This is a genomic window from Aeromonas sp. R2-3 (genome assembly GCF_040908375.1).
Classification (GTDB): domain Bacteria; phylum Pseudomonadota; class Gammaproteobacteria; order Enterobacterales; family Aeromonadaceae; genus Aeromonas; species Aeromonas veronii.
In genome coordinates this window covers 1-56,215 of record NZ_JBFODP010000020.1, presented here as the reverse complement: position 1 = coordinate 56,215, position 56,215 = coordinate 1, and the positions used below count along the sequence as shown (strand labels likewise).

The window sequence follows — 56,215 nt, the reverse complement described above, 5'->3', positions numbered from 1 at the left end:
AGGAGCACGCTTACTTACGGCTTAGCGTGCTTTATTTTCCGTTTTCTGAGGCGATCCCTAGGAGCTCGGATCTCAGGACGAAGGTCTCCGCGAATGTCCGGTCGATCCGCGCGACGTCCCAGGCGGGCGTTCCCTTGGCGGACATCCACGCCGCAGCGTCGTGCATCAGCCGCACAACCTCGTCGATATCACCCGAGCAGGCGACCCGAACGTTCGGAGGCTCCTCGCTGTCCATTCGCTCCCCTGGCGCGGTATGAACCGCCGCCTCATAGTGCAGTTTGATCCTGACGAGCCCAGCATGTCTGCGCCCACCTTCGCGGAACCTGACCAGGGTCCGCTAGCGGGCGGCCGGAAGGTGAATGCTAGGCATGATCTAACCCTCGGTCTCTGGCGTCGCGACTGCGAAATTTCGCGAGGGTTTCCGAGAAGGTGATTGCGCTTCGCAGATCTCCAGGCGCGTGGGTGCGGACGTAGTCAGCGCCATTGCCGATCGCGTGAAGTTCCGCCGCAAGGCTCGCTGGACCCAGATCCTTTACAGGAAGGCCAACGGTGGCGCCCAAGAAGGATTTCCGCGACACCGAGACCAATAGCGGAAGCCCCAACGCCGACTTCAGCTTTTGAAGGTTCGACAGCACGTGCAGCGATGTTTCCGGTGCGGGGCTCAAGAAAAATCCCATCCCCGGATCGAGGATGAGCCGGTCGGCAGCGACCCCGCTCCGTCGCAAGGCGGAAACCCGCGCCTCGAAGAACCGCACAATCTCGTCGAGCGCGTCTTCGGGTCGAAGGTGACCGGTGCGGGTGGCGATGCCATCCCGCTGCGCTGAGTGCATAACCACCAGCCTGCAGTCCGCCTCAGCAATATCGGGATAGAGCGCAGGGTCAGGAAATCCTTGGATATCGTTCAGGTAGCCCACGCCGCGCTTGAGCGCATAGCGCTGGGTTTCCGGTTGGAAGCTGTCGATTGAAACACGGTGCATCTGATCGGACAGGGCGTCTAAGAGCGGCGCAATACGTCTGATCTCATCGGCCGGCGATACAGGCCTCGCGTCCGGATGGCTGGCGGCCGGTCCGACATCCACGACGTCTGATCCGACTCGCAGCATTTCGATCGCCGCGGTGACAGCGCCGGCGGGGTCTAGCCGCCGGCTCTCATCGAAGAAGGAGTCCTCGGTGAGATTCAGAATGCCGAACACCGTCACCATGGCGTCGGCCTCCGCAGCGACTTCCACGATGGGGATCGGGCGAGCAAAAAGGCAGCAATTATGAGCCCCATACCTACAAAGCCCCACGCATCAAGCTTTTGCCCATGAAGCAACCAGGCAATGGCTGTAATTATGACGACGCCGAGTCCCGACCAGACTGCATAAGCAACACCGACAGGGATGGATTTCAGAACCAGAGAAAGAAAATAAAATGCGATGCCATAACCGATTATGACAACGGCGGAAGGGGCAAGCTTAGTAAAGCCCTCGCTAGATTTTAATGCGGATGTTGCGATTACTTCGCCAACTATTGCGATAACAAGAAAAAGCCAGCCTTTCATGATATATCTCCCAATTTGTGTAGGGCTTATTATGCACGCTTAAAAATAATAAAAGCAGACTTGACCTGATAGTTTGGCTGTGAGCAATTATGTGCTTAGTGCATCTAACGCCGCTAAGCAGCGGCACATTTTGCGTTTTGAGCGCAGCGAAGCAAAATGTGTCCGATGGCTTGGATGGTTAACCCCTTTGCCAGATTTGATAGCGATAATTTATATTTGAATGAAATTCCTGCTCGAACACCACATTGAACTCTTTGGGGATTTCCGGAAAGAAAACATTGCCCTCTGGCTCGGAATCTATTGTCGAGATATGTAGCGTGTCGGCATGGGCGATCAGACTCTTGTAGATCTCTCCACCACCAGAAACAACAACATGGTTCGTAAGAGTCTTTAGCTCCCTCATTGCTGCTTCTATAGATGGAAACACAACCACATCATCGTTAGTAGCTACCGATCCTGAGCGGCTGACAACTGCATACTTTCTATTTGGGAGAGCCCCCATTGCCTCAAATGTTTTACGGCCGACTAAGAGCCATTGATTGTAAGTTATTGCTTTAAAAAGCAGCTGCTCACCTTTAGCGTTCCACGGGATATCCGAGCCGCAGCCAATAACCCCATTTCTTGCTTTTGCAGCCATTAGTGATATTTTCACGATACTCCTTTGGGTTAACGCCGCCATAAACGGCGACAGGGTGGCGCGCCTATTGCGCATAAAATGGCGAAGCCATGCGCAACAGGCGCGGAATCTCTGGCGTCCGGTTTGATGGCTTTGTTATGCAAAGGACTAGTCTTCAATGACGTGTAAACCACGGCGCTTTAAGTCCTCCAACGAATCCAACATTCCCCTTATTAATTCAACAGGATGCCCCTCCCAGTCTTCAACAACGCCAACAATTCTCAAGGGTTCGCAGGTTCTATAGGACTGTGTTGGATTACCGGGAAATCTTTTGTTCGTAAGATTCGGATCGTCTTCGAACGGTCCTGTTGGCTCAACTATGTATATGTAGCCGCGACCCTCGAGGCCAGACAGTGACATAGCAAGTTCAGCTCCCCAAACTGCTGGCTCCATCAAGGCTGAAAAGTAGATGTGCTTAAGAATACGACCGTCCTCGAAATGAGAGATGAACCCTGTGGTTAGCAAGTCACCAATCGCCAAATTGGCTTTGGTTCCATGATAGAACGGTCCTTGCACCTGCTTGTAATTATCATGAGAGATGGGAATCCAATCTTTTACCATTTTAAGACCCTTAATTGTTGGGATTTGGCTGCATAACTTTGTTTTAGGGCGACTGCCCTGCTGCGTAACATCGTTGCTGCTCCATAACATCAAACATCGACCCACGGCGTAACGCGCTTGCTGCTTGGATGCCCGAGGCATAGACTGTACAAAAAAACAGTCATAACAAGCCATGAAAACCGCCACTGCGCCGTTACCACCGCTGCGTTCGGTCAAGGTTCTGGACCAGTTGCGTGAGCGCATACGCTACTTGCATTACAGCTTACGAACCGAACAGGCTTATGTCCACTGGGTTCGTGCCTTCATCCGTTTCCACGGTGTGCGTCACCCGGCAACCTTGGGCAGCAGCGAAGTCGAGGCATTTCTGTCCTGGCTGGCGAACGAGCGCAAGGTTTCGGTCTCCACGCATCGTCAGGCATTGGCGGCCTTGCTGTTCTTCTACGGCAAGGTGCTGTGCACGGATCTGCCCTGGCTTCAGGAGATCGGAAGACCTCGGCCGTCGCGGCGCTTGCCGGTGGTGCTGACCCCGGATGAAGTGGTTCGCATCCTCGGTTTTCTGGAAGGCGAGCATCGTTTGTTCGCCCAGCTTCTGTATGGAACGGGCATGCGGATCAGTGAGGGTTTGCAACTGCGGGTCAAGGATCTGGATTTCGATCACGGCACGATCATCGTGCGGGAGGGCAAGGGCTCCAAGGATCGGGCCTTGATGTTACCCGAGAGCTTGGCACCCAGCCTGCGCGAGCAGCTGTCGCGTGCACGGGCATGGTGGCTGAAGGACCAGGCCGAGGGCCGCAGCGGCGTTGCGCTTCCCGACGCCCTTGAGCGGAAGTATCCGCGCGCCGGGCATTCCTGGCCGTGGTTCTGGGTTTTTGCGCAGCACACGCATTCGACCGATCCACGGAGCGGTGTCGTGCGTCGCCATCACATGTATGACCAGACCTTTCAGCGCGCCTTCAAACGTGCCGTAGAACAAGCAGGCATCACGAAGCCCGCCACACCGCACACCCTCCGCCACTCGTTCGCGACGGCCTTGCTCCGCAGCGGTTACGACATTCGAACCGTGCAGGATCTGCTCGGCCATTCCGACGTCTCTACGACGATGATTTACACGCATGTGCTGAAAGTTGGCGGTGCCGGAGTGCGCTCACCGCTTGATGCGCTGCCGCCCCTCACTAGTGAGAGGTAGGGCAGCGCAAGTCAATCCTGGCGGATTCACTACCCCTGCGCGAAGGCCATCGGTGCCGCATCGAACGGCCGGTTGCGGAAAGTCCTCCCTGCGTCCGCTGATGGCCGGCAGCAGCCCGTCGTTGCCTGATGGATCCAACCCCTCCGCTGCTATAGTGCAGTCGGCTTCTGACGTTCAGTGCAGCCGTCTTCTGAAAACGACACAATATAAGTGGTTTCAATATGATTTTCGAGAGGGTATTAAGTGGTTTTAATGGGGTATACCTTTTTAGAACCACCACATGACGATCGAAACACAACCTTTCGATAGCCTTTTGATCTGACAGCACAAACTTTAAGTGTGATCCGTCATCACAAAGTCGCTTTTGAGTTGTATTTGAGTATTTAAGCGACGTTGCTCACCATTCCTGATCTGCTGAATGGGATGCCAAAGGAGGAAATCTACAGAAGCTGGGCTTTGAGGTGAGTCATCTTTTCGACTCACCGAACAAGCCAGCAGCCAAGCGTAGCGCGGCAGTTCTTTACCCCATGGCTTGGTAATCTCCCCGTCTGCTGTTCTCTTACCCGCTATAGGGGATAAATGTTAGATACCGCCTACAGCGTGTAAGTTACATTTACCTCCTATAACAGGTAAATATTGATATACCTGCCATAGCGTGTAAATTGGAAGAAGGCACGCTACCAGGTTGTCGAATCATGAAAGTAACCAGCGCCAAGCAGCTGAGCGCCTGTATCAAGGATGCCAGGCTTTCTCAAAAGCTCTCTCAAGGCAAAGTGGCCGAGAAAGTAGGGATTAGGCAAGACACAGTCTCCAGCTTCGAGCTCAACCCTGAGTCCACCAAGCTGGAGACCCTGTTCAAGATCCTCGCGGCACTCGAGTTGTCAGTGGATATCAAACCCCGCAATGAGTCATCCGAGAGTCCGGCATCGGGCTGGAAGGAGGAGTGGTAATGGCCAATCTGGCTGTCTATATGAACGGCTATCGGGTAGGCACATTCACCAAAACTACCAGCGGCACCCATCATTTTCAGTACCATGAGTCATGGCTAGCACAACCGGGCAGCCGTCCGATCTCACTCTCCATGCCATTGCGCCATCAGACCTACCGGGGCGATGAAGCCTATAACTTCTTCGACAACCTGCTGCCAGATAATACGGAGGTGAGAAACAGGGTTGTAGCACGCTATCAAGCGGCATCAACCCAGCCCTTCGATCTGCTCAGTTGCATTGGCCAGGATAGCGTAGGGGCATTACAGCTGGTTACCGAAGGGCACGATGTTCCAGATGTCAGGCGAATCGACTACAAGGCACTTTCCGATGACGAGCTCGAGCAGATCCTGACCAGCTACAAATCAGGAATCCCTTTGGGGATGGTCAGGGAGCAAGAGGAGTTCCGGATCTCTATCGCCGGGGCGCAAGAAAAGACTGCACTGCTCTATCTCGATGGCCGTTGGTACTTGCCACTCAATGCAACGCCGACAACCCACATAATCAAACTCCCTATCGGCAAGATTGAAAGCCACTCCTACTCGATAGACCTCTCCCAGAGCGTAGAAAACGAATATCTCTGCACTCTGATTGCCAAGGAGTTTGGTCTACCCGTACCTCACTGCTTCATGATGCAGGTTGGCCAGGTCAAAGCACTGGCTGTGGAACGCTTCGACAGACGTTACGCTGCCGATCGCAGTTGGATCATGCGCCTTCCCCAAGAAGATTTCTGTCAGGTATTGAATGTTCCGTCAGCACGGAAATACGAGAACCATGGAGGACCGGGGATCACTGACATCATGAAAACCTTGCTGGGCTCTGCGACACCAGAACAGGATCGCTACCTATTCATGAAATCTCAGGTCCTGTTCTGGCTGCTGGCGGCCACCGATGGCCATGCAAAAAACTTCTCGGTCTTTATTGAGCCGGAAGGGCGTTTTCGCCTGACCCCTTTTTACGACATCCTATCTGTCTATCCAGTATTTGGCGGCCGAGGCCTCAACCGAAGGGACGCCAAGCTCGCTATGGGCCTAGCAAGCAGCAAGGGAAAGAAGTACGCCATTGAGCAGATATTCCCGCGTCATTTCTTCCAAACGGCGAAAGCTGTGGGATTTGAGCGTTCTGCTATGGAAGAGATCCTGACAGAACTGGCCAACTCCGTTGATGATGTTATTGAGCGCGTTACACAGCAATTGCCAGCAGGCTTCCCCGATACCATCAGCAGCACCATTCTAGAGGGCCTAAAAGCCCGCTCAGCCAGGCTGATAAAGGGCTGGGATTAAAATGGCGGTATGTGGGATGACTGCACGGTTAGCCAAACTACCTATGGGAAACTTGCACGGTTCGAAGAGTAAAGCGGCTTTCCAGGTTCCGGACGGTGCTATAGTCGGTTCAAAATATGTTCAAAACTCACTTAAAAGGCGGCTTTGACTGCGTGTGGTGGCATCGCGTTGATTCATATGGGAAGGCTGCACGATCGAGAATGGACTATGTGGGAACGCTGCACGATGGCAGAAACCCGTGAGCGGCCTCTCAATATGCTGTTTTAGTTACTTTTACCCCAAGTGGCCCCCGAAAAGTCACTAACATATTGAAGATAATAAATTATTTACATTCTGCATCGGCAAGTAACGCCGCACGACAGACAATAAAAAGCCCGGGTTCATCCCGGGCTTTTTATTGTCTATTTTTTGTCCGCAACCCTAGAGGCGGCGCAGACACCACATGAAGTAAGCGCCCCCTAACAAGGTGGAGACCAGCCCGACCGGCACCTCCTGCGGGAAGAGGATCTGCTGGCCGACCCAGTCCGCCGATACCATCAGCAGGGCGCCGGAAGCGGCGGCCCCAAGCAGGTGCCAGCGTGCCCGCACCAACCCCATCAGCTTGGCCATATGTGGCGCCAGAAGACCGACGAACGAGAGCGGCCCCACCACCAGAGTGGCGCTGGCGGTGAGCACGGCCACCAGCAGCAGGATGGCAAGCTGGGCACGGTTGAGGCTAATGCCCAGCGCGGTCGCTACAGCACTTCCCATCGGCAGCAGATCGAGCCAGCGGCTCACCAGCAGGCAGGCGGCCAGCATCAACAGCGCCAGCCCCACCAGCCCATAGGCCACCGGCAGGGTGACGTAGTAGGTGGAGCCGGACATCCAGGAGAGCAGTTGCTGCACTCGCATGTCGCCGTTGGCCAGCGCAATAGCCTGCAGCGGCTCAAACAACGCTGTGATGGCGATACCTGAGAGCAGGATCCGCTCCGGCTGGAAGCCGTGCTTGCGATTGACCAGCACCAGCAGCAAGAGACAAGCGAAGGCACCGAGCAGGCCACCGACCAGCATCAGCGGCAGGGGCAATGCGGGCAGCAACAACGCCGTCGCTATCACCCCCATAAAGGTGCCGCCGCTCACCCCCAGCAGCTCCGGGCTCGCCATCGGGTTGTTGCTGACCCGTTGCAACAGGGTGCCCGCCAGCGCCAGCAGCACGCCAGCCGCCCCCGCCGCCAGAGTACGCGGCAGCCGCCACTCCAGTTGGGCTTGCCAGCGGAGCCAGCTCGGACAGCTCCAGCCCGCCATACCCTGCCCAACCAGCAGGGAGGCGACCACGGCCAGCAGCAGCCCGACCAGCAACAGGCCGACAAGGCGAGCCGGAGCCGGATGGCGAGCCACCAGCAGGGCGGCGTTAGCCTTCGGCGTACCCGACTTGATACCCAGGCGCGGGATCAGCCAGAGCAGCAGCGGCGCCCCCAGCAGGGCGGTCATGGCGCCGGTGGGGATCAAGACTGGCCAGAAGCGGCTAAGGCTCTGCAGCAGCAAATCGGTGGCCGCCAGCAGCAGGGCGCCGAGGATCGGTGCCCACAATAGCCGCTGGCCAAGCTGGCGGATCCCGAGCAGCCGCACCATGGCCGGTGCAGCCAACCCGATAAAGCCGATCAGCCCAACCACGCTCACCACGCAAGCGGTGACAAATACCGCCAAGCCAAGCCCCGCCAGTCGCAAGTGTTGGAGGGAGACCCCCAGACTACGGGCGCTGGCATCATCCAACTCCAGCACTGCCAGTGGGCGTACCAGCACAACAGCCAGCGCAGCGGCTACCAGCAGGCGGGGTAACAGGTAACTCACCCCGCTCCAGCTGTTCTGCACTAGCGAGCCACTGCCCCACACCAGCAAGCCTTTCAGCTCCTCCTGAAAGAACAGCAAGAGCCCCATGCTGATGGCCGCCAGATAGAGGTTGATCACCAGCCCGGCAAAGACGATGACCACCGGATTGAGCTGGCGACGCCAGGCCAGGGCAAACACCAGTGCCATCGCGAGGCTGCCACCGGCCATGGCGATCCACTCCCGCCCCAGCAGCAACCAGGAGGGGGCAAACAGGGTCACCATCATCAACGCCAGCTGGGCGCCGGAGGCTACCCCCAAGGTGGTCGGTGATGCGAGCGGGTTGCGCAGCACCTGCTGCATCAGGGTGCCCGCCAGCCCGAGCGCCGCCCCGGCCAACAGGGTGACAACCAGGCGGGGTAGCCAGCTGAAATGCACCACCGCTTGGCTGACGTCATCCAGATTGGGGGCGAACAGGCTCTGCCACCAGAGCGCACCGGGCAGCTGGCAAGCCAGCTCCCAATACGCGAGCAAGAAGGTCAACCCCAGCAGGATCGAGACCGGCCGCAGCAGCGGCGATGTGAGCAGTCGCTTCATCGGCTAGCCTCCATACGCTCGGCATCTTGCAACAATGCATCACTGAGCAGACCGGCGAAACGGCGGGCGGCAAGTACGCCGCCAAAACTCCAGACCGCAGGCAGATGCAGCACGGGGGCTTGGCGTACCAGCGGCAGATGCTGCCACAGCCCAGGCTCCTGCAGCCGTTCGCTCACCCCTACCGGGATGGGATCGACCACCACCAGCCGCGCGGTTGGCAAGGTCATAAACTGCTCGATGCTGACCACCGAGAAACCCCAGTCATTGGTCTGCTCCTGCCAGCCATTACGCAGCCCAAGCCGCGTCGTCACCGCATCAAACAGGCTGTGGCGACCAAACACCCGCACATGGCGCTCATCGATAAACTGCACCACCAGCAGGGGCGGCAGATCCGCAGGCAATCCGGCCTGCATACTGGCAAGATCCCGATCCAGCCCGGCCAGCAGCCGCTCGCCCTCGGCGGTTTTGTCCACCATACGGGCGAGGGTCAGGGTCACCTCGTGCAGCCGCTGCCACAGATCGGTTTGCCCATCATAGAGGGCGATGGTGCTCACCGGTGCAATGCGGGAAAGAGTTGGCGCCAGCGGGGCTGCCAGCGGCGAGATGAGGATGCGATCGGGTTTGAGCTCCGCCAGCAGCTCACGGTTGGGCTGGGTGCGCAGGCCGATATCCACCACTCCGGCAGGTAGCAGTGGCTCGCCGACCCATGCCTGATAGGGGCCTGCATCCCCAACGGCCAGCGGCGTCACCCCGAGTGCCAGCAGGGTCTCGGCGATGGTCCAGTCGACGGTGGCGATACGGGGTAGCGGCGCAGAAGCGATCGAGGATGTGTCGGCCTGCGCCACAAGTGGTAACAACAGGCTGATAAGGCAGGGAGCCATCTTCTTCAATAAACGGTTCAAGAGAGTCCCCCGGTCAGACGATGGCGATGGGATGAGCATGAGCCGGGTGGCGAATCACCTCCATCGGAATGCCATAGATGGCGTGCAGGGTCTCGCTGGTCATGAGCCCCTCAGGTTCGCCGTGGGTAAGCAGGCGGCCGGAATGGAGCGCCACCAGCCGATCGCAGAAACGGGAGGCCATATTGATGTCGTGAATGACGATGATGACCCCGAGGTTGAGCTGGCGACTGAGCTGTCTGACCAGGGTCAGCACCTCCACCTGATGGGCCACATCCAGCGCGGCCAGCGGCTCGTCCAGCAGGATGAAGCGGCTCTCTTGGGCCAGCAGCATCGCCAGCCAGACCCGCCCCCGCTCACCGCCGGAGAGGGTATCCACCAGCCGATCGGCAAAGCGTTCGGTATGGGTAAGGGCGATGGCACGCTCGACCTGACGGTGATCCTCAGCCCCCATCCGGCCCAGCAGGCCGCGCCAGGGGTAGCGGCCCATCTCCACCAGCTCCCGCCCGAGCAGATTCTCGGCGCTCGGCAAATGCTGGGGCAGATAGGCCACCTGACGGGCAAACTCCCGATTGCCCCAGTCGGGCAGCGGCTTGCCATCGAACAGGATCTCGCCGTCGCTGAGAGGTTGCTGGCGAGCCAGCAGCTTGAGCAGGGTCGATTTGCCCGAACCATTGTGGCCGATGAGGCCATAGACCTGTCCCTGCTCGAAACGCAGGTCGGTGGGGTGCAGCAGCGTGCGGTCATTGACCGTGAAGCTGGCTGATTTCATCTCGAACATAAGCAATTCCTGTGCTGGCTTACCGCCAGTCTCATCGGTGCCGGCATCAAGCCGGCACCTCGCAATCCAGGTGGGCGATAGCATCGCGGCTCACTTCGGCGCGCCGCGCCCCAGTCAGCTCAGTGAGCTGGCCCTGACGCATCTCCAGCAGACGATCGGCTAGCGGGAAGTAGTGATCGTCGTGGCTGATGGCAATCACCGTCTTGCCCATCTCCTTGAGGCGCGGCAACAGCACCTGATAGAAGATGCGGCGGAACTGGGGATCCTGATCCGCAGCCCACTCATCAAACAGCATCACCTCGCGCTGCTCGGCCAGCGCCAGCAGCAGGGCGACCCGCTTGCGCTGCCCTTGAGAGAGATCGATATCGGCGATAAAGCCATCCTCGATGGTGAGCTTGCTGCCCATCTGCAACCGCTCCAGCCACTCGGCCACCAGCTCATCCTTGGGTTCCGGCCCCAGCAGGTGCTGGAACAGGTGATAGTCGGTAAAGATGGCGGAGAAGAGAGCCAGATAGCCGTTGCGATCGGTGATCGGCTCACCATCCAGCAGGATCCGGCCCGATACCGGCTGGTAAAGGCCGGTCAGCAGCATGGCCAGGGTCGACTTGCCGGAGCCATTGCCGCCGATGATGAAGATCTGCTCCCCCTTTTCGATGACCAGATCGATGGGGCCAACGGCAAAACCGCCCTCCCCCTGATAGTGAAAGCTCACCAGCTCCAACTCGATACGCTGCCAAGGGCGGATGGCGGGCGGCAGCGGGAAGTCCGCATCCGGCTCGGCCAGATTGAGGGCGGCGATCTTGTCGAACGCCACCTGAGCGGCAAGCAGGGTCGGCAGGGCGCCAATCCCCTGCAACAGCGGGGTGCGCAGGAACAGCAGGGTCAGGGCGAAGGTGGCGGCCACATTGGTGTTGGCCCAGCCAAGGCCGTTGGCCAGAAAGAAGACCAGACCGATGGCCCCCAGCATCATGATATTCGACCAGTTCACCGCGCTCAGGTGATAGGTGTCGGCGCGGATGATCTGCTGGCGGTAGTCACGGGCATTCTGCTCATAGAGCTGGTGGTAAACGAAGTGAGCCCGCTCGCGGTTGAGCGCCAGCTCCTTGCTGCCCGCGATGATGGCCTGATAGTTCTGATAGAGCCGATCTTCGGCCTGACGCATGTGGGAGAGATGGCGATAAACACGGTTCACCAGCAACCAGCCCACCACCATGGTGACGGTGACCCAGAGCGCAGTCACCCCGAGCAATGCAGGAGAGAGCCAGCCAAGGTAAAGGGCAGAACCCAGCGTGAGCACCAGCCCCTGCACCAGCTCAGGCAGGCGCACGAAGGCGATGGTGATCTGGCCGATATCGCTGGAGAGGGAGGCCAGCAGTGGCCCCTGACCAATCTGGCGGATGCGGGCGACATCGGTATCCAACAGTTGCTTGAGCAGACGGCCACGCAACCGGTAGACAAAATGGTGACCGAGAGTGGTCAGGGCCAACTGAGATCCAAGTGTGACCACCAGCAGCAACACAACCAGGCCGACCAGCTGACCGAGGATCGGCAGCGGATCACCTATAGATTCGATAAGAGACTGATTGATAAAGGCAATGACGCCAATCCCGCTGACGGCACTGAGCAGACTGAGCAGGGTAATGACGATAAAGGGCCAACGATATTGGCGATAAACCAGAGACAAGAGTTCCATAACGGACCGGTATTCCAGAGAGATCAGAACAACTGCGGGTGAAAAGAAGGGCGGGAATCCGGTTCCCGCCCGACTTCGATTACCAGCGGTAGTTGATGCTGCCCACTACGCTGCGCGGCTCGCCGTAGTAGCAGTAGTAGTCACAACTGGCCACGTAGGTTTCACCCAGCAGGTTGTTGACGTTGAGCTGGGCACGCCAGTTCTTGGCAAAGTCATACCCGATCATCGCATCCCAGACGGTATGGGCCGGCACCTCGGCAGAGCCGTAGATGGGGGTGTAGTCCGCATTCACGGCGCCAATACCCACGCTGGAACCGATATAACGTACACCGGTACCCAGCTCCAGACCCGAAGCCACCCCTTGCTGCACCTTGTAGTTACCCCAGAAGGAGGCCTGGTGGCGCGGGATCAGGCTGGCACGGCGATCGCCACTGCCGGTGTCGTTGGTTTTGGCATCTGTGTAGGTATAAGCAGCGGTCAGACGCAGCGCATCTGTCACCTGCACGCTCCCTTCCAGCTCAACCCCCTGAGAGGTCACTTCACCCGCCTGGGTCTGCTGGCCGGAACCGGTAGAGACCAGCGAGTTGGTCTGGGCCAGATCGAACAGCGCCAGATTGATGTAACCGTCGAGGAAGGCAGGCGCATACTTCACGCCGGTCTCGTAGAGCTTGCCCTTGAGCGGCTTGTAGGAACTCTTGGTGTTGGGATCGATCCCCGGCAGCACCTCGAACGACTCGGCATAGGCAAAGTAGGGAGAGAGGCCGTTGTCAGCCAGATACATCAGACTGCCCGAGAGGGATAGCTCGTGATCGTACTGGCGCTCGTCCTTGCTGGTATTGGTGTTGTGGGTTTCCACATAGTCGAAACGGCCACCGACAGTCAGCAACCAGCGATCGTCCCAGCGGATCTGGTGCTGGGCATAGAGGCCGCTCTGGCCCTTGGTGCTCTTCTGGTGAGTAGCAGTCGACTCATCAAAACCGGGGAAGCCGCTGTAATCCGGGTTCATGGTATTGATGGAGCCCATACCGTAGTTGTCGGCCTCGACCCCTTCATTGACGTGACGCTGCAGATCCACCCCCAGCAGCAAGGTCTGCTCGGTGCTGTCGGTGTTCCAGTAGCCCACCATCTGGTTGTCCATTGTGGCACTCTTGGTATTGCCATCGCGGTAAACCAGGCCACGACTGGCGGTTGTGCCTTCATAGGTCGGGAAGATATAGGTCTGGCGCAGCAGCAGATCGTTATAGTTGAAACGGACGTTCTGCTTGAACTCCCAGGTCTGGTTGAGCTGGTGGGCCAGCTCGTAACCGGTGGAGATCTGGGTATTGCGGTTGCGATCGTAATCCGGCTGGCTCAGGTTGGTGGAGGGATCAATCTGGCCACCTGACGTATTCAGGGTGCCATAGACCGGGAAGAAGCCGTTGGTCGGGACCCCTTCGTCGTGCAGGAAACTGGCCAGCAGGGTCAGGCTGGTACGATCCGAAAGATCGAAGGTGACGCTCGGCGCCAGATAAACCCGATCGTTGTAAGTACCGGTAAGCACACCATCACGCTCTTTATAGAGAGCAACCATGCGGTAGCGGCTGTTGTCGGAGAGCGCGTCAGAAACATCCACCCCGACCTGACGATGATCCCGGCTGCCAAGCTGCAGATCCACCTGCCCTTGCGGCGTGGCGGTCGGCCGCTTGCTGATGGCATTGATCACCCCGCCCGGGGGCGCCTCACCGTAAAGGATCGAGGCTGGCCCCTTCAGCACTTCCACACTCTCCAGACCAAACGGTTCCGGCGTCCAGACGTAATAACCGGTGCCAAACAAGCGGTTGCCATCCAGATAAGAGGCGGCATCGAAGCCACGCACCTTGAACCAGTCGGTGTTGTTGTCTGAGCCATAGAGGCCGGTCAATACGCCGGAACGGTAGCGAATCGCTTCATCAAGCTGCAACACGGCGTGCTGATCCAGCTCCTCGCGATTAACCACGGAGACGGCGCGAGGGGTCTCGGCCATAGGCACTTCCACCTTCATGGCCGTACCGGTCACCACCATGGTTTCGCTGGCTTTGGGCAGCTCAGCGGTGGTTTGTTCGGCCATCAGCGGCAGAGAGACGAGCAAACCGGAGAGCGAAAGCACGCCGAAGGCGCCCTTCTTGCCGGGTCCTGTAGTGTATTTTTGCGCAATCATATTAAAGTCTCGTTTATCAATGAGTTATGTTGTTTTAATTGTTATTTGTGGTCGTTTGTCACGACATCACCCTGTTCCATGGGCGAATAAAGCAGCGCAATCCTACTACAGGAGCCGTGATCGAATCGATTCAATAATTGCTAATCATTTGCATCTACATTGTTATCTAGCTGCATCGTTGGCAGGATTCCGCGGGAAATGGGAGCCATCAGGAGAGCTATGAGCGGAGAAGAAAATGGAGAGGAATATAAAGAAGCAGAAAAAAGATCGGCAGGATGGATCCGGTGGCATTATCTGACTGGATCCATTATCCCCAAGCTTTATCCATATTTATCCACACCCTTTGGCGGTAGAATCCGGCTTTCCGTTTCTTTGTCTGAAATCAGGATCCATTCCATGGCCAAACTCAATCTCGTCGTCGGCTCCATGCTGGGCGCCGCCGAATATGTCGCAGACCACGTCGCCAACCTGCTGGAACAGGCTGGCCACCAGACCCGGATCCACAACCCGGCCAAGCTGGCAGAGGTGCTGGATGATGCGGGATCCATCCTGCTGGTGGTCACTTCCACCCATGGTGCCGGGGATGTGCCCGACAACCTGCAACCCTTCGCCAAGGATCTTGCCGAGCAGCATCCGGATCTTAATTCATTGAAATATGGCGTGATCGCCCTTGGTGACAGCAGTTATGACACCTTTTGCCAGGGTGGTAAGACGCTGGATCGGCTGCTGGCCGAGTGCGGTGCCTGCCGGATCGGCGAGCGGCTCGACATTGATGTGACCCAACACGAGATCCCCGAAGATGCCGCAGAAGTGTGGATCCGCGACTGGATGACGATGATCGCCTGATCAGCGTACGGGAGATCCTGAAAAAAAGCTTGATCTCCCCACTTATCCCCAGATCGACTATCCACCATGTTATTAACAGATTGATCCGGGGGAGTTGTTCTACAAGGTTACCCACAACGCCCAGGGGTAATGTGTATAACTACGGTGTAAAGCTCTGCAAAACCTATAGTTATCCATGTATTAGATCCAGACCGACAGACCTCTGTGTATAAAAGTCCTGGTTATCCCCTCGTTCACCGGGCCAGGATCCAAGCTTTTCCACAAGCTAGGATCGTCCTTAAATTAATGATCTTTATGATCAAAAAGTGCTTATCAACAGAAAGGGCGGATCCTAATAAGAGATCCAGTAAAAGATCGATCTAAAGATCCTTAAGATCTAATTAGTGGATCCTCTCTTCATACTGAACGTTAAGTAGACGTTCCCCTCAGGACGCGAAACAGATAGAATGTTCCGCCCTTTAGCCCAGGCAAATAAAGATCTTCAGGCGTGCAGATCAAGGTGATCCCAATGCAATACCATGAACAATTTGATGTGATCGTCGTCGGTGGCGGTCATGCCGGAACCGAAGCAGCAACAGCGGCAGCCCGTATGGGCATGAACACCCTGTTGCTGACCCACAATATCGATACGCTGGGACACATGTCCTGTAATCCGGCGATCGGCGGGATCGGCAAGGGACACCTGGTCAGGGAAGTTGACGCACTCGGCGGGATCATGGCGCGTGCCATCGATCTTGGCGGGATCCAGTTCCGCACCCTCAACTCCTCCAAGGGCCCGGCAGTACGAGCCACCCGTGCCCAGGCGGATCGCCTGCTCTACAAGGCCGTTGTTCGCCAGATGCTGGAGAACTACCCGAACCTGAAGATCTTCCAGCAGGCCTGTGACGATCTCATCATGGACGGGGATCGTGTTGCCGGTGTGGTCACCCAGAGCGGGATCCGCATCAGCGGCAAGACTGTGGTGCTGACGGTCGGTACCTTCCTGAATGGTTTGATCCACATCGGGATGGAAAACTACAAGGGCGGCCGTGCCGGGGATCCTCCCTCGATTGCCCTGGCCCAACGCCTGCGTGAACTGCCGCTGCGCATCGATCGTCTCAAGACCGGCACGCCGCCGCGCATCGATGCCCGCAGCGTCGATTTCTCCGTAATGCAGGAACAGCACGGCGACGATCCGCGCCCCGTCTTCTCGTTTATCGGCGATGCCAGCCAGCATCCCCGTCAGGTGCCCTGCTACGTCACCCACACCAACGAGCGTACCCACGAAGTGATCCGCAATAACCTGGATCGCAGCCCCATGTACGCCGGGGTGATCGAGGGAATCGGCCCGCGCTACTGCCCGTCGATCGAAGACAAGATCACCCGTTTTGCCGACAAGACGGCGCACCAGATCTTCGTCGAACCGGAAGGCCTGACCACCCACGAGCTTTACCCGAACGGGATCTCCACCAGCCTGCCGTTTGACGTGCAGGTGCAGATCGTCCGTTCCGTGCGCGGCTTCGAGAACGCCCACATCACCCGCCCCGGCTATGCCATCGAATATGATTTCTTCGATCCGCGGGATCTCAAGGCCAACATGGAGAGCAAGTGCATTCCAAATCTGTTCTTCGCCGGCCAGATCAACGGTACGACCGGCTACGAAGAGGCTGCGGCACAAGGCCTGATGGCCGGCCTGAACGCGGCCCTGCGTGCCCAGGACAAGGAGCCCTGGAATCCTCGTCGGGATCAGGCCTACATGGGCGTGATGATGGACGATCTCTCCACCCTGGGGACCCGCGAGCCTTACCGCATGTTCACCAGCCGCGCCGAATACCGCCTGCTGCTGCGTGAAGACAACGCCGATATCCGCCTGACCGCCATCGGTCGCGAGCTGGGTCTGGTGGATGACGAGCGCTGGAGCAAATTCAACGCCAAGATGGAACAGGTCGAGCTGGAGCGTCAGCGCATGCGCTCGACCTGGATCCACCCGCAACATCCGTCACTGGAAGCGGTCAACGCCCTGGTCAACACCCCGCTGACCCGCGAACAGAGTCTGGAAGAGCTGCTGCGTCGCCCAGAGGTGACCTATGATGCGCTGATGGCCATCGAAGGGGTCGGCCCTTCCGTGACTGATCCTGCCGCGGCCGAACAGGTTGAGATCCAGATCAAGTACGCCGGTTACATCGAGCGTCAGCACGATGAAGTGGAAAAGCAGCTGCGCAACGAGAACACCCTGCTGCCGCTGGATCTGGACTATCGCGAGGTGAACGGCCTCTCCAACGAGGTGAAAGCCAAGTTGAACGATGCCAAGCCGCAGACCATTGGTCAGGCTTCCCGCATCTCCGGTATCACCCCGGCGGCCATCTCCATCCTGCTGGTTCACCTGAAAAAACACGGCCTGCTGCGTAAAACCGCCTGAGGATTCTTACCGTTGGAAAATATGCTGGAAAGATTGAACGGCCTGCTTGAGCAGGCCGAAATTGTTATCACCGATACCCAAAAGAGCCAACTGGTGCAGTTGGTCGAGTTGCTGCACAAGTGGAACAAGGCTTACAATCTCACCTCGGTGCGAGATCCGGACGCCATGCTGGTCAAGCATATCCTCGATAGCCTGGTGGTAAGCCCCCACTTGCACGGTGAGCGCTTCATCGACGTGGGGACAGGTCCCGGCCTGCCGGGATTGCCGCTGGCGATCATCAATCCGGACAAGCAGTTCGTCCTGCTCGACAGTCTGGGCAAGCGGATCAACTTCATCCGTCAGGTGATCCAGGAGCTGGGTCTGACCAATGTGACGCCGGTCAAATCCCGGGTTGAAGAGTATCAACCCGAGGTGGGATTTGATGGTGTACTGAGTCGGGCATTTGCCTCGCTGGAGGACATGCTGAGCTGGTGTCACCACCTGCCGTCAGAACAGGGCTGCTTCCTGGCACTCAAGGGACAATATCCCGAGCAGGAGCTGGCCCAGTTGCCTGCCAATATCCGTCTGGTAGCCTGTCATGAGTTGCGGGTGCCGGAGCTGGAAGGCGAACGTCATCTGCTGGAATTCAAACATATCCAGCCCGAATAGGGTCGCAGTTTCATTTAGGGGATCGTGTGGGAAAAGTCATCGCCATAGCCAACCAGAAGGGTGGAGTGGGTAAAACCACCACCTGTGTGAATCTGGCCGCCTCCATGGCTGCCACCCGGCGCAAGGTGCTGGTGATCGATCTGGATCCGCAGGGCAATGCCACCATGGGCAGCGGTGTCGACAAGTATGACGTCGAGCGCACCGCCTATGAGTTGCTGATCGAGGATGCCCCCATCAGCGAAGTGATTATCCCCGAAACCACCGGGGGCTATCACCTGATTGCCGCCAACGCCGACGTGACCGCGGCCGAAATCCGTCTGATGGAATTTTTCGCCCGCGAAATCCGCCTGCGCAATGCGCTGGCTTCGGTGCGGGACAAATACGACTACGTCTTCATCGACTGCCCGCCCTCTCTCAACATGCTGACCGTGAACGCCATGGCCGCCGCCGACTCTGTGCTGGTGCCCATGCAGTGCGAATATTACGCGCTGGAGGGGCTCACCGCCCTGGTCGACACCATCAGCAAACTGGCCGCTGTGGTCAATCCGGAGCTCAAGATCGAAGGGGTGCTGCGCACCATGTTCGATCACCGCAACCGGTTGGCCAATGATGTGTCCGATCAGCTAAAACAGCACTTTGGCGACAAAGTCTACCGCACCATCATTCCCCGCAACGTTAGACTGGCGGAGGCCCCGAGTTTCGGTGCCCCGGCCATGCACTATGACAAATCATCGGTGGGCGCCAAGGCCTACCTGGCACTGGCTGGCGAGATCCTGCGCCGCCAGGAGCAGGAACGTCAGGCGACCATCGCAGACCGAGAGAGCATATGACTCCGAAAAAACGTGGACTGGGCAAGGGGCTGGATGCCCTGCTCAGTACCAGCACGGCTGCCCGCCAGAAACAGGTGATGAGCGATCAACGTACTGAAGAGGCCATGGCCCCCACCAATCAGGGCGAGCTGCGCAAGCTGCCGGTGGAGTGGTTGCAGTCCGGCAAGTACCAGCCCCGCAAGGATATGTCTCAGGATGCACTGGAAGAGCTTGCCAACTCCATCCGCGCCCAAGGGGTGATCCAGCCCATCGTGGTACGCCCTCTCGGCGAACAATCCTTCGAAATCATCGCCGGTGAACGGCGTTGGCGTGCGTCCCAGCTGGCGCGTCTCGAGGTGGTGCCCTGCATCGTCAAGGATGTACCCGACGAGTCTGCCGTCGCCATCGCGCTGATTGAGAATATTCAGCGGGAAGACCTTAATGCCATCGAAGAGGCGGTCGCTTTACAAAGACTGCTGACCGAATTCGAACTCACCCACCAGCAGGTGGCCGAGGCGGTGGGAAAGTCCCGCACCACGGTGACCAACCTGCTGCGTCTCAACCAGCTCAACGACGACGTGAAGCGTTTCGTCGAGCATGGCGACCTCGACATGGGCCATGCCCGTGCCCTGCTGGCTCTGAGCGGCCAGGCCCAGTCCGAACTGGCCAAGCTGGTTGCCCAGAAAGGGCTGACCGTACGCGATACCGAGAAGCTGGTGCAAAAAGCGCTCGAACCGGCAAAAGCCAGGGTCGAACCGGCCCGCGATCCCCAGTTCGGTTACCTGGAGCGCCAACTGGCAGAAAAAATTGGCAATCAGGTGCAACTTCAGCCTGGCAAGCGGGATAGCGGGAAGTTAGTAATAAGTTACGAGAATTTGTCCGATTTGGACCGTATATTGGGCTATTTTGGCGTGTCGGAATCGTGATTTTTACGCTTTTTGTAGTAATAAAACATCCATTCCTTTTGATATGACCATAACCCTGATTTGCCGCGGAAAGCCGCAAAAATTAAGGATTTTTGTCATATTGCAATAGCTGCCCTCAAGGGTATAATTTGACCGGCTTTAAGAGCTGTTAACATGGGGTCTTCGGATCCCGATTTTTTACAGTTCTGTAATGTTCAGGGGTAGGTTGGTGAAGCAGAAAATAGCCTTGGAAGGTTTGACACTGGCCTTGGTTATGCTCGTTTGTCAGCTCATCCTGATCCTGGCGATGAGTGCCGTCTGGTTTTACCTGACTGGTGCCAGCGCCGGTTATTCCGCCCTCTACGGAGGGGGGATGTACTGGGTTCCTCAAGCCTTGTTTACTGTCTGGGTGCTGCGCCGCAAGGTGACAACCGAGAGTGTGGGCCTGGTTTTGCGGGACTTTTATGGTGGGGCAGGGATTAAGCTCATTTCTACAACAGGTCTATTCGCCCTGATGTTTGGTGCGGGAGTCGAGGTCGTTACCGTCTCGTTTTTCGCCACTTATATCCTCGCCCTCGTTGTACAGTGGATGGTTTCATTCACGCTTAACAACCACTATTAGGAAAACTCATGTCTGCAACCGGAGAAGTCCTGACTCCTCAGGGATATATCTCCCACCACCTGACCCACCTTCAAGTCGGGTCCGGGTTCTGGACGGTCAATATCGACTCAATGGTATTTTCCGTCGTGCTAGGCGCCCTGTTTATCCTGCTGTTCCGCAAAGTAGCCGTTAACGCTACCAGCGGGGTGCCGGGTAAGCTGCAGTGCTTTGTGGAGATGCTGGTCGAGTTTGTGAATGGTAACGTCAAAGACATCTTTCACGGTCGCAACAAGGTCATCGCACCTTTGGGGCTGACGGTGTTTGTGTGGATCTTCCTGATGAACTTCATGGATCTGATCCCCGTTGACTTTATCCCTCACGCTGCACAATTGATGGGTATTCCCTATCTGCGTGTGGTTCCCTCTGCTGACGTTAACATCACCATGTCCATGGCTTTGGGCGTGTTCTTCTTGATCCTGTATTACAGCATCAAGGTCAAGGGTATCGGCGGGTTTGTGAAGGAGCTGACGCTTCAGCCTTTCAACCACCCGGCGGCCATCCCGGTTAACCTCATCCTGGAAACTGTTACGCTGATTTCCAAACCTGTTTCTCTGGGTCTTCGACTGTTCGGCAACATGTATGCTGGCGAACTGATCTTTATCCTGATTGCTGGTTTGTTACCCTGGTGGTCACAGTGGATCCTGTCCGTGCCTTGGGCAATTTTCCACATCCTGATCATCACTTTGCAGGCATTCATTTTCATGGTTCTGACCATCGTCTATCTGTCGATGGCGCAGGAAGACCATGGTTGATGCAACTCAAATAATCCTTTTTATACAATCAATTACATCTAAATAACTGGAGATCCTCATGGAAAACTTGAACATGGACCTGCTGTACATCGCTGCTGCAATGATGATGGGTCTGGCTGCTATCGGCGCTTCCATCGGTATCGGTATCCTGGGTGGCAAGTTCCTGGAAGGTGCTGCTCGTCAACCGGATCTGATCCCTGTTCTGCGTACCCAGTTCTTCATCGTAATGGGTCTGGTGGATGCGATCCCGATGATCGCCGTTGGTCTGGGTCTGTACGTGATGTTTGCGGTTGCTGGCTAAGTCGTTACGACTCTCCAGGCATAACCCATTAACTAACTTAAGAGGACATCGGCTGTGAATATCAATGCCACCCTCCTCGGCCAAGCAATTGCTTTTTTCTTCTTCGTAGTGTTTTGCATGAAGTACGTATGGCCGCCGCTGATTGCTGCCATCGAAGCCCGTCAGAAAGCTATTGCTGACGGTCTCTCTTCTGCCGAACGTGCCAAGAAAGATCTGGATTTGGCCAAGGCCAACGCCACCGATCAGCTGAAAGAAGCCAAGCTGCAGGCTGCTGAAATCATTGAACAGGCTAACAAACGTAAAGCCCAGATCATTGATGAAGCTGCCGCTGGTGCCCAGTCTGAGCGGGAAAAAATCCTGGCTCAGGGCCGTGCCGAGATCGAAGCTGAACGTCATCGTGCCAAAGAAGAACTGCGTAAGCAGGTTGCTGCTCTTGCCATTGCTGGTGCAGAGAAGATCCTGGCGCGTCAAATCGACCAGGCTGCCAACAGCGACATCGTCGACAAACTGGTAGCAGAACTGTAACGGGAACGGGGCTATGTCTGAACTGACTACAATCGCTCGCCCCTACGCCAAGGCTGCTTTCGAGTTTGCCGTTGAGCACAAGGCGGTTGACCAGTGGCTGGGTATGCTCGGTTTCGCTGCGCAAGTAGTGGAAAACGAGACCATGCACAACCTGGTAAACGGCTCTGTGGCCGCCGAAGAGCTGGCAACGCTGTTTGTCGGTGTCTGCGGTGAGCAACTCGACGTGCATGGCCAGAACCTGATCCGGGTGATGGCCGAGAATGGTCGCTTGGGTGTGCTGCCGGCGGTCGTTGCTGAATTTGTAGCGTTCAAAGCTGAACTGGATAAAGAGGTTCAGGCTGACGTGATTTCGGCGATCGAACTGACCGACCAGCAGAAAGCCAATATTCAGGCTTCTCTGGAACAACGTCTCGCGCGCAAAGTGAAGCTGAATTGCAGCATCGATGCGTCCTTGATGGCCGGGGTGCTCATCAAGGCCGGTGATCTGGTAATCGACGGCACAGTCCGCGGTAAGCTGGATCGCATGGCTGACGCGCTGCAATCTTGATTGGGGTATTAGAGCATGCAACTGAATTCCACTGAAATCGCCGAGCTGATCAAGCAGCGCATTGCGCAGTTTGATGTAAAGAGCGAAGCGCGTAACGAAGGTACTATCGTCTCTGTGAGCGACGGTATCATTCGTATTCACGGCCTGGCTGATGCCATGCAGGGTGAGATGATCGAGCTGCCGGGCAACCGCTACGCTCTGGCATTGAACCTGGAGCGTGACTCCGTCGGTGCGGTGATTATGGGTTCCTATGACGGTCTGTCAGAAGGAATGAAAGTAAAAGGTACTGGCCGCATTCTGGAAGTGCCGGTAGGTCGTGGTCTGTTGGGCCGGGTGTTGAACACCCTGGGTCAGCCGATCGACGGTAAAGGTCCGATCGACAACGACGGCTTCTCGCCGATCGAAGTGATCGCACCGGGCGTTATCGAGCGTAAGTCTGTTGACCAGCCGGTCCAGACCGGTCTGAAAGCCATCGATGCCATGATCCCTATCGGTCGTGGCCAGCGTGAGCTGATCATCGGTGACCGTCAGGTTGGTAAGACCGCCATCGCGATCGACACCATCATCAACCAGAAAGATTCCGGCATTAAGTGTGTTTACGTTGCGATTGGCCAGAAGGCCTCCACCATCGCCAACGTGGTGCGCAAGCTGGAAGAGCACGGCGCCCTGGCCAACACCATCGTGGTGGTTGCCTCTGCCTCCGAAGCGGCTGCTCTGCAGTACCTGGCTCCGTATGCCGGTTGCTCCATGGGTGAGTACTTCCGTGACCGCGGTGAAGACGCGCTGATCATCTATGATGACCTGTCCAAGCAGGCCGTAGCTTATCGCCAGATCTCCCTGCTGCTGCGCCGTCCGCCAGGACGTGAAGCTTACCCGGGTGACGTTTTCTATCTGCACTCCCGTCTGCTGGAGCGTGCTGCTCGCGTTAACGCCGAGTACGTAGAGAAGTTCACCAAGGGTGAAGTGAAAGGCAAGACCGGCTCTCTGACCGCGCTGCCGATCATCGAAACCCAGGCGGGTGACGTATCTGCGTTCGTTCCGACCAACGTGATCTCCATCACTGATGGTCAGATCTTCCTGACTTCACAGCTGTTCAACTCCGGTATTCGTCCGGCGGTTGACCCGGGTATCTCCGTATCCCGTGTTGGTGGTGCTGCTCAGACCAAGATCGTCAAGAAGCTGTCCGGTGGTATCCGTACCGCGCTGGCCCAGTATCGCGAACTGGCGGCATTCGCCCAGTTCTCTTCCGATCTGGACGAGGCGACTCGCAAGCAGCTGGATCACGGTGTGAAAGTGACCGAGCTGATGAAGCAGAAGCAGTACTCTCCGCTGAGCGTGGCTCACCAGTCTCTGGTGCTGTTCGCCGCCGAGAAAGGCTATCTCTCCGATGTCGAGCTGAACAAAATCGTCGACTTCGAAGCCGCTCTGCTCTCTTACGCCAATACCCAGCATGCCGAGCTGATGGCTGAAATCAATGCCAAAGCCGACTACAACGACGCGATCGTTGGCAAGCTGACTGCGTTGCTGGATAGCTTCAAAGCAACCCAGACCTGGTAAGCGTGTGTGGCAGCGTGAGCTGCCACTTGATGGAGAGTAAGAGATGGCCGGCGCAAAAGAGATACGTAACAAGATCGGGAGTGTGAAAAACACTCAGAAGATCACCGGCGCTATGGAAATGGTGGCAGCAAGCAAAATGCGCCGTGCGCAGGAACGCATGTCTGCCAGCCGTCCGTACGCTGAAACCATGCGCAAGGTGATCGGCCATATCGCTCAGGGGAACTTGGAATACAAGCACCCCTACCTCATCGAACGTGAGGTCAAGCGAGTGGGTTACATCGTCGTCTCCACCGACCGTGGCCTGTGTGGTGGTCTGAACATCAACCTGTTCAAGGCTGCCCTCAATGATATGAAGCAATGGAGCGCGAAAGGTGCCAAGGTTGACCTGGCACTGATCGGTAACAAGGCCTCCAACTTCTTTGAACGGCACGGCGCCAAGGTTAAAGCTCATGTCGCAGGACTGGGCGATAGTCCGAGCGTCAATGACCTGATTGGTTCAGTCAAGGTCATGCTGAAGGCTTACGACAACGGTGAGATTGACAAGCTGTATCTGGTGTACAACAAGTTCGTCAACACCATGGTGCAGCAACCACGGGTCGATCAACTGCTGCCTTTGCCCGTAACTGAAGACAGCAAGCTCGCCAAGAAACACCACTGGGATTACCTCTATGAGCCGGATCCCAAGAAGCTGCTGGATACCCTGCTGGTTCGCTATGTCGAATCTCAGGTTTACCAGGGTGTAGTGGAAAACTTGGCAAGTGAACAGGCAGCCCGAATGGTTGCCATGCAAGCCGCGACTGACAACGCCGGTAACCTGATTAACGATCTGCAACTGGTATACAACAAGGCCCGTCAGGCCAGTATTACCCAGGAGCTGACAGAGATCGTATCCGGTGCTGCTGCGGTGTAAGGCAAGGGTTATCAAAGGTTTAGAGGATTTGACATGAGTAACGGTTTCATCGTCCAAATCATCGGCGCTGTGGTGGACATCGAGTTCCCGCAGAATGCCGTGCCCCAGGTGTACGATGCACTGAAGGTCGTTAGCGAAGGTCAAGGCCAGGGTCTGGTGCTGGAAGTTCAGCAACAGATCGGTGGCGGCGTCGTTCGTTGCATCACCATGGGCTCCTCCGACGGTCTGCGTCGTGGGTTGGAAGTAGTGAATAGCGGTAAATCCATCCAGGTTCCGGTCGGTACTGCGACTCTGGGTCGGATCATGAACGTACTGGGCGAGCCAATCGACGAAAAAGGTCCGATCGGTGAAGAAGAGTGCTGGTCTATCCACCGCGCAGCCCCCAGCTACGAAGATCAGTCCAACAGTAACGATCTGCTGGAGACCGGCATCAAGGTGATCGACCTGGTATGCCCGTTCGCCAAGGGTGGTAAGGTTGGTCTGTTCGGTGGTGCCGGTGTAGGCAAAACCGTAAACATGATGGAGCTGATCCGTAACATCGCGATCGAGCACAGTGGTTACTCTGTGTTTGCCGGTGTAGGTGAGCGTACCCGTGAGGGTAACGACTTCTACCACGAGATGATGGAGTCCAACGTACTGGACAAAGTATCTCTGGTTTACGGTCAGATGAACGAGCCGCCCGGAAACCGTCTGCGCGTTGCGCTGACCGGCCTGACCATGGCCGAGAAGTTCCGTGACGAAGGTCGTGACGTGCTGTTCTTCGTAGATAACATCTACCGTTACACCCTGGCCGGTACTGAAGTATCCGCACTGCTGGGCCGTATGCCTTCCGCAGTAGGTTACCAGCCGACCCTGGCCGAGGAGATGGGTGTTCTGCAAGAACGTATCACCTCCACCAAGACTGGTTCCATCACCTCCGTACAGGCCGTTTACGTTCCTGCGGATGACTTGACTGACCCGTCTCCGGCGACCACCTTCGCCCACCTGGATGCGACCGTCGTACTGTCCCGTCAAATCGCGGCACTGGGTATCTACCCGGCCGTTGACCCGCTGGACTCTACCTCTCGTCAGCTGGATCCGCTGGTGGTTGGCAAAGAGCACTACGAGACCGCTCGTGGCGTTCAAACCGTACTGCAGCGCTACAAAGAGCTGAAGGACATCATCGCCATCCTGGGTATGGATGAACTGTCAGAAGAAGACAAACTGACCGTAGCCCGTGCCCGTAAGATCGAGCGTTTCCTGTCCCAGCCGTTCTTCGTAGCAGAAGTGTTTACCGGTTCTCCGGGCAAATACGTGCCGCTGAAAGAGACCATCCGTGGTTTCCAGGGCATCCTGAAAGGCGAGTATGACGATCTGCCCGAGCAGGCGTTCTACATGGTTGGCGGTATCGACGAAGTCGTCGAGAAATCCAAGAAACTGTAAGCCTCGACAGGAGGGCCCATGGCAGAGATGATCTCCTTTCACCTGGATGTGGTGAGCGCCGAAGGAAAACTGTTTTCCGGTCGCGTGCAATCCGCTCAGGTATCAGGCTCCGAAGGTGAGTTGGGTCTCCGCCACGGTCATGCTCCGTTGCTGACTGCCATCAAGCCGGGCCTGGTCCGCTTGGTGAAGCAGAACGGAACTGAAGAGGTGCTGTACATCTCCGGCGGTATGCTGGAAGTACAACCTGAATCCGTGACCGTGCTGGCGGACACCGCGATTCGTGCTGACGACTTGGATGAGGCGAAAGCCCAGGAAGCCAAGCGCGCAGCCGAAGAGCGGATCCACAGCTCCCATGGTGATATCGACTACGCCCAGGCCGCCACCGAGCTGGCCAAGGCGATGGCTCAACTGCGAGTCATCGATATCGTCAAAAAGAATTACCGCTAATAACGGTGATGTAAAAAGCGACCTTCGGGTCGCTTTTTTTTTACCCGTTGGATAGACTCCGCCGAGTATTTCCTCATGTTCCAAAGGTCAATTTATGTCCCTCAACGTCGTGATCCTGGCTGCAGGTAAAGGTACCCGCATGCGCTCTTCCCTGCCCAAGGTACTCCACCCGGTAGCCAACAAACCTATGGTTTCCCATGTGATCGATACTGCCCGTCAGGTCGGTGCCGAGCAGCTGCATCTGGTCTATGGCCACGGTGCCGAACTGCTGAAAGAGCGGATCGTGGCGGCCGATGTGAACTGGGTGCTGCAGGCGCAACAGCTGGGGACAGGTCACGCCGTCGCCCAGGCCATCCCGTTCTGGAAGGATGAAGACGACGTGCTGGTGCTGTACGGCGATACCCCGCTGATCCAGCCAGAGACTCTGCAACGACTGCTGGCTGCCAAGGCAAGCGATGGCATGGCACTGCTGACCGTGGTGCTGGACAACCCGACCGGCTATGGCCGCATCGTCCGTGAAAATGGTCAGGTGGTCGGTATCGTCGAGCAGAAGGATGCCAATGCCGAGCAGCTGGCGATCCGTGAGGTAAACACCGGCGTGCTGGTGGCCAATGGGGGCCAGTTGCGTCAATGGTTGTCTCGTCTCGACAACAAAAACGCCCAGGGCGAGTTCTATCTGACCGATGTGATCGCAATGGCTCACGGCGATAATTGCCCGATTGCCGCTGTGCATCCAGAGCGTGCCGCTGAAGTTGAAGGGGCCAACAATCGGGTGCAATTGGCCCAACTTGAGCGCAGCTATCAGCAGATGCAGGCCGAGAAACTGATGATTGCTGGTGCAACCATGATCGACCCCGCACGCTTTGATTTGCGTGGGGTTTTGGAAATTGGTGAAGAGGTTGTTATTGATGCAAACGTCATCATTGAGGGCAAGGTGACTCTCGGCAATCACGTTCGTATCGGAGCCGGTTGCGTACTGAAAGATTGTGTCATTGGCGATCACACCGAGGTGAAACCCTACTCGGTCATCGAGGGGGCACAGGTGGCAGATCAGTGCTCAGTGGGTCCGTTTACCCGCTTGCGTCCGGGGGCGGTTCTGGAGCAGGATGCGCACGTTGGCAACTTCGTTGAGATGAAGAAGGCCCGTCTTGGGGTTGGTTCCAAGTGCGGTCATCTGACCTATCTGGGTGATGCCGAGATCGGTGCCGGGGTAAATATCGGAGCCGGTACCATCACCTGCAACTACGACGGGGTCAACAAATTCCAGACCATCATCGAGGACGATGTGTTCGTCGGTTCTGATACCCAACTGGTAGCGCCTGTTCGCATCGGCAAGGGGGCCACCCTGGGTGCCGGCTCTACTATTACCAAGGATGTGGGTGAACATGAACTCGTGATAACCCGGGTACCCCAGCGTCACATCAAGAACTGGGCTCGTCCGGTCAAGAAAACTGATAAGTGATATCAGTATGAAGGCGACCCATGAACAAACGAATCATCAAGCTCGCAGACGCGAGCCACAGTCTGTTTTCCCGCTTTGTCGATCTGGTGGGAATTTCAGTCTCAATGGTGCTGCTTTCGCGGCACTTTGGTTTGTTTCATGGGTTGGACGAGATGTCACTGGCCACGCTGGGCATGGTGGTCTTCTTTCTGGTTTCCCAGAATACCGGGCTCTATTGCAGCCGGGTTCGTAAACATCTGGCGCAGTCTCTGCTGCGCCTCATCTTCTCCTGGTTGGTAACAGCTACCCTGCTCTACCTGCTGGTCTATCTGGTTCCCATCTTTAAACCCTACCACCCTTTCCCGCTTGAGCTGGCTGTGCTCTGGCTTGCCATGGCCTGTCTTATTTCTACCGGCTATCGGGTGCTGTACCAACTGGTGACCCTCTGGTTCAGCGGTGCTTCCTGTTGTCGTCGTGTGGCCATCATTGGCGTGACTCCGGCTGGACTGGCGCTGGAGAAATCCCTCTGGGAGAGTCCGCGTCACGATATCCAGATGCTCGGATTTTTCGATGCCCGCAGCGAAGAGCGCTTCGGTTACCCGACTCGCAGTCCTCTGTTGGGTGATGTCGACGAGCTGCTCGAGCTGGCCCGCAAAGGGCTGGTCGACGAAGTCTATCTGGCGCTGCCCCTGACTGCCCGGGAGCGCATCAATCACTACCTCTACGAACTCTCCGATACCACGGTCGATACCTATCTGGTACCCGATTTTTACGAGTACGGCCTGACCGTATCCCACATCGATCGGGTGGGCGATATCTATACCTTCAGCTTTTTCGATTCCCCGTTTGAAGGGGGCGCCGCCCTGCTCAAACGGATTGAAGATCTGGTGCTGGGTTCACTCATCCTGCTGCTCATCTCTCCGGTCATGGCGCTGGTGGCGCTCGGGGTGCGTCTCTCTTCACCCGGACCTGTGCTCTTCAAGCAGGATCGCTACGGTCTGGGGGGGAAACGGATCCAGGTCTGGAAATTCCGTTCCATGCGCGTCATGGAGAATGATGCCGTGGTGACTCAGGCAACCAGAGGCGATCCCAGAGTGACGCCATTCGGTGCGTTTTTGCGTCGTACCTCGCTGGATGAGCTGCCGCAGTTTTTCAATGTGATTCAGGGTTCCATGTCGATCGTGGGGCCGCGTCCCCATGCCGTGGCGCACAACGAGCAGTACCGCTCACTGGTGGAGCGTTACATGCTGCGCCACAAGGTGAAACCGGGGATTACCGGGCTGGCCCAGATAAATGGATTTCGTGGTGAAACCGACACCCTCGACAAGATGGAGATGCGGGTCAAGTTCGATCTCAAGTACATCCAGTACTGGTCGCTCGGACTTGATTTCAAAGTCATTTTCCTGACTGTATTCAAAGGGTTTGTCGGTGCATCCGCTTACTAGCCTCGTTTGCGCCGGACTGCTGCTCTTCCCCTCTCTTTCCGTCCGCGCCGAGGTCACCCCCGTATCCCATCAGGGGCCGCTTGGTCTGGAGATCCAGACCGAGGTGGAGAGCCGTTACGGCCACGACAGCAACCTGCTGTGGCAGCGTGACAGTGGTCAGGTGATTGGCTCCGATTTCGTCGGGATCACCCCGGAATTTCGCATGGTGGGCGAACGCGGCCTGGATCGCTATCAGTTCAGCTATCTGGGTGATTATCGTCGCTATGGTAACAGCCATGCGGATGACTATGCCGATCACCAGTTCCAGTTTGACGGCAGCTGGCGCTTCTCCCTGCGCAATGCCTTCAAATTGATGTACCAGTATCGGCTGGGCCATGAGGCGCGTGGCGAGGGGCTGACCGAAGGCTTTATGTTGCAGGGGCATGAGAAGGCTGGCGGTGATGCCACTTTCGGCTGGTTCAACATTGCCGAGCCGCTGCGCTTCAAACGCAGCGAAGTGGGTGGCCGCTACAGTTACGGTGCACCCGATGCCAGAGGCAAGCTGGAGCTGGCGCTCTCCCACAAGGATCTGGGCTATCTCGACAAGCACCTCTACCTGCATGACTTTGAACGCTATATGGCCGAGCAGGAGTGGCAGGAGAACACCGCCATTGTCGAGCTGTTCGATCAGGTGAGTCATGTCAGCCGTTTTCGTTACACCCTGCAGACCAATCTGCGACGCTATCCGGCCAATCCGCGCAAGGATTCCGACGAATTTTTCCTTATCACCGGGGTGATGAGCCAGCTGACCGGCAAGACCCGGATCGATGCCAATATCGGCGGGATCTACAAGCGTTTCGTCAACGATCCGCAGGCAGAGAGTTTCAAAGGGCTGAACTGGGATCTGCGTCTGGAGTGGCAACCGCTCGATTACAGCAAGCTCGCGCTGCTCTCCAGCCGGACCATTCGTGATCCGGGTGGTGACGGCGGCTATGTCAGCAGCCAGCTATATGGCGCCGAGTGGCAGCACCACTGGTCACCCGGAGTGGCGACCACGCTCTCTTATCACGATATCCGGGATGATTATCACCAGTCGGTGGTCTGTGGTAACGACAACCGCCACCGTCAGGACGATATCCATCGCTGGGGCATGGGCATCAGCTACGACATTCGTCCCTCCGTCAATCTGGGGCTCCACTACCAGCAGGCCGACTCAGGTTCCAGCTTTGCCGGGCAGCCCATCGACATCGGCGGCAATTGCTATGGCCGTGCCCTCGGTTACGACAAACAACAGCTTTCTCTTTCACTCAAGGTAGCCATTTAACATGAACAAAAGCGTGATGGTGATTCTGCTTGGCTGGTTGTTCAGCCTGTCGGTCTGGGCTGGCCAGAGCCCGCAAGGCAACGATTCCGCCTACCGGCTGGCGCCGGGGGACGAGGTCGAAATCCGGGTGTATGGCGAGCCGGATCTGTCGATGAAGTTCAAGGTCGATACCAGTGGCCACGTGAATTATCCCTATCTGGGTCAGGTGCTGCTGATGGGCCATACCACCACGGAAGTGGCCGAGTTGCTGACCAGAGGGCTCAAGCACGGCGTGCTGCTCGACCCCATGGTGACGGTCAACGTGACCACTTTCCGCCAGGTGTTTGTTGCTGGCGAGGTGGCTCACCCGGGCGGCTACGAATACCAGCCCGGCCTGACGGTGGAGAAGGCCGTCGCGCTGGCGGGTGGTTTCACCGATCGCGCCGCCAGACGGGATATCAGCCTGCGCCTCAATGGCAGCGATCAGTTGCTGGAAGAGGTGAGCCTGCAACGGCAGCTAAATCCCGGCGACATCATCACCATCGAACAAAGTTTCTTCTGATCCAGGACGCTCTTCATGACTTCATTGTTGGTTGAAAATGGCCGTGCGCTAGAGAGTCGCCTCGATTTCAGCGGCCCCTGGCGGGTGCTCAAGGCAAACTGGTGGAAGGTGGTGCTGTTTGCCGCGGTGGTGACCCTTGTGGCAGCCCCCTTTATCCTCAGCATGCCACCCTACTACCAGTCCAGTGCGACCCTGCTGCTGAAGGCTGATGCCAACAGCGCTTCACCTATCGAGCCCGTCTATCGGGTCGATACCAGCCGCCGCGAGTACTACAACACCCAGTTCGAGCTGCTCAAGTCACGCCGGGTGGCCGAGAAGGTGGTCACTCATCTGGGCTTGGCCGAGTTGCCGGAATTCAACGGGCAGCCCAATCCGGACAGCTGGTTGAGCCGCATCAAGGGATTCTGGAGTGCCGGACATCAGGAGGATGCCTCCTCACGCAACCAGCACGCAATGGAGTATCTGGCTAAACATCTTTCTATTTCGCCGGTGCGCGATACCCAGCTGGTCAGCATCGGGTTCGAATCCCGCTCTCCCGAGCTGGCCGCCAGCGTCGCCAATGAGGTGGCCCAGACCTACATCGATCTCAATGTGGAGGAGCGGGTCGATGCCAACACCACGGCATCGCACTGGAACCAGAGCCGGTTGGTCGAGATAAAGGCCAGTCTGGAGAAGCAGGAGAAGCAGCTCGGCGATTTTCTTGCCCGCAATGATCTGCTGACGTTTCGCGGCGTAGATGGTCTGCAAACCGAAGAGCTCGGCATCATCACCAACAAGTACGCGGATGCACGCGAGCGGCGGCTGGCGGCGCAGGCCGAATTCCAGTCCATTCAGGAGTACGGCCGCAATCCGGCGGCGCTGGCCTCCCTGCCCGAGGTCTCCAACCATCCCCAGATGCAGGATCTGCGCATCGCCCTCATCAAGGCCCAACAGGAGCTCTCCGAGCTGGCCAAGCGTTATGGCCCCAAGCATGACCGTATTCTGCAGGCCGAAGCGCGCATCAAGGCGCTCAATACCCAGTCAAACCAGCTGATGCGGGAGATTGCCGACGGTATCGAGGATCGCTACCAGAGCAGCCAGCGCAAGGAGCAGGAGTACCTTGCCCAGCTTGACGAGAAGAAGCGGGAGTTCTCCTCGCTGGCAGTCAAGAAGGATGAGTACAACAATCTGAAGAACAATATCGACAAGACTCGTCAGCTCTATAACGAGCTGTTCCGCCGTCAGGAAGAGACCCGCCTGAACGCTCAGTTGCACGAGTCGAATGCCATCCTCTACGATGCGGCATCGGTGCCCTTGTTGCCAGCCAAGCCAAACAAGATGCTGTTTCTGCTGATGGTGGTGATCATGGCGGGCATGGTTGCCGTGCTGGCCGTCATCACTGCCGGAGCACTGCGCAATACCCTGGATCGTCTGAGCCAGCTGGTCTCCCAGCTCGGTGGGCGGGTGCTTGGTGAAATCCCGCGGCTGGCAGCCTTGCAGGATCAGAGTGCCCTGCTGCGGGTGGGAGCGGTCAATCCCAGAGTGGGAGCCAGTGCAGATGATCTCTACGCCATTATGCGGCTGGAGTCGGGTCAGCTGCAGCGCATCATGATCACCTCGACCCGTGCTGGTGAGGGCAAGTCGACACTGGCGGCACTTTGCGCCGCCAGCTTTGCCCGCCATGAGCGGGTGCTGCTGGTGGATGGGGATCTGCGCCGGGGCGCCCTCGGTCGCCAGTTGCTGGGGCAGGACGCCAGACCGGGGTTGGCCGAGCTGCTCTCAGGCGAAGCTGACTTGGCTGCCTGTCTGGTGCCAAAAGAGGGATTGACCCTGCTGCCTGCTGGTCAGCCGGTATCTTCCCCGCTGGCACTGCTTGGTTCCCCGCGCTGGAGCGAACTGCTGGCAACCCTTGCCGGGCAGTTTGACCGTATCATAGTGGACACCCCTGCGCTGGAGGTCGGCAAGGATGCCCTGCTGCTGGGGCAGCCGCTGGATGGTGCCATTCATGTGATCCAGTCCGGCCAGCTGCCGGCCAGTCGGGTGCTGAGCGTGCTGGCACAGCTGCGGGATGCCAGAGTGGCGGTGTTGGGGACAGTGCTGACCCAGGTCGCCGAACGGGATCTGGAAGGGGCTGAGAACCTGAGATTTTGTGGTGCTCCCACCCGGGGCGCGCTATGAAACTGCTGCGCAGCATCACCACCATAGGTGGTGCTTCCGTGCTATCCCAGCTGATCGGGGCGCTCTCGGTCTGGTCACTGTCGCACAAGTTCGACATGGCTGCGGTCGGGCTCTATGCCCTCAGCTACAGTCTGGTGCTGATCGGTGCCCAACTTGCCACCTTTGCCTCGCAACTGCTGTTGCCCAAGCTGGAGGAGGCCGATCTGCCCGGCAACCTGATCTTTTCCCTGTTGCAGGTCTGGCTGCTCCCCATCCCCTATGTGCTGGTGGTGGTCTGCTTTTTCTCGCTGCCGCTCTGGCCGCTCTACCTGCTGACCGTGACCCACGGGCTGATCCTCATCGCCGAGAATCTGGCTCTGCGGGCCGGCCACTACCAGCGGCTCGGTCTGCAGCGTATCTCGGCCTCTGCCGTGGTGCTGCTCTGCCTGCTGCTTGCCCCTGACATGGTGCACTTTTATCAGTTATGGGCCTGTCTGTTGCTGCTGGTGATCGGGGGCTGGTTGTGGTCTGCCTTTGCCTGGCACAGTGCCATGCTGAGGGAGGCTGCCCCGCGCCACCTGCTGCACTTCTTCTCCCGCCATAAAGCGCATCTGGCTGGTGTCGGCAGTGCCGAGGTGCTGGCGATGGTGACGGCCAATCTGCCGACCGTGCTGATCAACTTCTGGTTTTCCCCTCTGGTGGCGGGCTACTTTGCCGTGGTCAACCGCTTCTGTCTGGCGCCCGTGGTGATTGTCGGCAACGCCATCCGCCACTCCATCTTCTCGCGATGGTCGGAGGATTTTCGCCTGCGCCGTTTCAACGGGGAGGAGTTTCGCAAGGTGAAGCGGCTGCTGCTGGCGATGGGCAGTGCGGCCACCCTCGGGATCCTCATCTGCTATCCGCTGGTGATGAAGTGGTTCTTCAATGCGGAGTGGATCGCCTCCATCAATACCTCCCGCTACATGTTGCCCTATGTCTTTACTGCGGTAGCCATCTGCCCGTTGACCGTGATCGAGCTGGTGTTCGGCTCGCCCCGCTACTTTTTGCGGATCCAGCTTGAGCAGCTGCTGGTCGTAGTGATTGCCTTCGTACTGTTGCCCTGGTTGCAGCAGGAGTACGCTCTCTGCGTGCTGGCCTTCTCTCTGCTGACTGCGGTGCGCTACGGCTTCGTCTTTTTGCGGGTCAACCGCCGGGCTGCCGAGTTGCAGGGGCGGATGGAGCTGGCTTCGTGAACAGTGCCCTCATCATGCAGGCCAATCTGCTGCTGTCGCTGGTGATCTGCGGCCTGGCCCAGTACGTCACCGGCATTACAGCCTTCCTCTGGCTGCCCTTCCTGCTGGCGATTGCCACCTTGATGTTGCTGCCGCTGCAGACGCGTTACAGCCCGTTGCGGCTCGACTATCAGGAGAAGGTGCTGCTGCTGCTCTACTGTGGCTTGCTGGTGCTGGCGCTGCTGGGCACCCTGCTTCAGCAGGGGGGCATGGTGACTATCATCGGTTTCAAGAACGAGCTGGCGCTCTCTCTGCTGCTCCCCTGCCTGTTGCTCGGCTTTTGCCGCGAGTCACAGATTTACCGCATCATGAAGCTGGTGGAGTGGGTCTTCTACCTGCAGATCCCGGTGGTGCTGTTTCAGGTGCTGGTGGTGGTGCCGAAGCGGGTGGCAATGCGCGGCGAGTTTGAGAAGTGGGACTCGGTGGTCGGTACCTTCGGGGGGGATCCCATGGGTGGCGGCAATACCGGTGCACTCGGCTTCTTCTGCCTGCTGGTGATGCTGATCAAGCTCTCCGAGTTTCGCCACGGCCTCATTTCGCGTCGTTCGGTCGCTTTTCACATTCTTGCCGCCTTTGCCATCTGCGTACTGGCCGAGGTGAAGTTCGTCATCCTGTTGTCCCCCTTGCTGCTGGCCTGGGTCTGGCTCTCGCCAAGCTATGTCAGGGGGATGAAGAGCTATGACCTCAAGCGTCTGCTGCTGATTGCGCTGGCGATGACGGCGCTGGTGGCGGTGGCCGTTCTGGTGCTGGCTGCCTCCTACTCATCCGCATTCGAGGGGGCCGGACAACAGGGGGCCATTGCGCTGTTTATCGACTCCCTCGGCTATATCTTCGATCCCAACCACATCAACCCGGAAACCGGCGAGCTGGGGCGGGTGACGACGCTCTTTTTCTGGGCCAGCAACGGTGATCACCACGGTCTCAGCAATCTGCTGTTTGGTTATGGCCTCAACACCACCAACCATGGCAGCACCCTGCCCGGTTTTCTCAACCCCCTGTTCAACGTGCTGCTCGACTCCACGTCCCTCAGCGTGTTGCTGTGGGAGGTGGGACTGATGGGCACCCTGATCTTCATCGTGCTGATCGTTCTGCTGCTCTGGTGCTGCCGTCCCCGTCCGTTGCTGGATCGCCAGCTGCTGAGCGCGGCAGATGTGCGTCTGCTCAGCTATCAACCCGCTTTCATCGCGTTCGGGATCGCCTGCCTGCTGAGCTTGCCTTACAGCCAGCTGCTGATGCTAATCCCGGTGCAGCAGTTTCTCTTCTATTTCGTGCTGGGTGCCGCCCTGGTGATCCGTTCTTCGGTTCGGCAGGCCACCCGTTCCTGTGAGGTGTCATGACTCCATCCCCCCTTATCTCCGTCATCATCAAGACCTACAACGAGGAGGCAGGGATTGCCGACACCATAGCCAGCATCAGGAGTGCTCTGGCCGACTACTCCCACCAGATTATCGTGGCGGATAGTCTCTCGACCGACCGCACCCAGGCGATTGCCTGCCAGCTGGGGGTGACTGTGGTGAGCCTGACCGACCCGGCAGATCGCTGTTGCGGCGTGGGGCCACAGCTTGGCTACCTCTTCAGCGAAGGGGAGTTCCTGCTGCTGCTCGATGGCGACATGAAGCTGGAGCCGGAGTTTGTGCCGGCCGCCCTTGCGCACATGCACTCCCACCCCGAATGCGGTGGCGTGGCCGGGCGGGCCGAGATGGATGATGCCCACAGCTACGAGTTCAAGTCGCGCAAGCAGCGCATCAACCAGATCTATCCGCTGGGCGAGTCGCGCTGGCTGTGTGGTGGCGGTCTGTTTCGACGCAGCGCCATCGAGCAGATCGGCTATCTCACCAATCACAACCTGCACGGTTACGAAGAGGCGGAGCTGGGTATCCGGCTGCGTCAGGCGGGCTATCGGTTGGAGCGGCTTGATGTTCCCTTCTTCTTTCACACCTCCCACACCATGGACTCCCTTGCCCTGATCCGTTACCGCTGGCGCATGGGGTATCTGTTTGCCAGCGGCGAGCTGGTGCGCTCGGCGTGGGGGCAGCCCTATTTTCGCGAGGTGCTGTCGGTGATCCGCTCCGAGCTGCTGTTCGGACTCTACCTGCTGGCACTCCTGTTCTGCGTGCTGCTTTTCGTAGCCGGGCTGCCGTTCTGGTTGCCGCTGCTGGCGCTGGCACCGCTGGGTGGCTTCATCGCTCTCAAGTGGTTGAAGAACCGCTCCCTGCAAGATGCCCTGCGCAGTGTCATGAACCTCTCCATCTATGCAGCCGGGCTGGTGCGCGGCCTGCTGTTGCCCCAGCGCTCCCCGCGCGAGGCGCCCGCCCATCGTCTGATCCAGGAGTCATTGCCGTGAAGGTGCTCTTTGCCAACAAGTTCTTTTTCATGAAGGGAGGTGCCGAGACAGTCCTCTTTCAGGAGCGGGAGATGGTGCGTCAGGCGGGTCATCAGGTGATCGACTTTGCCATGCAGCATCCGGATAACCTCCCCTCACCCCAGAGTGGCTACTTTCCGGCCAACGTCGATTATCACCAGCGGCACGGGCTCTTCGATCGGCTGAAGATCGCCGCTCGCTTCATCCACAATCAGGAGGCCTGTGATCGGCTGGCGGAGCTTATCCGTGCCGAGCGGCCCGATATCGTTCACTTTCACAACATCTACCACCAGCTCACCCCGGCGATCATCCGGGTGGCCAAATCCCTGGGCTGCAAGACGGTGCTGACAGCCCACGACTACAAGGTGGCCTGCCCCAACTACAGCATGCTGGTCGATGGCGAGCCGTTCGATCTGACCCGGATCGAGGGTTCCTGGCTCAAGCTGTTTCGCCATCAGTGGCAGGAGGGGTCGTGGGGCAAGAGCTTGCTGCTCTCTGCCGAGGCGGCCTGGCAACAGTGGCGCCGCAACTATGAGCAGGTCGATGCATTGGTGGCGCCGAGCGCCTTCATGGCCGGGATGCTTCGTACCCGGCTGCCCGCTTCCCGCATCGAGGTGATCCTCAATGGCATAGATGTCGAGTCGAGCAGCGAAAGCGGAGAGGATCGGGGGTACTTTCTGTTCCTCGGCCGCCTGATGGCCGAGAAAGGGGTCGAGACGCTTGCCCATGCCCATCAGCGCATGACGCGGCCGGCGGGCCTCAAAATTGTGGGCGGTGGCCCGCTGCTGGCGCACCTCGGGCAGCATTATCCCAATGCCGAACTGCTGGGGTTCAAGCAGGGGGAAGAGTTGCTCGATCTGCTGCGCCACGCCAAGGCCGTGGTGGTGCCGTCCGAGTGGTACGAGAACTGCTCCATGTCGGTACTGGAGGCGATGGCCTATGGCAAACCGGTGATCGGGGCTCGAATTGGCGGGATTCCGGAGCAGATCCGCGACGGTCTCGATGGCCTGCTGTTCGAGGCGGGCAATGCCGACGAGCTGGCCCGCAGCATGGACAGGCTGGTGGCCGAGCCGGAGCAGACGGCGGCCATGGGGCGTTCGGCCCGTCAGCGGCTGATCGACAACTACTCCCTCGCCAGCCACCAGCAAGCTCTACTGGCGCTCTACCAGTCGTTGCTGGAGGAGAAACAGAGATGAGCTTCTGGCACGAGTTGAAAGCCGAACTGGCGCTCAATCCGAGCAAGACGGCGCGCCTGTTCCTGCTCTGCTACCGGCTGGCACAGGGAGGCCGCTTTATGAGGTTGCCCTGCTTGCTGCTGCTCAAGGGATTCAAGCTGTTGTGCGGCCTCGATATCTCGCCAAGAGCCCGGCTGGGTTGGGGTCTGCGCCTCTATCACCCGCAGAATATCGTCATCGGTGACGGCGTGCAGATGGGGTGTGACTGCACCCTGCGCCACAACTGCACCCTGGGCAACAAGCCTGATCGCCAAAGCGGCCAGCTCCTCTCACCCACCGTGGGTGACGGGGTCGAGTTCGGCACCGGCGCCATCGTCATCGGGGCCATCGCCATTGGTGATCATGTCTGTGTCGGTGCCGGCGCCGTCGTTACTCGTTCCGTCCGGGCTCGCGCCGTTGTTGCGGGCAATCCCGCCAGAATCATTCGAGAAGATCATGAAGCAGATTAGTGTGACCGTGCTCGGTACCCGGGGGATCCCCCATGTACTGGGCGGTGTCGAAACCCATTGTCAGTCCCTCTATCCGGAGCTGCACCGCCAGTTCGGAGTGGCTGCGACCGTGCTGGCTCGCGCCCCCTATGTGAATTACCGAAGCGGCGAGTTTGAAGGGGTAGCTCTCGAGGCGTTGCCCGCCCCCAAAAAGAAGTCGCTGGAGGCAATCCTCCACTCTCTGCTCGCGGCTTTTTACTGCCGCAGCCATGCCTGCGATCTGGTGCATGTCCATGCCATCGGCCCGGGGCTGGTGGTGCCGCTGCTGAGGTTGCTTGGCAAGCGGGTGGTCTTTACTCATCACGGCCCCGACTATGACCGCCAGAAGTGGGGGGCGCTGGCCAAGTGGGTATTACGCCTTGGCGAGCGCTGGGCGGTACGCTATGCCAGCGAGGTGATCGTCATCTCCGAAGTGATCAACGAGGCGATCCGCCGCCAGTACGATCGCCAGGATGCCCACCTCATCTACAACGGGGTGAAACGGGTCGAGCTACCGGTAGCGGACAAGAGGGAGCTGACGCTGGCCCGTTTCGGGCTGACCGCTGGCAACTATCTGGTGGCGGTGGGCCGCTTCGTCGAGGAGAAGGGGCTGCACGATCTCATCGCCGCCTATCGCCAGCTTGATACCGAGCTGCCACTGGTACTGGTGGGGGATACGGATCACCCTACCCCCTACAGCGAGCACTTGCAGCGAATAGCGGATGAAACACCGGGGGTGATCCGTACCGGTTTCCTCAATGGCGAGGCGCTGATCAGCGTCTTTTCACAGGCGGCCCTGTTTGCCATGCCCTCTTATCACGAGGGGTTGCCGATAGCCCTGCTGGAGGCGCTCTCCTTCTCCCTGCCGGTGGTGGTGAGCGACATTCCCGCCAATCTGGCGGTGGCACTGCAACAGGAGTGCTATTTCCCGGTCGGCGATGTGAGTGCGCTGGCAGAGCGACTCAACGCCCAGCTGGCTTGCGGCAAGGTCGATTACAGCGACTATCTGCAGCGGTATGACTGGCAGCGGATCGCCGGCCAGACCATGGCTGTCTACAACAAGGCTCTGGGCCTACCCGCAGGAGAAAACCAATGAGCCAATTACCGCAGAAACCGCAGAGGGCGATCGACCGCTTCTACCGTGCCCTCTCCCCCGAGGTGGCCGAGAGCCTGAGTGAAACCCAGCGCGACGGTATCGAGCAGGCGCTGCGGCTGATGAGTGATGGCAAGTCGCACGCCATCAACGTCAACAGCGCCTTCGGCATTGGTCGCTGGCGCTGCTATCTGGTGGTGTTGATGGGACGGGATCGCCGTCATCGCGGGCGGGAGAGCAGCTTTTGCTTTCACCTCAAGGTGCTGCTGACCACCCTGCTGTTGCTGCTGGGGATCTGCGGCATGGTGCTGCTGCTCTATCTGGTGAAGTCGGCCCTTGGCATCGACATTTTCAAGCACTTCTCGTTCGGGGTGTGGGATCTGTTCAAAAAGAGTGTGCTGATGTGATGAAAGAGGGCTCCTGTGGGAGCCCTCTTGCGTTACTGGATGTCTATCCCGGCCAGACGATACCAGCCACTCTCTTCCAGACCGGCAATGCCGAGCTGCAAAGCGGGCTGCTTGTCCTGACCGATGAAGGCCAGCTCCAGATAGTAGTGACCGCGTGCCATCCGACCCGGCAGGGTCAGGCTGTCGCGAGTGGTAGCCTTGCTGCCCGGGATCCAGCGGGTCATGTCGTTGCGGGTCACCAGCATGGCGCCGACCTGCCCTTCCTCGTTGACCAGCCGGTAGGTGAGCGGCCAGTTGCGATAGGCCGGCGCTACCCCGTCGTTGTGCCAGTCGCCGTTGAGGGCAAGGGTAGCCCCCGGCTTCATGGTTCCCTTGAGGGTCAGCTGGTCCAGCACGATGCGATAGCCCATCTTGCGCAGGGCATTGTCGACGATGGGTCGATATTGGGGTGGAACCGGATCCGACTTGAGGTTGATGGTGGAGGCGTGTTGGGCCAGCGCCCAGTCAAAGGTGGCCTTGACCTCCTCCAAGGTGTACTGCTGCTGGCCTGGCCACTCGCTCAGCTTGCCGCACACCTCGAAACTGACTGGCGCCTGCTGCCAGCTGGAATCGAAGTTCGCCACATCGGCGCGGGCGCTCGCCAGTCGTTCCGGGTAGGCATTGCGCATGTGGCTCCAGCTTTGGGAGAAGTGGTGCCAGTCGCCGAGGCAGTCTGCCCGCCAGCCGGCTCCCTTGCCCACGGCATACTCGAACATGGGCAGGTTGTTGATCAGCATCAGCTTGGGGGTTCGCGGAAAAGCGGCCATCTGCAGGTCAACATAGGGTTTGAGCTGCTCGCTGCTGTAGCGCTGCTCCAGCGTCGGGCCGGGGAAGTTGCTCATGTGCCACTCTCCCCATGAACCTATCATGCCGATGTCGACATGACTCAGCGCCGGGTTGCCATCGTAATGGGCGCCCAGCGCCTGAAACAGCCGGGTGGCACGGGCGAGGAACTGCGGGTCGCTGTAGTCGGGCACAAAGGTCTGGTGGTTGTTCACCCACTCTCCCCGAATCCCCTTGTTGATGAGCCACTCCGGGATCTTGCTGCCAGAGAAGGGCTCATCAAGGGTCATGACCCTGAGGGCGATCGACTGTTTCGGGGTGGCGTGCTGTGCCTGATCGATGGCCCTGTCGATCAGGGCAAAGTTGTATTCGCCCTCCCGTGGTTCCAGCTCGCTCCAGTAGAAGCGGAAGTAGTCGACCGTGCTGACCGGGTGTTCGGCCAGAGAGAGGGGATGACCCCAGCTGTTGTGAAACTCTTCGATACCGACGCCGGGATTGTGCAATAGGTCGTCGACCGGTTCGGGATGAATGGTGAGGGTACCTGCCAGCACGCCTTGTGCCCACAGCAAGCCGGAATAGAGCAGGATCCTGCCCGGATGCATTTTCATGTGATCGTCCGCCAGTGGAACATGATTGCATGCTAGGAAATTGGCGGACAAAGGCCCAGCCGGTTCCGCTGTTTTCGAGAAGAACCGACTGAAGCCTTTGTTGTTTCGGTCAGAGATTGACGGAGGTTGTGCCCTCAGTCGTCATTGTCATGTCCGGCTGGGCGGGACTCGACACTCTGTTGCCCCATCACCTGATACCAGTCGAGCTTGCGGGTCAGCAGCATGATCAGTGCCAGAGTGGCGAACAAGAGCAGGGCGCCGAGCAGCAGAGCGATCTCTTCGGCCTGCAGCAGGTTGTAGAGAATGGCATAGACCAGCCCGAGCAGCGCCGCGAAGCCGATCCCCTGTTTCGGGCCACCCAGCACATGACTGAGGTAGAAGCCGTTGAGCAGCACGCTGGCCAGCGCGGCTACCAGATAGGCCCAGCCAAAGCCGAGGTGTTCGGTCAGGGCCAGCAGCACCAGATAGAAGATTGCCAGCCCCATGCCCACCAGCGCGTACTGGATCGGGTGAACCCGCAGCCCCTTGAGCAGCTCGAACATGAAGAAGCTGATAAAGGTGAGACCGATGAAGAGCAGGGCATATTTGGCCGCCCGTTCGTTGAGCTGATAGTGATCCACCGGCTGCACCAGACTGACGCTGAAGCTGGGCAGATTTTTGGAGGCGCTTTGGATCATGTCAGGGAACTGATTCTCCATATCTGTGGCAAACCAACTTGTCTGCCAGTCAGCATTGAAACCTTGATCTTTTACTGTACGGGTGGTTGGCAGGAAATCGCCCAGGAAGTTGGGGTGGGGCCAGTTACCGGACAAGGTTAGTTTGCTGTCACGACCGACCGGAATCAGGGTGAATTTTTCCATACCCTGTAGGGAAATCTTTATATCGAACCACCCTCCTTGCTGTTGTTTGGTGGTTAGCGGGACATGCACGCCGGATTGGTTGCCAAGCCGTGCACCGGGAGTGACAGTCAGTAGCTCGTTGGCGAAGGTGATGGTTGGTATCTGAATGATGCCTCGAGCGTCGGAGACGATTAGGCTGAGATAGGGTTGGCCGCGGATGCTGTCGCGTGGTGGCTGCCAATCAGGGATCGCTGGTAATTGGCCGGTTAGAGTGACGTTAGCCTGATACAGCTGGGCTTGGTAGATCCCTAGTTTGCGCGGCGTTACTTCCATATTCGCTGTGGCCGTTAACTGTTCTGGCAACAGGTAGCGATAGCGTGTCTCCACCTCTCTCCGAGTGTCCTTGCCATTGGTCAGGATCAGCTCTCTTGTATATGGGAGGACAATTACGGGGCCTATTAGGCGCTGCGGTCCACTCGTACTGGCCATTATCTGTTTGATGGCCTGACTGCGGTAAGCCTGACGCTCCCGGTTCAGCTCCATGATGGATTGCACCGGCACCATCAACAGCAGGCTGAGCAACAGCAGCAGAAATATCTTGTGGGTGAATATCTGTTTGACCATGACACGTCTCCTTGTTGGATGGAGTGAGTCTGTCAGTCCGGCGTGAAGTGGTGATGGGCTTGTGTGAAGTGACGGTGAACTGTTGAAAAACGGCGCCATCAGGCGCCGTGGGATTGTTCAGGGGTGGGAGCGCACCAACCGGGCGGCTTGGGCGAAACGATCGGTATGGCCGTCGATCAGCCCGTGCATAAAGTCGATGTAGTAGACCAGTTCAGGCATCTCCTCAATGGAGCTGGAGGTCCAGTAGGGGGCTGAATTTTCCCCGTTGTCATGGATATCGGAGAAGAAGCGCGGGTCTGTCATCGGCGCCCGGCAATCTTCGTCGAGCAGGGTGAAGAGCTCCTCGATGGTGGGGAGTCGCCACCCCTCGCCAAGGCGGGCTGCTTCATCTTTGGCTTCAAGCAGCGTCAGCAGGGCCGGTGTGCCCACGCACCCTTTCCCCTCCTGCCACTGGCTGCCGAGGCTGCACGCCTGCCATTCGAGCTGGTTTAGCCGATCATGGATGATTTCTCCCTGCCGTGTCAGGCGGTCGGAGAGATCACAGGCAGCCAGCGCCATGCTGGCCGGAAGCCAGATCAGCAATAGAAATAATTTCATGTTTGTCTCGTTTACGAATGACGGTCAGCCCGTCGCTGGTGGGCTGACCGTGGTTATCGGGGTTTATCTGGCGGGAAGCGAGCTCACTGCTTTTTAAGTCGTGCAGGCAGGGCGGCCAGCACCTCTTCTTTCGCTTTGAGGGAGGCGAACTGCTTGCCGGGCTTTTGCACCACGGTATGGACGAAGATCAGTTGTTTGCCCGGTTTGCTGGCCCAGCCGACGAACCAGCCGATCTGCTGATCGCGGTTGAGGCTGCCATCCAGCTTCTTCGGGTAGCCCATGCCGGTTTTGCCGTGGATCTGCCAGCCGTCGATCTCGCTCACCTTGAGGATATTGGCGGTGTACTGCAGGGTCTGCGCCGAGACCGGCAGCTTGCCGCTCAGCATCTTGCCGAGGAAGCGGGCTTGCTCCTCCGGACTGATGGCGAGGCTGGAACTGAGCCAGGCCTGGGTCAGACCGTCATGCTTGCCCGGATTGCCGGAGAGATCCCGGTTGCCGTAGTCGAAGCGGTCGACGTATTGCTGGAAGCGCTCCATCCCCAGCCATTCGGTGATCTGCTGGGAGAACCAGACCACCGAGTAGGTTTCCCAGCGGCGCGGGGTAGTGGTTTCGCGCCAAGCGGGCAGCCAGCCGTCATAGCTCGGTTTGTAAGGCAGTGCCGGATGCTCTTCATCAACCAGATAGCCACTGTCGTAACCCATCAGCGCCAGCGGGATCTTGAAGGTGGACGCGGGCGGCAGTTGGCTGGAGCAGTCCCCTTCGCTGGAGAGGGTCTGGCCGTTGCCGTCAGCATAGAGAAAGCAGCCGCTGGCGGCGGAGGCTGGCAGGGCTGCGAGCAGACCGGCAGCCAGCAGGCTGGAGAGAAGCAGGCGGGACATAGCATTTCCTTGAGCAAATGGATGAGAGAAAGCGGCAGTCTAATGCCGCTTTGTGTGGGGAATGTGAAGTTGCGGGGGGCTAGGCGAACGGCAGCCAGAGTTCCGCCAGCGCGCCCCCTTCCGGCCGGTTGCTCAGGGTCAGACGGCCGCCATGCTGGTGGGCAACCTCATGGGCGAAGCTAAGCCCCAGACCACTGCTCTTGCCCTTGTCCGGTCGTGGCAGGGAGTAGAAGCGCTCGAAGATGCGTGGCAATGCGTAGTCGGGGATGCCGGGGCCGCAGTCGGTGACCCGAAAACAGTAGCCCTCCTCCTGCTGGCTGCCACTCAGGGTGACCAGCCCGTAGGCGGGAGAGAAGTCGATGGCGTTATCCAGCAGGTTGCCGATGGCCTGCTCCACCAGCAGCGGATCCCACTTCTGTTTCGGCGCGCTGGCCAGCTCGGCCACCAACTCGACCTGACGGCGCTGTGCGATGATCTGGCGGGCGTCGAGGGTGCGCTTGCCCAGTTTTGCCGGTTCCACCGACTGGCGATCCAGCCCCTGCCCCGACTCCAGCCGCGCCAGTTGCAGCATTCGCTCGATCAGCTGCTGCATGCGCGCGGTTTCCAGATTGATGTTGCCGATAAACCGTTTGGCTACTTCGGGGGGCGGCGTTTCGGCCAAAATCTCCCCTGCCCCGCGAATGGCGGCCAGCGGGCTCTTCAGCTCGTGGGTCAGGCTGTGGACATAGGCTTCGATGTAGCTTTTGCCATCGAGCTGGTGGCGCATGGTCTCCAGCGAGCGGCCGAGCCTATCCAGCTCGACGGTGTGCAGCCGTGGCAGCGGTGCCGCCTCCCCCTTGCTGACCGAGTCGGCATAGTGCACCAGCTTGCCGATGGCGCGGTTGAGCCACCACACCAGCAGGCTGCCGATCAGCAGCGAGATGAGCAGCATCTGGCCGCCGGCCCGCAGCAGCTCCTGTTCCCCGCGCTCGATGGCTGGCATCAGGGTGCGATTGGGTTTGGCGACGGTGAGGGAGCCGATGATCTCGGCCCCTTCCCGCAGCGGCGCCGCCACATACATGGTCGAGCTGGCGGCATCGTCGGGATCGGTGCGGGTGCTGCGGGCGCCATATTGGCCGCGCAGGGTGCGGTAGACATCGTTCCAGCGGGAATAATCCTTGCCCAGATCCGTGCCGTCGGAGTCGTAAATCACCATACCCTTCTGGTCAGTGACATAGATGCGGTACTCCGCCTGCTGCTTGAGGTGGCCGTCGATCATCGCATTGATGGGATTCTGGTTGAGGCGGGCGAAGGCGCTGGCCAACCGCCCGTTCATCATATTGTCCTCTTTCAGGTCATCGAGCGCCAGCGGCGCCAGCAGCTGGGTCATATCCACCAAAGTATCCTCGGTGGCGCTGCGCACCCCTGGTTTGATCTCCTCGACGAAGATCTCCAGCACGAACCAGGCGGCCAGCGCGAAGATCAGCAGCAGGCCGCACAGCAGTTGCAACCCGAGTCTCATGCCTGCTCCAGGCTGTAGCCCAACCCGCGGTGGGTGAGGATCAGGTTGGCCTCGGGATCATGTTCGCGCAGCTTGGCGCGGATGGTCTTGATATGGGTATCTACGGTGCGATCCAGACTCTCCTCCGCATCCTGCCACACCAGATCCATCAGCTGCTGGCGGGAGTAGACCCGCCCCGGCGCCAGCATCAGGGTCTTGAGCAGCAGATATTCGTAGCGGGTGAGGGCCAGCGGCTGGCCGCGAAAGTGAATGCGGGCACGCTCCTCATCCAGCACCAGCAGGGCGCTGGGCTGGGGGGCGACGGGCTGGCTGCGGCGCAGGATGACCCGCACCCGGGCACACACTTCCCGTGGCGAGAAGGGTTTGGCCACATAGTCGTCGGCACCGATCTCCAGCCCGATCAGTCGGTCTATCTCCTCGCTGCGGGCGGTGAGGAACATCAGGGGGATATCGGTCAGCGCCCTCACCTGCTTGCAGAGTTCGAAGCCGCTGATGTCGGGCAGCCCCACATCGAGGATCAGGAAGTCGGGTCGCGTCTGTTCCAGTCGTGTCAGCAACTGTTGGCCCAGCATGAACCACTCCACCTCAAACCCGTCGGTCTGCAGGGCGTAAATCAGGGTGTCGGCGATGCTGGCCTCATCCTCCACCAGCCAGATGACTCTCTTTTGCATGGCATCCTCGTCGCAAATTGGCACCCCATTCTGGCATCGAACCAAATCGGATCCTATTTGCTGTTTTATTTTTCCGAAAAAGGGGCTAATATTTCGATGTTCTTTCGAATCGAAACTTAATAATGACCAAACGTAATACTCAACAACGCCGCCACACCATAGTGACCCTGGTACAAGAGCAGGGTGAAGTGAGCGTCGACGCCCTCGCCAAACACTTTTCTACCTCCGAAGTGACCATCCGTAAAGATCTGGCGGTACTGGAGACCGGCGGTCTGCTGCTGCGCCGTTACGGTGGTGCTGTCCCTTTGCCGAGCGAGATGGTGGTCGAGGTCAACCCTGAACAAGTTTCGAACCGAAAGTTAGCCATTGCCCGTGCGGCGGCCGAGCGGCTGCGTGATCACAACCGCGTCATCATCGACAGCGGCAGCACCACCAGCGCCATGATCCCCATGCTGGGCAACAAGCGCGGCCTCATCGTGATGACCAACTCCCTCAATGTGGCCGGTGCCCTGCGCGAGCTGGAAAATGAGCCTACCCTGTTAATGACCGGTGGCACTTGGGACCCTCACTCCGAATCCTTCCAGGGGCAGGTGGCGGAACAGGTGCTGCGCTCCTACGACTTCGACCAGCTCTTTATCGGTGCCGACGGTATCGACCCGGAGCGTGGCACCACCACCTTCAACGAGCTGGTGGGCCTGTCGCGGGTCATGGCCGAGGTATCGCGGGAGGTCATTGTGATGGTCGAATCGGAAAAGATCGGCCGCAAGATCCCCAATCTCGAACTTCCCTGGTCGAGCATCCATACCCTGGTGACCGACGAGGGGCTGGCCAGCGAGGCCAGAGAACAGATTCAAGCCCAGGGGGTGACGCTTATCTGCGCCCCGGTCACTTGCTGACACGAGCTCTGAACCATCCAACTGACTTTACGATTTGCATCTCAAGGAGAAGTGTATGTGTGGCATCGTCGGGGCTGTCGCCCAACGTGATGTGGCTGAAATTCTGGTAGAGGGCCTGCGCCGTCTGGAGTACCGCGGTTATGACTCAGCCGGTGTGGCCGTGTTCAGCGCCAACCAGCCGTTGCAGCGGGTTCGCCGTCTGGGCAAGGTGGCCGAGCTGGCCAAGGCGCTCGACGAGCAGTCCGTCCACGGCGGTACCGGCATCGCCCACACCCGCTGGGCCACTCACGGCGAGCCTTCCGAGCGCAATGCCCACCCCCACGTCTCCGAGCATATCGTGGTGGTGCACAACGGCATCATCGAGAACCACGAAGAGCTGCGGGAAGAGTTGAAGGCGCTGGGTTATGTGTTCAGCTCCGACACCGATACCGAGGTGATTGCCCATCTGGTCCATCACGAGCTGAAGCGTGCCGGCAGCCTGCTGGCCGCCATGCAGACTGCGGTGAAGCAGCTGCGCGGTGCCTACGGTACCGTGGTGATGGATAGCCGCGACGACAGCCGCGTGGTGGTGGCCCGTTCCGGTTCACCGCTGGTGATCGGCCGCGGTATCGGCGAGAACTTTATCGCCTCCGACCAGATGGCGCTGCTGCCGGTGACCCGTCGCTTCATCTTCCTGGAAGAGGGTGATGTGGCCGAAGTGACCCGCCGTGACGTGCACATCTTCGATACCAACGGCAACGCCGTGGTGCGCGAAGAGCAGGAGTCCGAACTCTCCCACGATGCCGGTGACAAGGGTGAATACCGTCATTACATGCTCAAGGAGATCCACGAGCAGCCCAAAGCGATCACCAACACCCTGGAAGGGCGTCTGGGCAGCGATCACGTGGTGGTCGAATCGTTCGGCAACGGCGCGCGCGCCATCTTTGACAAGGTCGAGCACGTACAGATCGTCGCCTGCGGCACCTCCTATCACTCCGGCATGGTGGCTCGCTACTGGTTCGAAGAGATCGCTGGCGTCTCCTGCGATGTAGAGATCGCCTCCGAGTTCCGCTATCGCAAATCGGTAGTGCGCCCCAACAGCCTGCTGGTGACCCTCTCCCAGAGCGGCGAGACTGCCGATACCCTGGCGGCGCTGCGTCTGGCCAAGGAATCCGGCTACATGAGCTCGCTGGCTATCTGCAACGTGCCGGGCTCCTCGCTGGTGCGTGAATCGGATCTGGCCTTTATGACCCGTGCCGGTGCCGAGATCGGCGTAGCCTCCACCAAGGCGTTCACCACCCAGCTGGCTGGCCTGTTGATGCTGGTGGCCTCGGTCGGTCACTGTCGTGGCCACCTGAGCGCGGCCGCCGAGGCCGAACTGGTCAAGGCGCTACAAGCCTTGCCGCTGCGCATTAAAGAGAGCCTGGCGCTGGCCAAGGATATCGAAACCCTGGCCGAAGAGTTTGCCGACAAGCAGCACAGCCTGTTCCTTGGCCGTGGCAGTCAGTACCCCATCGCCATGGAGGGGGCGCTCAAGCTCAAAGAGATCTCCTACATCCACGCCGAAGCCTATGCCGCTGGCGAGCTGAAGCACGGCCCGCTGGCGCTGATCGATGCCGAGATGCCCATCATTGTGGTGGCGCCGAACAACGATCTGCTGGAGAAGCTCAAGTCCAACGTGGAAGAGGTGCGCGCCCGTGGCGGTATCCTCTACGTGTTCGCCGATGCCGATACCGGCTTCAAGAGCGACGAGACCATGCGGGTCATGAACCTCAACCATGTGGAAGAGGTGATCGCCCCCATCGTCTATACCGTGCCGCTGCAGCTGCTCTCCTACCACGTTGCCCTGATCAAGGGCACTGACGTGGACCAGCCGCGCAACCTGGCAAAATCGGTGACCGTCGAGTAAGTCACTCTCTCAAATGAAAAAGAGCCGCAATTGCGGCTCTTTTTGTTTCGGCTGAGGGGTTACGACAGCCGCAGGTTGGTGATGGTGACCTCGTCGAGGGAGGGCACTATGATGCCGCTGGTGATCCCTTTGGCGATGGCCTGACTGCGGTTCTTTGAGTCGGTCTTGTTGGTCACCTGGGTCAGGTGAAAGTTGACCGTCCGCTCACTGATGCCGAGGATGGTGGCGATCTCCCAGGAGGTCTTGCCCTCGCTGGCCCAGAACAGGCACTCCTTCTCCCGATCCGACAGTTCGGTCAGGTATTTCATCATATCCGGTCTGCTTTTTATCAGTTGCAGCGCGGAGTTGAAGATGTAGCTGGCGCAGAACGACAGCAGCGGGACATTTTCAAACATCAGGTCGGAGTTGGATTTGTCCTTGGTGATGAATGAGAGGATGCCGTGCTCCCCCTGCGGGGTGTGCAGCGGAAAGGAGACGCCATTGCGTACCCCGAAATCAGCCGCCAGGTTCATCACGTCGCGGCTGGCGCTGGGCAGCCAGGGCGAATCGCAGTCGAGCTTGTTCCAGAAGATCGGCTGGGTCTGTTTCAGCCCCAGATAGACCACCGGATCCTGGGTCAGATACTGGTTTTCGCTGTAGGCGTCAAACCAGGTGGTCGGACAGTTGTTGAACAGTGCCACGTGGGATTTTTGCATGCTGATGGGGAAAATAATCAGCAGCCGAAAGTAATCAAAGCCCATTTGATGACTGAAGCGCTCCAGCAGTTGCTGGATATCGCTGGTTTTTGTTGCCTTGGTGAACTTGTCTATATGTTCCCAGATCGCATCGTTGAGCATTACTTTCTCCTTTTTCGATCTCTATCACACTGATCGAAAAGATTTTTTATCGTTATTTATATTTGTGCGGTGGCTATTGGCGCCACTTATTCCGTGCGTGCTTAAAAATTATCCTGTTTTTGTGCATAAAGGCCAAGAAAATCCTCTCGTTGCCAGTCCGCCCTGCATTTGAGATAATGATAATAGTTATCATTAGTAAGATGTATTTCAATGAACAAATTATGGGGTGTGGCCCTGCTGCCACTGTCAGTCCACTTTGCTGCCATCGGGGATGAGCTGGTTGCTCCCGCCCTCAAGAACAGCATAGCTGCCGGGAAAGCCTCTCAGCAGCGGGTGGAAAAAGCCGCCGATGCCGCCGTTGCCGCACGACTGGAGCTGCAAAATGCCCAGCTGCAACTGCGCGACCTCGAAGCCTACAACCGCTACATGCAATCTCTGGTGGCCGATCAGCAAAATGAGCTGGGTAAATTGAGCCAGCAGCTTGAAGCGGTGCAAGAGACCCGTCAGGGCTTGATCCCGCTGATGTTGCAGATGCAGGCAGATCTGGAACAGCTGGTGCAAAACGACATCCCGCTGCGCAAGGAAGATCGGCTGGCGCGGGTTGAACAGTTAAAAGCGACCCTGGCTCGCGCAGACGTTAGCGAGGCAGAGAAATTCCGTCAGCTGCTGCAGGCCTATCAGATTGAAGCCGAGTACGGCAGCCGGATGGACAGCTATTCCGCCGAGCTGGAGCTGGATGGTGCTCCGCGTCGGGTCGATGTGCTGGCGCTGGGTCGGGTCTCCCTGCTGGCGATGACGGCCGATCGCAGTCAGGCATGGCGCTGGTCTGCCGAGTCTAAGCAGTGGCAAGCCCTCGATAGCCAGTGGCTCTCCCCCATCGCCGAGGCGATGGATGTGGCCGCCGACAAGAAAGTTCCCCAGTTGCTCAATGTCCCCCTCTCTGTCAGCCGCAGTCAGGAGGCCCAATCATGAGAGTCACCATGAAGTGGTTCCCCCTCCTTATTGCCCTCTCCTGCGGTACCAACGCCGCTGTCGCCGATGAGTGGCAGCAGCAGGAACAGGCTCGTGAACAGCAGGCTCAGCAAGATCTGGCGACCGTTGCCAAGGAGCTCGGCACTGCCCGCGCCAGACTGGCCGAGGCCCAGCGCCTGAGCAAGGAGCTGGCTGGCAAGTTCGCCAGCAACGAGAAGCAGCTGGTCGAACTTAACGCCCAGTGGGAGCAAGCCTCCGGCGATATGAACGAGATCTTCGCGGTCACCCGTCAGGGCGCCAGCGATGCGGTCAAGCTGCTGAGTGAATCCGCCGTCGAGGGCCAGTACCCCGAGCGCCTCGCCCCGCTCAAGGCCATGGCGCAGGAGAAGCAGGTGCCGGATCGCGCCGCCCTCGCCCTGCTACCCGCCACACTACTGCAAGAGATCCGCGAATCTGGCCGGATTGCCCGGTTCAACGGCAAGATGCTCGATGCCCAGGGGGCTGCCAGCGAGCAGTCGCTGACCCGGGTTGGCAGTTTTGCCCTGCTGGGGAGCGAAGGCTTCCTGCAACCGACCGCCGAAGGCCTGAGCCCGGTACTGGGTCTGCCCGGTAGCGTGCTCTCTGCCGTTGCGGCTTATCAGGGTCAGGAAGGGGAAGCGCTGCCGCTGGATCCTTCTCATGGCACTCTGCTGGCGATGCTGGCGCAAGCGCCCACCTTCTGGCAGCAGGTACAACAAGGTGGTCAGGTCGGCGCCATTATCGTGCTGTTGGCCGCCATCGGCTTGGGGATTGCGGCGGTACGGCTGTGGAGCCTCTCCCGCGAACTGGGTCGGGTGCGCCGCCAGCTCAAGAGCGGCGAGTATCACGCCGACAACGCCCTCGGCCGGGTGCTGACGGTGGCAGACAAACACCCCGAGCTGAGCATGGAGACCCTCGAGCTGCGTCTTGATGAGGCGATCCTGCAGGAGACTCCTCGCATGGAGCGCGGCATCGGCATGGTCAAGGTAATCGCGGCCATCGCCCCCATGCTGGGTCTGCTCGGTACCGTAACCGGGATGATCGGCACCTTCCAGGCCATCACCCAGTTTGGCACCGGCGATCCCAAGATCATGGCGGGCGGTATCTCCATGGCGCTGGTCACCACGGTACAGGGTCTGGTTGCGGCCATTCCGCTGATCCTGGCCCACAGCCTGCTGCAATCGCGCTTCACCGAGCTCTCCAATGTGCTGGAGCAGCAGGTAGCCGGCATTCTGGCCGAGCGCGCCGAGAGCAATAACGGCGGGATGGAGCGAGCAGCATGATGCTCGACATCTGGCAACAGCTGCAGAGTTTCATGGGCCGTGGCGGCCCTGTGCTCTGGGTCATTCTGGCCCTGCTGGTGCTGATGTGGATTTTGATGATCGAGCGGCTGCTCTACCTCAATCTGGGTTTCGGCCCGTTGCAGCAACAGCTGCTTGGCCGCTGGCAGGCCCGCAGCGAGCGCCACAGTTGGCACGCCCGGGCAATCCGCAGCCGCTGGCTGGCGCAGGCGGAGCTGGAACTGAACCGTCATCTGATCTTCATCCGCACCCTGGTGGTGCTCTGCCCCATGCTGGGGCTGCTGGGCACTGTGACCGGCATGATCGGCGTATTCGATGCGTTGGCTGCGGCCAACCGCTTTAACCCGGAGAGCATGGCGGGCGGGATCTCCCGCGCCACCATCCCCACCATGGCAGGCATGGTGGTGGCGCTCTCCGGCGTGTTGTTACTCAGTCGGCTCGAGAGTCAGGCCAAGCGTGCGCTGGCCAAGACCCGGGACGGCCTGCGAGAAGAGAAGGTAATGCAATGAGACGGCAATCCAAACGCCAGCGTGACGAAGTGCAGATCGACATGACCCCCATGCTGGATATCGTGTTCATCATGCTGATCTTCTTTATTGTCACCACATCTTTCGTGCGCGAAGCCGGGCTCGAGGTGCACAGACCCCAGGCCAGTCAGGCCAAGGCGCAGAAATCCTCCAGCATCATGCTGGCGATCGGGGCTCAGGGTCAGATCTTCCTTGACCGCAAGCAGATCGATGTGGAGCGGGTACAGGCCACCATCGCCCGTCTGCTGGCGGAGCAGCCCGATGCCAGTCTGGTGATCCAGGCAGATGAGCGGGTACCACATGGCAAGGTAGTGCGGGTGATGGATGAGGCCAAAGCGGCGGGTATTGCCAATATCGCCGTGGCGGTGGCGCCGAAATGAAATACAAGCTGATGAGCCTTGGGCTGGGGATCGCCCTCAGTCTGGGCATCCTGCTGTTCATGGCCACGCTGGTTGAACCGCCCCGGGGCGAGAAGGTGGCGAGCGAACAGAAGCCCATCGTCATCAATATGCAGAACGAGGTGACCGAGGTGCAAGTGCGCGAGCGTCCGGTACCGCAGGAGCCCGAACCTCTGCCAGAGCCTCCTGCCGCATTGGCCTCGACACCGCTGCCGATGCCCGCAGCGGCCCCCTTGGCGGCCGTTGAGCCGAGTCTGGATCTGGTCTCCAGCCTCAGCGCGGTGCAGGTCTATGCCCCCGGCGTGGCGACCAGTACCGCACCGGTATTGAGTGGTAACTACCACGGTCAGCAGCAGGGCGCGGGTATCGGCGCAGGTGACATGCTGATGCCGCTGCAACGGATCGAGCCGGTCTACCCCTATCGTGCCCAGCAGTCAGGGATCGAAGGATTCGTCACCCTGCGCTTTAGCGTGAATGCGGAAGGTGGCGTGCAGGATGTGGAAGTGGTCGAAGCCAAACCCAAGCGTCAGTTCGAGCGGGCGGCCATTCAGGCGATCAACAAGTGGCGCTATCAGCCGAGACCGGGCGCCACCGACAAGCTGGTGCAAGTCATTACGCTCAAATTCAAACTGGAGTCATAACTATGTTGCGGATCTGGATCTGTCTGCTGGCCCTGGTCGGCCAAGCCTGTCTGGCGATGGAGGTCAGCCCTCACTTCTCCCGTCAGCTTGAACCCGTGATGAAGCTCTATCAGTCTGGTCAGTGGCAACAAGCCCAGAGCAAGGCATCCGGCCTCAAGCCAAATAGCGATGCCGAGCGTGCCTGGCTGGCGCAGTTGCAAGCCTCGCTGGCGGCCAATCTGCAACAGACCGCCCAGGCGAGCCGTTATGTCGAACAGGCCCTTGCCTATAAAGAGTGGCCCGAGCAACAACAGCTCCAGCTGCTGCGACTGCGCGGCGATATTCAGGCCCAGCAATCTAACTGGTCTGGTGCCATCGCCAGCTACAAGGCGGCACTGGCACTCAAGCAAGACGATGCACTACGCCTGCGTCTGGCCGGCCTCTATTACCACAACAAGCAGTACGGTGACGCAGCCAGCCAGAGCGAACAGTTGTTGAAGAAGGGTTGGCAGAAGCAGGCCGCCATTATTCGTCTATCCGCCCTCACCGCCCAGCAACGTTATGGCGTGGCGGCCGATCAGGCGGCCGAGCTGATCCGTCACGAGCCGACAGAGAGCAAATGGTGGCAGCAGGCGGTGTCGCTCAACCTCTCTGCCAAACGCGGCGATCAGGCGTTGGCGCTGCTGCAGACTGCCATCGACAGAAAACTGATGGATGACGCGTCAGCCCGCAACCAGCTGATCCGCCTCTATGCCTGGCAAGGGCTGCCTTATCGTGGGGCTCGTCTGCTGGAAGCGGCCATGGTCAAGGGACAGATGAAGCAAAGTGCTGAAAACCGCCAACTGCTGGCCCAATTGTGGGAAGGTGCCCGGGAGTGGTCACAAGCGGTTGATAGCTGGCAGCAGCTCGCCAACCAGCACGGTCAGCCCAAAGCCGCCATGCGCGCCGCCGAACTGCTGCTGCAACAGGGCAAGACAGATGCTGCCATGACCCAGCTCGCTGCCATCAAGTCGGTAAAAGGCGAGCAAGGCAATCGTGCCAAAGCGCTGCTGGTGCAGGCACACCTTAATAAGGAGCAGTATGCCCAGGCGCTGGAACTGGCCCGTGAGCTGCAGCAACAGGATAACTGGCAGCAGAAGGCAACCAGCTGGGTCAACTATATCCGGGCACAAAGCGAAGAGTTGAGCAAAAAAGCGGCGTAAAAGAGGTGCCAAGGGGCTGTTTTGGGGCGTTCAGTTCGCTTTTTCAGCAAACGAACGCATTTTTGCAAAAAGCCCTTGTCATCCCGGCGCGGCTCCCTATAATGCGCCCCTACCAGCACGGCGGAACACGCCAACCTGATGAGCCAGCTTCCTAGCGAAGTGGGCGCCGAAAGAAAAGCGAAAACAATCGCTTGACTTTCGAAGTGAGAAGCGTAATATGCGCCTCCTCAGCGCGACAAGCGTGACGCTCTTTAACAATTTGAATCAAGCAATCTGTGTGGGCACTCACAGCATCGAACATCAAAGCAATTTTTGATTTTCAATGTCTGGTGAAGTGACCAAGACGATTTCTTAGCAATAAGAAGTCGAACAGTTTATTTCAGCAATTCATTGAGCCGCTT

Annotated in this window: 54 protein-coding genes; 37 read left to right on the top strand and 17 right to left on the bottom strand. The window is 58.7% G+C overall.

Translation table 11 applies throughout. From position 1 onward, the window contains the following. Nucleotides 1–31 precede the first annotated feature (31 nt). From AB5Z02_RS09785 to AB5Z02_RS09765, 5 genes are all read right to left on the bottom strand, one after another. Nucleotides 32–235: a hypothetical protein gene (locus AB5Z02_RS09785; protein ID WP_000376616.1), complete on the bottom strand. Its 204-nt coding sequence runs from the start codon at nt 233–235 to the stop codon at nt 32–34. Between the two features lie 127 nt (nt 236–362). Then, nucleotides 363–1,202, bottom strand: a complete 840-nt coding sequence (gene sul1, locus AB5Z02_RS09780; protein ID WP_000259031.1) for a sulfonamide-resistant dihydropteroate synthase Sul1 — start codon at nt 1,200–1,202, stop codon at nt 363–365. Next, a complete protein-coding gene (locus AB5Z02_RS09775) occupies nt 1,196–1,543 on the bottom strand; it encodes a quaternary ammonium compound efflux SMR transporter QacE delta 1 (protein WP_000679427.1) in 348 nt (115 codons plus the stop codon). The genes sul1 and AB5Z02_RS09775 overlap by 7 nt, the downstream gene beginning before the upstream one ends. A 178-nt stretch (nt 1,544–1,721) precedes the next feature. Further along, nucleotides 1,722–2,195 (bottom strand): trimethoprim-resistant dihydrofolate reductase DfrA27, encoded by a 474-nt coding sequence (gene dfrA27 / locus AB5Z02_RS09770; RefSeq protein WP_001749985.1) that lies wholly within the window; start codon nt 2,193–2,195, stop codon nt 1,722–1,724. Nucleotides 2,196–2,327: 132 nt separating this feature from the next. Next, nucleotides 2,328–2,780, bottom strand: coding sequence for an NAD(+)--rifampin ADP-ribosyltransferase Arr-3 (locus tag AB5Z02_RS09765; RefSeq protein WP_001749986.1), 453 nt, complete (start codon nt 2,778–2,780; stop codon nt 2,328–2,330). Between the two features lie 172 nt (nt 2,781–2,952). On the opposite strand from AB5Z02_RS09765, the gene intI1 reads away from it, so the two are divergent. From intI1 to AB5Z02_RS09750, 3 genes are all read left to right on the top strand, one after another. Next, on the top strand, nt 2,953–3,966 hold the full coding sequence (intI1, locus tag AB5Z02_RS09760; RefSeq protein WP_000845048.1) for a class 1 integron integrase IntI1: 1,014 nt from the start codon (nt 2,953–2,955) through the stop codon (nt 3,964–3,966). Between the two features lie 695 nt (nt 3,967–4,661). Then, on the top strand, nt 4,662–4,916 hold the full coding sequence (locus AB5Z02_RS09755; protein ID WP_017410478.1) for a helix-turn-helix domain-containing protein: 255 nt from the start codon (nt 4,662–4,664) through the stop codon (nt 4,914–4,916). After that, complete coding sequence (locus AB5Z02_RS09750; RefSeq protein WP_201915019.1) at nt 4,916–6,235, top strand: type II toxin-antitoxin system HipA family toxin; 1,320 nt, start codon at nt 4,916–4,918, stop codon at nt 6,233–6,235. The genes AB5Z02_RS09755 and AB5Z02_RS09750 overlap by 1 nt, the downstream gene beginning before the upstream one ends. A gap of 420 nt (nt 6,236–6,655) precedes the next feature. On the opposite strand, the gene fhuB is transcribed toward AB5Z02_RS09750, so the two are convergent. The 5 genes from fhuB to AB5Z02_RS09725 all read right to left on the bottom strand — a co-directional run bounded on the left by fhuB (nt 6,656) and on the right by AB5Z02_RS09725 (nt 14,187). Continuing rightward, on the bottom strand, nt 6,656–8,638 hold the full coding sequence (gene fhuB, locus AB5Z02_RS09745; RefSeq protein ID WP_368215916.1) for a Fe(3+)-hydroxamate ABC transporter permease FhuB: 1,983 nt from the start codon (nt 8,636–8,638) through the stop codon (nt 6,656–6,658). Next, nucleotides 8,635–9,519 carry an ABC transporter substrate-binding protein gene (locus tag AB5Z02_RS09740; protein WP_368215917.1) on the bottom strand — a complete coding sequence of 295 codons (885 nt, stop codon included), beginning with the start codon at nt 9,517–9,519 and terminating at the stop codon, nt 8,635–8,637. The genes fhuB and AB5Z02_RS09740 overlap by 4 nt, the downstream gene beginning before the upstream one ends. Nucleotides 9,520–9,553: 34 nt before the next feature. Continuing rightward, a complete protein-coding gene (locus AB5Z02_RS09735; protein WP_043820686.1) occupies nt 9,554–10,318 on the bottom strand; it encodes an ATP-binding cassette domain-containing protein in 765 nt (254 codons plus the stop codon). Between the two features lie 46 nt (nt 10,319–10,364). After that, the gene (locus AB5Z02_RS09730; RefSeq protein ID WP_368215915.1) at nt 10,365–12,011 is read right to left on the bottom strand and encodes a multidrug ABC transporter permease/ATP-binding protein; all 1,647 of its coding nucleotides are present in this window, start codon (nt 12,009–12,011) and stop codon (nt 10,365–10,367) included. Between the two features lie 79 nt (nt 12,012–12,090). Continuing rightward, nucleotides 12,091–14,187 (bottom strand): TonB-dependent siderophore receptor, encoded by a 2,097-nt coding sequence (locus AB5Z02_RS09725; RefSeq protein WP_231721182.1) that lies wholly within the window; start codon nt 14,185–14,187, stop codon nt 12,091–12,093. 396 nt (nt 14,188–14,583) lie between these two features. Here AB5Z02_RS09725 and mioC point away from each other — a divergent pair, with 396 nt between their 5' ends. The 26 genes from mioC (at nt 14,584) to AB5Z02_RS09595 (ending at nt 40,616) form a co-directional block, all read left to right on the top strand. After that, a complete protein-coding gene (gene mioC, locus AB5Z02_RS09720) occupies nt 14,584–15,033 on the top strand; it encodes an FMN-binding protein MioC (protein WP_162517613.1) in 450 nt (149 codons plus the stop codon). Nucleotides 15,034–15,541: 508 nt separating this feature from the next. Then, complete coding sequence (gene mnmG / locus AB5Z02_RS09715; protein WP_231721180.1) at nt 15,542–17,431, top strand: tRNA uridine-5-carboxymethylaminomethyl(34) synthesis enzyme MnmG; 1,890 nt, start codon at nt 15,542–15,544, stop codon at nt 17,429–17,431. 21 nt (nt 17,432–17,452) lie between these two features. After that, on the top strand, nt 17,453–18,079 hold the full coding sequence (gene rsmG / locus AB5Z02_RS09710) for a 16S rRNA (guanine(527)-N(7))-methyltransferase RsmG (RefSeq protein WP_151286444.1): 627 nt from the start codon (nt 17,453–17,455) through the stop codon (nt 18,077–18,079). Nucleotides 18,080–18,105: 26 nt separating this feature from the next. Next, the gene (locus AB5Z02_RS09705) at nt 18,106–18,909 is read left to right on the top strand and encodes a ParA family protein (protein WP_005357226.1); all 804 of its coding nucleotides are present in this window, start codon (nt 18,106–18,108) and stop codon (nt 18,907–18,909) included. Next, nucleotides 18,906–19,814, top strand: a complete 909-nt coding sequence (locus AB5Z02_RS09700; protein WP_231721179.1) for a ParB/RepB/Spo0J family partition protein — start codon at nt 18,906–18,908, stop codon at nt 19,812–19,814. Before AB5Z02_RS09705 ends, AB5Z02_RS09700 begins: the two co-directional genes overlap by 4 nt. 190 nt (nt 19,815–20,004) lie before the next feature. Further along, nucleotides 20,005–20,415, top strand: coding sequence for an ATP synthase subunit I (locus AB5Z02_RS09695; protein ID WP_019445506.1), 411 nt, complete (start codon nt 20,005–20,007; stop codon nt 20,413–20,415). Between the two features lie 8 nt (nt 20,416–20,423). Next, nucleotides 20,424–21,206, top strand: coding sequence for a F0F1 ATP synthase subunit A (gene atpB / locus AB5Z02_RS09690; protein ID WP_005339335.1), 783 nt, complete (start codon nt 20,424–20,426; stop codon nt 21,204–21,206). A gap of 58 nt (nt 21,207–21,264) precedes the next feature. Continuing rightward, nucleotides 21,265–21,507 carry a F0F1 ATP synthase subunit C gene (gene atpE / locus AB5Z02_RS09685; RefSeq protein ID WP_005307205.1) on the top strand — a complete coding sequence of 81 codons (243 nt, stop codon included), beginning with the start codon at nt 21,265–21,267 and terminating at the stop codon, nt 21,505–21,507. Nucleotides 21,508–21,561: 54 nt separating this feature from the next. Then, entirely contained in the window at nt 21,562–22,032 is a 471-nt protein-coding gene (gene atpF / locus AB5Z02_RS09680) for a F0F1 ATP synthase subunit B (RefSeq protein WP_005339336.1), read from the top strand. A 13-nt stretch (nt 22,033–22,045) separates the two neighbouring features. Continuing rightward, the gene (gene atpH / locus AB5Z02_RS09675; protein ID WP_005339341.1) at nt 22,046–22,579 is read left to right on the top strand and encodes a F0F1 ATP synthase subunit delta; all 534 of its coding nucleotides are present in this window, start codon (nt 22,046–22,048) and stop codon (nt 22,577–22,579) included. 15 nt (nt 22,580–22,594) lie between these two features. Continuing rightward, the gene (gene atpA / locus AB5Z02_RS09670; RefSeq protein WP_005339342.1) at nt 22,595–24,136 is read left to right on the top strand and encodes a F0F1 ATP synthase subunit alpha; all 1,542 of its coding nucleotides are present in this window, start codon (nt 22,595–22,597) and stop codon (nt 24,134–24,136) included. 43 nt (nt 24,137–24,179) lie between these two features. Next, nucleotides 24,180–25,046 (top strand): F0F1 ATP synthase subunit gamma, encoded by an 867-nt coding sequence (gene atpG / locus AB5Z02_RS09665; protein ID WP_005339343.1) that lies wholly within the window; start codon nt 24,180–24,182, stop codon nt 25,044–25,046. 33 nt (nt 25,047–25,079) lie between these two features. Beyond that, entirely contained in the window at nt 25,080–26,468 is a 1,389-nt protein-coding gene (atpD, locus tag AB5Z02_RS09660; RefSeq protein ID WP_005339344.1) for a F0F1 ATP synthase subunit beta, read from the top strand. A gap of 18 nt (nt 26,469–26,486) precedes the next feature. Beyond that, nucleotides 26,487–26,915, top strand: a complete 429-nt coding sequence (locus AB5Z02_RS09655; protein ID WP_005339345.1) for a F0F1 ATP synthase subunit epsilon — start codon at nt 26,487–26,489, stop codon at nt 26,913–26,915. Nucleotides 26,916–27,009: 94 nt separating this feature from the next. Then, nucleotides 27,010–28,377, top strand: a complete 1,368-nt coding sequence (gene glmU / locus AB5Z02_RS09650; protein ID WP_231721177.1) for a bifunctional UDP-N-acetylglucosamine diphosphorylase/glucosamine-1-phosphate N-acetyltransferase GlmU — start codon at nt 27,010–27,012, stop codon at nt 28,375–28,377. A gap of 20 nt (nt 28,378–28,397) precedes the next feature. Further along, nucleotides 28,398–29,801: an undecaprenyl-phosphate glucose phosphotransferase gene (locus AB5Z02_RS09645; protein WP_198505561.1), complete on the top strand. Its 1,404-nt coding sequence runs from the start codon at nt 28,398–28,400 to the stop codon at nt 29,799–29,801. Next, nucleotides 29,785–31,104, top strand: coding sequence for an outer membrane beta-barrel protein (locus AB5Z02_RS09640; RefSeq protein WP_368215914.1), 1,320 nt, complete (start codon nt 29,785–29,787; stop codon nt 31,102–31,104). Before AB5Z02_RS09645 ends, AB5Z02_RS09640 begins: the two co-directional genes overlap by 17 nt. A 1-nt stretch (nt 31,105) precedes the next feature. Beyond that, nucleotides 31,106–31,645 carry a polysaccharide biosynthesis/export family protein gene (locus tag AB5Z02_RS09635; protein WP_139394383.1) on the top strand — a complete coding sequence of 180 codons (540 nt, stop codon included), beginning with the start codon at nt 31,106–31,108 and terminating at the stop codon, nt 31,643–31,645. Between the two features lie 15 nt (nt 31,646–31,660). Continuing rightward, on the top strand, nt 31,661–33,802 hold the full coding sequence (locus tag AB5Z02_RS09630) for a GumC family protein (RefSeq protein ID WP_368215913.1): 2,142 nt from the start codon (nt 31,661–31,663) through the stop codon (nt 33,800–33,802). Further along, a complete protein-coding gene (locus tag AB5Z02_RS09625) occupies nt 33,799–35,013 on the top strand; it encodes a lipopolysaccharide biosynthesis protein (protein ID WP_368215912.1) in 1,215 nt (404 codons plus the stop codon). Before AB5Z02_RS09630 ends, AB5Z02_RS09625 begins: the two co-directional genes overlap by 4 nt. Then, a complete protein-coding gene (locus tag AB5Z02_RS09620) occupies nt 35,010–36,389 on the top strand; it encodes a capsular biosynthesis protein (protein WP_368215911.1) in 1,380 nt (459 codons plus the stop codon). Before AB5Z02_RS09625 ends, AB5Z02_RS09620 begins: the two co-directional genes overlap by 4 nt. Continuing rightward, the gene (locus AB5Z02_RS09615) at nt 36,386–37,396 is read left to right on the top strand and encodes a glycosyltransferase family 2 protein (RefSeq protein WP_368215910.1); all 1,011 of its coding nucleotides are present in this window, start codon (nt 36,386–36,388) and stop codon (nt 37,394–37,396) included. Before AB5Z02_RS09620 ends, AB5Z02_RS09615 begins: the two co-directional genes overlap by 4 nt. After that, nucleotides 37,393–38,610 (top strand): glycosyltransferase family 4 protein, encoded by a 1,218-nt coding sequence (locus tag AB5Z02_RS09610; protein ID WP_368215909.1) that lies wholly within the window; start codon nt 37,393–37,395, stop codon nt 38,608–38,610. Before AB5Z02_RS09615 ends, AB5Z02_RS09610 begins: the two co-directional genes overlap by 4 nt. Beyond that, the gene (locus tag AB5Z02_RS09605; protein ID WP_368215908.1) at nt 38,607–39,098 is read left to right on the top strand and encodes a serine acetyltransferase; all 492 of its coding nucleotides are present in this window, start codon (nt 38,607–38,609) and stop codon (nt 39,096–39,098) included. Before AB5Z02_RS09610 ends, AB5Z02_RS09605 begins: the two co-directional genes overlap by 4 nt. Then, nucleotides 39,085–40,212 (top strand): glycosyltransferase family 4 protein, encoded by a 1,128-nt coding sequence (locus AB5Z02_RS09600; protein ID WP_368215907.1) that lies wholly within the window; start codon nt 39,085–39,087, stop codon nt 40,210–40,212. The genes AB5Z02_RS09605 and AB5Z02_RS09600 overlap by 14 nt, the downstream gene beginning before the upstream one ends. Continuing rightward, nucleotides 40,209–40,616 (top strand): hypothetical protein, encoded by a 408-nt coding sequence (locus tag AB5Z02_RS09595; RefSeq protein WP_368215906.1) that lies wholly within the window; start codon nt 40,209–40,211, stop codon nt 40,614–40,616. The genes AB5Z02_RS09600 and AB5Z02_RS09595 overlap by 4 nt, the downstream gene beginning before the upstream one ends. A 32-nt stretch (nt 40,617–40,648) precedes the next feature. On the opposite strand, the gene AB5Z02_RS09590 is transcribed toward AB5Z02_RS09595, so the two are convergent. The 6 genes from AB5Z02_RS09590 to blrA form a co-directional block, all read right to left on the bottom strand. Then, a complete protein-coding gene (locus tag AB5Z02_RS09590) occupies nt 40,649–42,046 on the bottom strand; it encodes a DUF4832 domain-containing protein (protein ID WP_368215905.1) in 1,398 nt (465 codons plus the stop codon). Between the two features lie 134 nt (nt 42,047–42,180). Further along, nucleotides 42,181–43,509, bottom strand: a complete 1,329-nt coding sequence (gene creD / locus AB5Z02_RS09585) for a cell envelope integrity protein CreD (protein WP_368215904.1) — start codon at nt 43,507–43,509, stop codon at nt 42,181–42,183. Between the two features lie 117 nt (nt 43,510–43,626). Further along, on the bottom strand, nt 43,627–44,106 hold the full coding sequence (locus AB5Z02_RS09580) for a DUF1566 domain-containing protein (RefSeq protein WP_219296855.1): 480 nt from the start codon (nt 44,104–44,106) through the stop codon (nt 43,627–43,629). Between the two features lie 83 nt (nt 44,107–44,189). Continuing rightward, the gene (gene blaOXA / locus AB5Z02_RS09575; protein ID WP_149153887.1) at nt 44,190–44,984 is read right to left on the bottom strand and encodes an OXA-12 family class D beta-lactamase; all 795 of its coding nucleotides are present in this window, start codon (nt 44,982–44,984) and stop codon (nt 44,190–44,192) included. A 79-nt stretch (nt 44,985–45,063) separates the two neighbouring features. Beyond that, a complete protein-coding gene (gene blrB / locus AB5Z02_RS09570) occupies nt 45,064–46,485 on the bottom strand; it encodes a beta-lactam sensor histidine kinase BlrB (RefSeq protein ID WP_236368128.1) in 1,422 nt (473 codons plus the stop codon). After that, the gene (blrA, locus tag AB5Z02_RS09565; RefSeq protein ID WP_236368129.1) at nt 46,482–47,156 is read right to left on the bottom strand and encodes a beta-lactam response regulator transcription factor BlrA; all 675 of its coding nucleotides are present in this window, start codon (nt 47,154–47,156) and stop codon (nt 46,482–46,484) included. The genes blrB and blrA overlap by 4 nt, the downstream gene beginning before the upstream one ends. Nucleotides 47,157–47,278: 122 nt before the next feature. Here blrA and AB5Z02_RS09560 point away from each other — a divergent pair, with 122 nt between their 5' ends. Then, on the top strand, nt 47,279–48,052 hold the full coding sequence (locus tag AB5Z02_RS09560; RefSeq protein WP_005355851.1) for a DeoR/GlpR family DNA-binding transcription regulator: 774 nt from the start codon (nt 47,279–47,281) through the stop codon (nt 48,050–48,052). A 55-nt stretch (nt 48,053–48,107) separates the two neighbouring features. After that, nucleotides 48,108–49,940, top strand: coding sequence for a glutamine--fructose-6-phosphate transaminase (isomerizing) (gene glmS, locus AB5Z02_RS09555; RefSeq protein WP_201939288.1), 1,833 nt, complete (start codon nt 48,108–48,110; stop codon nt 49,938–49,940). Between the two features lie 59 nt (nt 49,941–49,999). Here the strand turns inward: glmS and AB5Z02_RS09550 are convergent, their stop codons facing one another. Continuing rightward, on the bottom strand, nt 50,000–50,776 hold the full coding sequence (locus tag AB5Z02_RS09550) for a LuxR family transcriptional regulator (RefSeq protein ID WP_005339360.1): 777 nt from the start codon (nt 50,774–50,776) through the stop codon (nt 50,000–50,002). A gap of 210 nt (nt 50,777–50,986) precedes the next feature. On the opposite strand from AB5Z02_RS09550, the gene AB5Z02_RS09545 reads away from it, so the two are divergent. From AB5Z02_RS09545 to AB5Z02_RS09520, 6 genes are read left to right on the top strand one after another with little or no spacing between them, the layout of a single operon-like run. Next, nucleotides 50,987–51,748, top strand: coding sequence for a DUF3450 domain-containing protein (locus AB5Z02_RS09545; protein WP_005339362.1), 762 nt, complete (start codon nt 50,987–50,989; stop codon nt 51,746–51,748). Beyond that, entirely contained in the window at nt 51,745–53,049 is a 1,305-nt protein-coding gene (locus tag AB5Z02_RS09540; RefSeq protein WP_368215903.1) for a MotA/TolQ/ExbB proton channel family protein, read from the top strand. Before AB5Z02_RS09545 ends, AB5Z02_RS09540 begins: the two co-directional genes overlap by 4 nt. Next, complete coding sequence (locus tag AB5Z02_RS09535) at nt 53,046–53,576, top strand: MotA/TolQ/ExbB proton channel family protein (RefSeq protein WP_005339367.1); 531 nt, start codon at nt 53,046–53,048, stop codon at nt 53,574–53,576. The genes AB5Z02_RS09540 and AB5Z02_RS09535 overlap by 4 nt, the downstream gene beginning before the upstream one ends. Continuing rightward, nucleotides 53,573–53,974: a biopolymer transporter ExbD gene (locus AB5Z02_RS09530; protein WP_005339369.1), complete on the top strand. Its 402-nt coding sequence runs from the start codon at nt 53,573–53,575 to the stop codon at nt 53,972–53,974. Before AB5Z02_RS09535 ends, AB5Z02_RS09530 begins: the two co-directional genes overlap by 4 nt. Further along, nucleotides 53,971–54,633: an energy transducer TonB gene (locus tag AB5Z02_RS09525; protein WP_005339371.1), complete on the top strand. Its 663-nt coding sequence runs from the start codon at nt 53,971–53,973 to the stop codon at nt 54,631–54,633. Before AB5Z02_RS09530 ends, AB5Z02_RS09525 begins: the two co-directional genes overlap by 4 nt. A 2-nt stretch (nt 54,634–54,635) precedes the next feature. Beyond that, a complete protein-coding gene (locus AB5Z02_RS09520; protein ID WP_368215902.1) occupies nt 54,636–55,814 on the top strand; it encodes a hypothetical protein in 1,179 nt (392 codons plus the stop codon). Nucleotides 55,815–56,215 lie beyond the last annotated feature (401 nt).

Bases quoted from the DNA above. Each gene is read 5' to 3' on its own strand.
- AB5Z02_RS09540 (WP_368215903.1), top strand. From the start codon at position 51,745: ATGAGAGTCACCATGAAGTGGTTCCCCCTCCTTATTGCCCTCTCCTGC.
- AB5Z02_RS09605 (WP_368215908.1), top strand. From the start codon at position 38,607: ATGAGCTTCTGGCACGAGTTGAAAGCCGAACTGGCGCTCAATCCGAGC.
- atpG (WP_005339343.1), top strand. From the start codon at position 24,180: ATGGCCGGCGCAAAAGAGATACGTAACAAGATCGGGAGTGTGAAAAAC.
- atpD (WP_005339344.1), top strand. From the start codon at position 25,080: ATGAGTAACGGTTTCATCGTCCAAATCATCGGCGCTGTGGTGGACATC.
- AB5Z02_RS09785 (WP_000376616.1), bottom strand. From the start codon at position 235: ATGGACAGCGAGGAGCCTCCGAACGTTCGGGTCGCCTGCTCGGGTGAT.
- atpB (WP_005339335.1), top strand. From the start codon at position 20,424: ATGTCTGCAACCGGAGAAGTCCTGACTCCTCAGGGATATATCTCCCAC.
- AB5Z02_RS09765 (WP_001749986.1), bottom strand. From the start codon at position 2,780: ATGGTAAAAGATTGGATTCCCATCTCTCATGATAATTACAAGCAGGTG.
- AB5Z02_RS09735 (WP_043820686.1), bottom strand. From the start codon at position 10,318: ATGTTCGAGATGAAATCAGCCAGCTTCACGGTCAATGACCGCACGCTG.
- AB5Z02_RS09730 (WP_368215915.1), bottom strand. From the start codon at position 12,011: ATGGAACTCTTGTCTCTGGTTTATCGCCAATATCGTTGGCCCTTTATC.
- AB5Z02_RS09725 (WP_231721182.1), bottom strand. From the start codon at position 14,187: ATGATTGCGCAAAAATACACTACAGGACCCGGCAAGAAGGGCGCCTTC.
- AB5Z02_RS09740 (WP_368215917.1), bottom strand. From the start codon at position 9,519: ATGGCTCCCTGCCTTATCAGCCTGTTGTTACCACTTGTGGCGCAGGCC.
- AB5Z02_RS09645 (WP_198505561.1), top strand. From the start codon at position 28,398: ATGAACAAACGAATCATCAAGCTCGCAGACGCGAGCCACAGTCTGTTT.
- AB5Z02_RS09635 (WP_139394383.1), top strand. From the start codon at position 31,106: ATGAACAAAAGCGTGATGGTGATTCTGCTTGGCTGGTTGTTCAGCCTG.
- mioC (WP_162517613.1), top strand. From the start codon at position 14,584: ATGGCCAAACTCAATCTCGTCGTCGGCTCCATGCTGGGCGCCGCCGAA.
- AB5Z02_RS09615 (WP_368215910.1), top strand. From the start codon at position 36,386: ATGACTCCATCCCCCCTTATCTCCGTCATCATCAAGACCTACAACGAG.
- AB5Z02_RS09525 (WP_005339371.1), top strand. From the start codon at position 53,971: ATGAAATACAAGCTGATGAGCCTTGGGCTGGGGATCGCCCTCAGTCTG.
- AB5Z02_RS09595 (WP_368215906.1), top strand. From the start codon at position 40,209: ATGAGCCAATTACCGCAGAAACCGCAGAGGGCGATCGACCGCTTCTAC.
- AB5Z02_RS09775 (WP_000679427.1), bottom strand. From the start codon at position 1,543: ATGAAAGGCTGGCTTTTTCTTGTTATCGCAATAGTTGGCGAAGTAATC.
- mnmG (WP_231721180.1), top strand. From the start codon at position 15,542: ATGCAATACCATGAACAATTTGATGTGATCGTCGTCGGTGGCGGTCAT.
- AB5Z02_RS09520 (WP_368215902.1), top strand. From the start codon at position 54,636: ATGTTGCGGATCTGGATCTGTCTGCTGGCCCTGGTCGGCCAAGCCTGT.
- AB5Z02_RS09695 (WP_019445506.1), top strand. From the start codon at position 20,005: ATGTTCAGGGGTAGGTTGGTGAAGCAGAAAATAGCCTTGGAAGGTTTG.
- AB5Z02_RS09545 (WP_005339362.1), top strand. From the start codon at position 50,987: ATGAACAAATTATGGGGTGTGGCCCTGCTGCCACTGTCAGTCCACTTT.
- AB5Z02_RS09535 (WP_005339367.1), top strand. From the start codon at position 53,046: ATGATGCTCGACATCTGGCAACAGCTGCAGAGTTTCATGGGCCGTGGC.
- creD (WP_368215904.1), bottom strand. From the start codon at position 43,509: ATGGTCAAACAGATATTCACCCACAAGATATTTCTGCTGCTGTTGCTC.
- AB5Z02_RS09590 (WP_368215905.1), bottom strand. From the start codon at position 42,046: ATGAAAATGCATCCGGGCAGGATCCTGCTCTATTCCGGCTTGCTGTGG.
- atpE (WP_005307205.1), top strand. From the start codon at position 21,265: ATGGAAAACTTGAACATGGACCTGCTGTACATCGCTGCTGCAATGATG.
- AB5Z02_RS09655 (WP_005339345.1), top strand. From the start codon at position 26,487: ATGGCAGAGATGATCTCCTTTCACCTGGATGTGGTGAGCGCCGAAGGA.
- AB5Z02_RS09630 (WP_368215913.1), top strand. From the start codon at position 31,661: ATGACTTCATTGTTGGTTGAAAATGGCCGTGCGCTAGAGAGTCGCCTC.
- glmS (WP_201939288.1), top strand. From the start codon at position 48,108: ATGTGTGGCATCGTCGGGGCTGTCGCCCAACGTGATGTGGCTGAAATT.
- fhuB (WP_368215916.1), bottom strand. From the start codon at position 8,638: ATGAAGCGACTGCTCACATCGCCGCTGCTGCGGCCGGTCTCGATCCTG.
- AB5Z02_RS09700 (WP_231721179.1), top strand. From the start codon at position 18,906: ATGACTCCGAAAAAACGTGGACTGGGCAAGGGGCTGGATGCCCTGCTC.
- blaOXA (WP_149153887.1), bottom strand. From the start codon at position 44,984: ATGTCCCGCCTGCTTCTCTCCAGCCTGCTGGCTGCCGGTCTGCTCGCA.
- intI1 (WP_000845048.1), top strand. From the start codon at position 2,953: ATGAAAACCGCCACTGCGCCGTTACCACCGCTGCGTTCGGTCAAGGTT.
- AB5Z02_RS09560 (WP_005355851.1), top strand. From the start codon at position 47,279: ATGACCAAACGTAATACTCAACAACGCCGCCACACCATAGTGACCCTG.
- AB5Z02_RS09750 (WP_201915019.1), top strand. From the start codon at position 4,916: ATGGCCAATCTGGCTGTCTATATGAACGGCTATCGGGTAGGCACATTC.
- rsmG (WP_151286444.1), top strand. From the start codon at position 17,453: ATGCTGGAAAGATTGAACGGCCTGCTTGAGCAGGCCGAAATTGTTATC.
- AB5Z02_RS09625 (WP_368215912.1), top strand. From the start codon at position 33,799: ATGAAACTGCTGCGCAGCATCACCACCATAGGTGGTGCTTCCGTGCTA.
- blrB (WP_236368128.1), bottom strand. From the start codon at position 46,485: ATGAGACTCGGGTTGCAACTGCTGTGCGGCCTGCTGCTGATCTTCGCG.
- sul1 (WP_000259031.1), bottom strand. From the start codon at position 1,202: ATGGTGACGGTGTTCGGCATTCTGAATCTCACCGAGGACTCCTTCTTC.
- AB5Z02_RS09755 (WP_017410478.1), top strand. From the start codon at position 4,662: ATGAAAGTAACCAGCGCCAAGCAGCTGAGCGCCTGTATCAAGGATGCC.
- atpA (WP_005339342.1), top strand. From the start codon at position 22,595: ATGCAACTGAATTCCACTGAAATCGCCGAGCTGATCAAGCAGCGCATT.
- AB5Z02_RS09600 (WP_368215907.1), top strand. From the start codon at position 39,085: ATGAAGCAGATTAGTGTGACCGTGCTCGGTACCCGGGGGATCCCCCAT.
- AB5Z02_RS09530 (WP_005339369.1), top strand. From the start codon at position 53,573: ATGAGACGGCAATCCAAACGCCAGCGTGACGAAGTGCAGATCGACATG.
- glmU (WP_231721177.1), top strand. From the start codon at position 27,010: ATGTCCCTCAACGTCGTGATCCTGGCTGCAGGTAAAGGTACCCGCATG.
- blrA (WP_236368129.1), bottom strand. From the start codon at position 47,156: ATGCAAAAGAGAGTCATCTGGCTGGTGGAGGATGAGGCCAGCATCGCC.
- AB5Z02_RS09550 (WP_005339360.1), bottom strand. From the start codon at position 50,776: ATGCTCAACGATGCGATCTGGGAACATATAGACAAGTTCACCAAGGCA.
- AB5Z02_RS09580 (WP_219296855.1), bottom strand. From the start codon at position 44,106: ATGAAATTATTTCTATTGCTGATCTGGCTTCCGGCCAGCATGGCGCTG.
- atpH (WP_005339341.1), top strand. From the start codon at position 22,046: ATGTCTGAACTGACTACAATCGCTCGCCCCTACGCCAAGGCTGCTTTC.